General features: G+C 32.2%; 47 protein-coding genes (1 of these 47 running past the window's edge). 29 read left to right on the top strand and 18 right to left on the bottom strand.

Features of this window, described 5'->3' with window-relative positions; genetic code table 11:
* The 6 genes from CD032_RS06290 to kapB form a co-directional block, all read right to left on the bottom strand.
* Positions 1-235, bottom strand: the 5' portion of a protein-coding gene (locus tag CD032_RS06290) for a Na+/H+ antiporter subunit E (protein ID WP_019469663.1). Its footprint begins 245 nt before the window's first position; 235 of the gene's 480 nt are visible here — the first part of the coding sequence; its start codon is at positions 233-235; its stop codon lies off the left edge, out of view.
* A gap of 1 nt (position 236) precedes the next feature.
* Positions 237-1,733, bottom strand: coding sequence for a Na+/H+ antiporter subunit D (locus CD032_RS06285; RefSeq protein ID WP_064264193.1), 1,497 nt, complete (start codon positions 1,731-1,733; stop codon positions 237-239).
* Complete coding sequence (mnhC1, locus tag CD032_RS06280; protein ID WP_040030166.1) at positions 1,720-2,067, bottom strand: Na+/H+ antiporter Mnh1 subunit C; 348 nt, start codon at positions 2,065-2,067, stop codon at positions 1,720-1,722. Before mnhC1 ends, CD032_RS06285 begins: the two co-directional genes overlap by 14 nt.
* Complete coding sequence (locus CD032_RS06275) at positions 2,067-2,495, bottom strand: Na(+)/H(+) antiporter subunit B (protein ID WP_080760407.1); 429 nt, start codon at positions 2,493-2,495, stop codon at positions 2,067-2,069. Before CD032_RS06275 ends, mnhC1 begins: the two co-directional genes overlap by 1 nt.
* Entirely contained in the window at positions 2,476-4,893 is a 2,418-nt protein-coding gene (locus CD032_RS06270; protein ID WP_103211273.1) for a Na+/H+ antiporter subunit A, read from the bottom strand. The genes CD032_RS06275 and CD032_RS06270 overlap by 20 nt, the downstream gene beginning before the upstream one ends.
* Before the next feature lie 128 nt (positions 4,894-5,021).
* A complete protein-coding gene (gene kapB, locus CD032_RS06265; protein ID WP_019469658.1) occupies positions 5,022-5,402 on the bottom strand; it encodes a sporulation phosphorelay system protein KapB in 381 nt (126 codons plus the stop codon).
* Positions 5,403-5,469: 67 nt separating this feature from the next.
* On the opposite strand from kapB, the gene CD032_RS06260 reads away from it, so the two are divergent.
* The 5 genes from CD032_RS06260 (at position 5,470) to CD032_RS06240 (ending at position 11,317) form a co-directional block, all read left to right on the top strand.
* Positions 5,470-6,066, top strand: coding sequence for a peptidylprolyl isomerase (locus CD032_RS06260; protein ID WP_019469657.1), 597 nt, complete (start codon positions 5,470-5,472; stop codon positions 6,064-6,066).
* Between the two features lie 429 nt (positions 6,067-6,495).
* Positions 6,496-6,897 (top strand): S1 domain-containing post-transcriptional regulator Ygs, encoded by a 402-nt coding sequence (ygs, locus tag CD032_RS06255; protein ID WP_019469656.1) that lies wholly within the window; start codon positions 6,496-6,498, stop codon positions 6,895-6,897.
* A 179-nt stretch (positions 6,898-7,076) separates the two neighbouring features.
* Positions 7,077-8,210 carry an NADH-dependent flavin oxidoreductase gene (locus CD032_RS06250; RefSeq protein WP_019469655.1) on the top strand — a complete coding sequence of 378 codons (1,134 nt, stop codon included), beginning with the start codon at positions 7,077-7,079 and terminating at the stop codon, positions 8,208-8,210.
* A 564-nt stretch (positions 8,211-8,774) separates the two neighbouring features.
* On the top strand, positions 8,775-9,965 hold the full coding sequence (locus tag CD032_RS06245) for an ornithine--oxo-acid transaminase (RefSeq protein ID WP_019469654.1): 1,191 nt from the start codon (positions 8,775-8,777) through the stop codon (positions 9,963-9,965).
* Positions 9,966-10,072: 107 nt separating this feature from the next.
* Positions 10,073-11,317: a Glu/Leu/Phe/Val family dehydrogenase gene (locus CD032_RS06240; RefSeq protein WP_103211272.1), complete on the top strand. Its 1,245-nt coding sequence runs from the start codon at positions 10,073-10,075 to the stop codon at positions 11,315-11,317.
* A 63-nt stretch (positions 11,318-11,380) separates the two neighbouring features.
* On the opposite strand, the gene CD032_RS06235 is transcribed toward CD032_RS06240, so the two are convergent.
* From CD032_RS06235 to CD032_RS06210, 6 genes are all read right to left on the bottom strand, one after another.
* Positions 11,381-12,367 carry a glycerophosphodiester phosphodiesterase gene (locus CD032_RS06235; protein WP_040030162.1) on the bottom strand — a complete coding sequence of 329 codons (987 nt, stop codon included), beginning with the start codon at positions 12,365-12,367 and terminating at the stop codon, positions 11,381-11,383.
* Between the two features lie 292 nt (positions 12,368-12,659).
* On the bottom strand, positions 12,660-13,055 hold the full coding sequence (gene arsC, locus CD032_RS06230) for an arsenate reductase (thioredoxin) (RefSeq protein WP_019469651.1): 396 nt from the start codon (positions 13,053-13,055) through the stop codon (positions 12,660-12,662).
* A 17-nt stretch (positions 13,056-13,072) separates the two neighbouring features.
* Entirely contained in the window at positions 13,073-14,362 is a 1,290-nt protein-coding gene (arsB, locus tag CD032_RS06225; protein ID WP_103211271.1) for an arsenite efflux transporter membrane subunit ArsB, read from the bottom strand.
* A gap of 2 nt (positions 14,363-14,364) precedes the next feature.
* Positions 14,365-14,679: an ArsR/SmtB family transcription factor gene (locus CD032_RS06220; RefSeq protein ID WP_019469650.1), complete on the bottom strand. Its 315-nt coding sequence runs from the start codon at positions 14,677-14,679 to the stop codon at positions 14,365-14,367.
* 415 nt (positions 14,680-15,094) lie between these two features.
* Positions 15,095-16,477, bottom strand: coding sequence for an argininosuccinate lyase (argH, locus tag CD032_RS06215; protein WP_103211270.1), 1,383 nt, complete (start codon positions 16,475-16,477; stop codon positions 15,095-15,097).
* Positions 16,470-17,672, bottom strand: a complete 1,203-nt coding sequence (locus tag CD032_RS06210; protein ID WP_019469648.1) for an argininosuccinate synthase — start codon at positions 17,670-17,672, stop codon at positions 16,470-16,472. Before CD032_RS06210 ends, argH begins: the two co-directional genes overlap by 8 nt.
* A 352-nt stretch (positions 17,673-18,024) precedes the next feature.
* Between CD032_RS06210 and CD032_RS06205 the strand changes: the two genes are divergently transcribed.
* From CD032_RS06205 to CD032_RS06165, 9 genes are all read left to right on the top strand, one after another.
* Positions 18,025-19,356 carry a glucose-6-phosphate isomerase gene (locus tag CD032_RS06205; RefSeq protein WP_040030158.1) on the top strand — a complete coding sequence of 444 codons (1,332 nt, stop codon included), beginning with the start codon at positions 18,025-18,027 and terminating at the stop codon, positions 19,354-19,356.
* A gap of 240 nt (positions 19,357-19,596) precedes the next feature.
* Complete coding sequence (locus CD032_RS06200; RefSeq protein WP_103211269.1) at positions 19,597-20,172, top strand: TVP38/TMEM64 family protein; 576 nt, start codon at positions 19,597-19,599, stop codon at positions 20,170-20,172.
* Between the two features lie 4 nt (positions 20,173-20,176).
* Positions 20,177-20,695, top strand: coding sequence for a signal peptidase I (lepB, locus tag CD032_RS06195; protein WP_019469645.1), 519 nt, complete (start codon positions 20,177-20,179; stop codon positions 20,693-20,695).
* 18 nt (positions 20,696-20,713) lie between these two features.
* Entirely contained in the window at positions 20,714-21,286 is a 573-nt protein-coding gene (gene lepB / locus CD032_RS06190; RefSeq protein ID WP_064264172.1) for a signal peptidase I, read from the top strand.
* Between the two features lie 234 nt (positions 21,287-21,520).
* Positions 21,521-24,985 carry a helicase-exonuclease AddAB subunit AddB gene (gene addB, locus CD032_RS06185; RefSeq protein WP_019469643.1) on the top strand — a complete coding sequence of 1,155 codons (3,465 nt, stop codon included), beginning with the start codon at positions 21,521-21,523 and terminating at the stop codon, positions 24,983-24,985.
* Positions 24,982-28,653, top strand: coding sequence for a helicase-exonuclease AddAB subunit AddA (gene addA / locus CD032_RS06180; RefSeq protein ID WP_040030156.1), 3,672 nt, complete (start codon positions 24,982-24,984; stop codon positions 28,651-28,653). The genes addB and addA overlap by 4 nt, the downstream gene beginning before the upstream one ends.
* 25 nt (positions 28,654-28,678) lie before the next feature.
* Positions 28,679-29,818 carry a DUF418 domain-containing protein gene (locus tag CD032_RS06175; RefSeq protein ID WP_040030155.1) on the top strand — a complete coding sequence of 380 codons (1,140 nt, stop codon included), beginning with the start codon at positions 28,679-28,681 and terminating at the stop codon, positions 29,816-29,818.
* Positions 29,819-29,938: 120 nt separating this feature from the next.
* Entirely contained in the window at positions 29,939-30,844 is a 906-nt protein-coding gene (locus CD032_RS06170; RefSeq protein ID WP_019469640.1) for a fumarylacetoacetate hydrolase family protein, read from the top strand.
* A 230-nt stretch (positions 30,845-31,074) separates the two neighbouring features.
* Positions 31,075-31,464 (top strand): YisL family protein, encoded by a 390-nt coding sequence (locus CD032_RS06165; RefSeq protein WP_019469044.1) that lies wholly within the window; start codon positions 31,075-31,077, stop codon positions 31,462-31,464.
* Between the two features lie 278 nt (positions 31,465-31,742).
* On the opposite strand, the gene CD032_RS06160 is transcribed toward CD032_RS06165, so the two are convergent.
* Both CD032_RS06160 and CD032_RS06155 read right to left on the bottom strand, forming a co-directional pair.
* Positions 31,743-33,065: a CoA-disulfide reductase gene (locus CD032_RS06160; RefSeq protein ID WP_040030154.1), complete on the bottom strand. Its 1,323-nt coding sequence runs from the start codon at positions 33,063-33,065 to the stop codon at positions 31,743-31,745.
* Between the two features lie 28 nt (positions 33,066-33,093).
* Positions 33,094-33,936: a Cof-type HAD-IIB family hydrolase gene (locus tag CD032_RS06155; RefSeq protein ID WP_040030153.1), complete on the bottom strand. Its 843-nt coding sequence runs from the start codon at positions 33,934-33,936 to the stop codon at positions 33,094-33,096.
* Positions 33,937-34,049: 113 nt separating this feature from the next.
* Here CD032_RS06155 and CD032_RS06150 point away from each other — a divergent pair, with 113 nt between their 5' ends.
* Both CD032_RS06150 and CD032_RS06145 read left to right on the top strand, forming a co-directional pair.
* Positions 34,050-34,358 (top strand): metal-sulfur cluster assembly factor, encoded by a 309-nt coding sequence (locus CD032_RS06150; protein ID WP_019469047.1) that lies wholly within the window; start codon positions 34,050-34,052, stop codon positions 34,356-34,358.
* Positions 34,359-34,588: 230 nt separating this feature from the next.
* Positions 34,589-36,412: an acyltransferase family protein gene (locus CD032_RS06145; RefSeq protein WP_040030152.1), complete on the top strand. Its 1,824-nt coding sequence runs from the start codon at positions 34,589-34,591 to the stop codon at positions 36,410-36,412.
* A 232-nt stretch (positions 36,413-36,644) separates the two neighbouring features.
* On the opposite strand, the gene CD032_RS06140 is transcribed toward CD032_RS06145, so the two are convergent.
* Positions 36,645-37,064, bottom strand: a complete 420-nt coding sequence (locus tag CD032_RS06140) for a nuclear transport factor 2 family protein (RefSeq protein ID WP_040030151.1) — start codon at positions 37,062-37,064, stop codon at positions 36,645-36,647.
* Between the two features lie 317 nt (positions 37,065-37,381).
* Here CD032_RS06140 and clpB point away from each other — a divergent pair, with 317 nt between their 5' ends.
* Positions 37,382-39,991: an ATP-dependent chaperone ClpB gene (gene clpB / locus CD032_RS06135; protein WP_040030150.1), complete on the top strand. Its 2,610-nt coding sequence runs from the start codon at positions 37,382-37,384 to the stop codon at positions 39,989-39,991.
* 290 nt (positions 39,992-40,281) lie between these two features.
* On the opposite strand, the gene CD032_RS06130 is transcribed toward clpB, so the two are convergent.
* Positions 40,282-40,476 carry a YjzD family protein gene (locus CD032_RS06130; protein WP_103211268.1) on the bottom strand — a complete coding sequence of 65 codons (195 nt, stop codon included), beginning with the start codon at positions 40,474-40,476 and terminating at the stop codon, positions 40,282-40,284.
* A gap of 228 nt (positions 40,477-40,704) precedes the next feature.
* Between CD032_RS06130 and CD032_RS06125 the strand changes: the two genes are divergently transcribed.
* The 3 genes from CD032_RS06125 to CD032_RS06115 all read left to right on the top strand — a co-directional run bounded on the left by CD032_RS06125 (position 40,705) and on the right by CD032_RS06115 (position 44,394).
* On the top strand, positions 40,705-41,646 hold the full coding sequence (locus tag CD032_RS06125; RefSeq protein ID WP_040030149.1) for a beta-ketoacyl-ACP synthase III: 942 nt from the start codon (positions 40,705-40,707) through the stop codon (positions 41,644-41,646).
* 11 nt (positions 41,647-41,657) lie between these two features.
* Complete coding sequence (gene fabF / locus CD032_RS06120; protein WP_040030148.1) at positions 41,658-42,902, top strand: beta-ketoacyl-ACP synthase II; 1,245 nt, start codon at positions 41,658-41,660, stop codon at positions 42,900-42,902.
* Positions 42,903-43,143: 241 nt separating this feature from the next.
* Positions 43,144-44,394, top strand: a complete 1,251-nt coding sequence (locus CD032_RS06115) for an MFS transporter (RefSeq protein ID WP_103211267.1) — start codon at positions 43,144-43,146, stop codon at positions 44,392-44,394.
* A 36-nt stretch (positions 44,395-44,430) separates the two neighbouring features.
* Here the strand turns inward: CD032_RS06115 and CD032_RS06110 are convergent, their stop codons facing one another.
* Positions 44,431-44,805 carry a DUF3899 domain-containing protein gene (locus CD032_RS06110; RefSeq protein ID WP_019469055.1) on the bottom strand — a complete coding sequence of 125 codons (375 nt, stop codon included), beginning with the start codon at positions 44,803-44,805 and terminating at the stop codon, positions 44,431-44,433.
* Between the two features lie 245 nt (positions 44,806-45,050).
* On the opposite strand from CD032_RS06110, the gene opp3b reads away from it, so the two are divergent.
* From opp3b to CD032_RS06085, 5 genes are read left to right on the top strand one after another with little or no spacing between them, the layout of a single operon-like run.
* Positions 45,051-45,977, top strand: coding sequence for an oligopeptide ABC transporter permease (gene opp3b, locus CD032_RS06105; RefSeq protein WP_019469056.1), 927 nt, complete (start codon positions 45,051-45,053; stop codon positions 45,975-45,977).
* Positions 45,977-47,044, top strand: a complete 1,068-nt coding sequence (opp3C, locus tag CD032_RS06100; RefSeq protein WP_019469057.1) for an oligopeptide ABC transporter permease — start codon at positions 45,977-45,979, stop codon at positions 47,042-47,044. Before opp3b ends, opp3C begins: the two co-directional genes overlap by 1 nt.
* 17 nt (positions 47,045-47,061) lie before the next feature.
* Positions 47,062-48,147 carry an ABC transporter ATP-binding protein gene (locus CD032_RS06095; protein WP_040030147.1) on the top strand — a complete coding sequence of 362 codons (1,086 nt, stop codon included), beginning with the start codon at positions 47,062-47,064 and terminating at the stop codon, positions 48,145-48,147.
* Positions 48,137-49,078 (top strand): ABC transporter ATP-binding protein, encoded by a 942-nt coding sequence (locus CD032_RS06090; RefSeq protein ID WP_162496140.1) that lies wholly within the window; start codon positions 48,137-48,139, stop codon positions 49,076-49,078. The genes CD032_RS06095 and CD032_RS06090 overlap by 11 nt, the downstream gene beginning before the upstream one ends.
* A 17-nt stretch (positions 49,079-49,095) precedes the next feature.
* A complete protein-coding gene (locus CD032_RS06085) occupies positions 49,096-50,745 on the top strand; it encodes a peptide ABC transporter substrate-binding protein (protein ID WP_040030145.1) in 1,650 nt (549 codons plus the stop codon).
* A gap of 313 nt (positions 50,746-51,058) precedes the next feature.
* Here CD032_RS06085 and trpS read toward each other — a convergent pair whose 3' ends face one another.
* Positions 51,059-52,048, bottom strand: coding sequence for a tryptophan--tRNA ligase (gene trpS, locus CD032_RS06080; RefSeq protein ID WP_019469061.1), 990 nt, complete (start codon positions 52,046-52,048; stop codon positions 51,059-51,061).
* A gap of 303 nt (positions 52,049-52,351) precedes the next feature.
* Between trpS and spxA the strand changes: the two genes are divergently transcribed.
* The 4 genes from spxA (at position 52,352) to pepF (ending at position 56,828) form a co-directional block, all read left to right on the top strand.
* Entirely contained in the window at positions 52,352-52,747 is a 396-nt protein-coding gene (gene spxA / locus CD032_RS06075; protein ID WP_040030144.1) for a transcriptional regulator SpxA, read from the top strand.
* A gap of 317 nt (positions 52,748-53,064) precedes the next feature.
* A complete protein-coding gene (gene mecA / locus CD032_RS06070; RefSeq protein ID WP_019469063.1) occupies positions 53,065-53,781 on the top strand; it encodes an adaptor protein MecA in 717 nt (238 codons plus the stop codon).
* Between the two features lie 183 nt (positions 53,782-53,964).
* Positions 53,965-54,549, top strand: a complete 585-nt coding sequence (locus CD032_RS06065) for a competence protein CoiA (protein ID WP_019469064.1) — start codon at positions 53,965-53,967, stop codon at positions 54,547-54,549.
* Positions 54,550-55,019: 470 nt separating this feature from the next.
* Positions 55,020-56,828, top strand: a complete 1,809-nt coding sequence (pepF, locus tag CD032_RS06055) for an oligoendopeptidase F (protein WP_103211266.1) — start codon at positions 55,020-55,022, stop codon at positions 56,826-56,828.
* The last annotated feature ends 843 nt before the right edge of the window (positions 56,829-57,671 follow it).

The raw sequence follows: 57,671 nt of genomic DNA, 5'->3' as shown, positions 1-57,671 counted from the left end.
CGATTCTAATAACATCAATATTTGCTTTAACCAATTCTACTAAAAATACGATAAATAATTTTATGATTTTATAAATAGTAATAACATAAAATCTACCGGGTAAGACACCACGCATCAGGAATACTAACAATAGCCCAAATATATAACCTAATAGGAAATTATTAAATGTATAGCTACCTGTTACAAATAGCCAAAACACTGATAAAATTAAATTCACTAATATTTGAATTGCCATATTATTTGCCCCCCAATACGCTGTCTATATAAACACTAGGATTATAGAATGTTTCGGCAGCATCTTTTATGATTGGTTGTAAAAAGTCAGCGGATAGGCCAAATATCACTGATATAGCAACTGCAATAATAGCAACTGTTAAAATACCTTTGTATTGCAGTTTAGGGTTGACTTCATAACCTTCAGATTTTCCGAAGAAACCTTTTAAGAAAATACGAATAACTGAGTAAAGTACAACTAAACTAGATAATAAAACGATAATTCCACTTAAATAAAATCCTTTTTCGAAAGTAGCTTGAACAATGTAATATTTACCATAAAAGCCGCTTAACGGTGGTATACCGGCTAAACTCAAAGCAGCGATAAAGAAAGACCAGCCTAATACAGGGTAATGTTTGATTAAACCACCATACTTACGTAAATCGTGTGTTTTGGTGATTTTATACATGACACCAATTAAGAAAAATAGGGCTGCTTTAATCAACATGTCATGTAATGTATAATAAATCGCTCCCATCATACCAGCCTGATTCATCATTGCTACGCCGACTAAAATGACACCAACAGCAATCATAATATTATAAATTATGATTTTTTTAGTATCAAAGTAGCTAACAGCACCTACACAACCAAAAATAATTGTAAGTAAGGCTAAGAATAAAATGATGTACAGTGAAAAGTTAGAAGCATCACCAAAGAATAAGCTTGCTGTTCTAGCTATTGCGTAAACGCCAACTTTTGTTAACAACGCACCAAAGAAGGCAATAATTGCTATAGGTGGCGCATAATAAGCACCTGGTAGCCAGATATACATTGGGAAGACACCAGCTTTTGTAGCAAAGACAAAGATAAACATAATAAATATAATACTGATAATTCCTTTATCTTGTGTTGACAATTGACTTAATTTTTCACTAATATCTGCTAAATTCAATGTGCCTACAACAGAATAAAGCATTGCGACGGCTATAACAAAGAAAGCAGAAGATGTCACATTTACAAGTACATATTTTATCGTTTCACTCAATTGAACTTGTGTGCCACCAATAACTAATAAAATATAAGAGGCCATTAAAAATACTTCAAAGAATACGAAAAGGTTGAAAATATCACCAGTTATAAATGATCCTATAACACCAGTGAGCATAAACATAATAGCAAAATAATAGTAATATGTTTCACGCTCGATACCTACAGATTGATATGAATATAAAATAATTAACATCGTTACAATTAGACTTGTAATCACAAGTAAAATACTAAAAATATCTGTAACAAAAACAATACTATATGGTGCATCCCATGAACCAAGTTCGAGTTTTATAGGTCGATCTCTGAGAATATTTTTTAAATTTATAAAAGCAAAAATTAATGTGACTGCAGTACCTGTTAATGCAACGTAGCGTTTAATTTTAGGGCGTTTACCAATAAAAATTAATGCAATAATTGTTAACATTGGTATGACGAGTAATGAAATAATAAGATTACTCTCTATCATTATCTAGCACCCCTTTCATACTTTCTACGTTGTCTGTACCTAGTTCTTTATAGCTTCTAAAAGCCAATACTAAGAAAAAGGCTGTTACAGAAAATGAAATTACTATAGCTGTTAATATGAGTGCTTGTGGAATTGGATCCACATATGAAGTGAACCCTTTTTCATAAATAGGGACTTCACCTTTCTTAAGACCACCCATAGTTATTAAGAATAAATTAGCTGTATGTGTTTGTAATGTAGTCCCAATAATGATGCGTATCAAACTTTTAGAAAGAATGAGATAGACGCTCATTGCAGTGAGAATACCACAAACAAAAATCATCACTATTTCCATTACTCATTCTCTCCAATCGCTAATATTATAGTCATTATTGTGCCAACAACCGCACATAAAACACCTAAATCGAAAAATGTGGCAGTATGCATTTCTATAGGTTTTAAAATACCTAATGGAATCTCAAATGGCGTATGCGTAAAGAAGTTTTTATTGTATAGCCAACTCGCCATAGGTGTAGCTAAACAAAAGAATAACCCAATACCAATGAGTTTCTTGAAATCCCATGGATATATTTTACGCATAGTCTTAATATCGTAAGCCACTGCTACAATCACAAGTGAACTTGATAGGAGTAGGCCACCGACGAAACCACCACCAGGTGTATAATGTCCTGTTAAAAATAGGTGTAAACCAAACATAACGATTAAGAAGAAAATCACGATAGCTGAGTATTGGAAAATTAAATTATTTTTCTGTCTTTTCAATGTGAGTTCCTCCTTCATTATTTGGTTTGTTTTTATAACGAAGTTTAATCATTGTGTAAACACCTAAACCTGCAATTCCTAGTACAGAGGATTCGAATAAAGTATCGGTACCACGGAAATCAACTAGAATAACGTTGACCATGTTTGTACCATGTGCTAAATCATATACATGCGCTTTATAAAATTCTCCAATTGAGCCAAAGTGTCTATTACCATATGTGATTAAACCTAATACTGTTACGACGGTACCAGCACCGATGGCAATAATAATGTTCAACCATTTATATGAAGTTGATTCGTTATGTCGATTTAAATTTGGCAAATGATAGAAACATAATAAGAACAATGCAGTAGAAATAGATTCTACAACAAATTGCGTCAATGCTAAGTCTGGTGCACCAAAGAAAATAAAGAAGATCGCTACTGCATAACCTACTGCACTTGCCATGATTATACTGAATAGGCGTGAGCGTGCAAATATAATCATAGACGCTGCTGTAATGATAAAGACTACGATGATCAATTCAAATGGTCTGATTTCACTAACATCTTTAAAGTTAACATTGAATGGTGTTACTAATAATGTCACAAGTGTAATCACAATTAAAGATGCGAAAATGATTAATAAGTTATTACGTGTAAACCCAGTAACGTAAGTGTTAGTAAATTGACTTGAATAGCCTGGGAACACCGCTCCAAATTTATCATACCAATAATTGATTGTTAGTTTTGTAGGTTGTGCTTTTAATAGGCTGATCCAATAACCAAAGCTAAGTATTAACAAAATTCCAGCGATGTAAATGCCTAATGTTGAGAAAAAGGCTGGTGTAAATCCATGGAACATATGAAACTCAGCTGTTGCGTTACTATTATGACTAATTGCGTATACTGCTGGTTCAATGATTGTCCCAGTCAATATAGAAGGGAAGAACCCAAAAACAATGACGAGTATTGCTAATATACCTGGAGAAATTAGCATTAGTTTTGAAACTTCATGCGCTGATTTTGGTAAATTATTTGGTTTATAGCTACCTAAGAATATTTGACCAATAAATCTAACAGCATAGACAAAAGTGAATACGCTACCTAAAATTGCCACGATTGGTATGAGTATACCAATACTATTTAAACTGAAGATATTAGCGTGCGTAACTTCAATCATACTTTCAAGAAATTTCTCTTTTGATAAGAAACCATTAAATGGAGGAATACCTGCCATACTTAATGATGTAATTAATGTGATGGTAAAAGAAATTGGCATGATGGTTACTAAGCCACCCAATTTATTGACATCACGTGTTCCCGTACTGTGATCAATAGCACCAGTTACCATAAACAATGCACCTTTAAAGGTAGCATGATTTATAAGGTGAAACACAGCTGCCGTAAAAGCAGCAACGTAAATTTGACTGTCTGAGCCTTCGAAATGGTAACTTACTGCTCCGATACCTAACATTGACATAATCATGCCAAGTTGTGAGACAGTTGAAAAGGCTAAAATGCCTTTTAAATCTTGTTGCTTTGTTGCATTTAATGATGCCCAAAACAAAGTGATTAACCCCACTGCAGTAATCGTCCAAATCCAACCTTGTGAAAGCGCGAATATTGGTGTCATACGTGCAACTAAATAAAGACCGGCTTTAACCATTGTTGCTGAATGCAAGTAAGCACTAACTGGCGTTGGTGCTTCCATTGCATCTGGTAACCAAACATAAAATGGAAACTGAGCTGATTTAGTCATCGCTCCTATAATTACAAAAATCATAGACAATATAAAGTAAGGGCTTGTTTGGATTTCAGACGCGTGATTTATGAGCGTTTGAATACTAGTGGAATTACCTGCAAGGGATAGTAAAATAAGACCACCTAGCAGGGAAAGACCGCCCAACACAGTTATGAGCATTGATTTTTGTGCACCATAAATAGATGCTTGTTTCGTTCTCCAAAATGAAATGAGTAGAAAACTTGAAAATGAAGTTAACTCCCAAAATAGATATAAGATAATGATATTATCTGATAATACGACACCTAACATGGCACCCATAAAAAGCAAAAGGTAACAATAAAAATGACCTAATTGCTCTTGTCGACTTAAATAGCTAATAGAATATAAGACAACCAAGCTTCCAATACCAGTTATTAGTAAACTGAATAATAAACCTAAGCCATCAACGTATAAATCGAAATTCATGCCAAAATGAGGCATCCAATTTGCTTTATGTACTACGCTTTTACCTGACATTGTTGTCGAAATGATTGATAGAAAATATATAAATAAGACGACGGGGATAGGTAACACAAACCATCCTAAATGTATACGCTTATGTATGCGGTATACAATTGGAATAATGAGTGCAAATATTAACGGTAATAATACCGCTATATGTATCAAACTCATTATTTTATCCTCCTTTTTAAAATAGTATAAGGTCATTATACATGAATAAGACTATTCTGAAAAACCACGCTAACCCTTGTGGAGCTTTAATTTAAAGTTTGTTTTAAATAAGAAGAAACACGGTATTTTTATTCAAAATTTTGTTTATATTGAATTGAATAATCTTTTTTTAATTGTGCTAAATTAGCAAGCGAGCAATTAGCATGTTCAGTATTTTCTTCTTTTAATTTATTTTCTAAGTTTGTAATTGCAATTTGTAAAGATTGTATATAATCCAGTTCTTCTACATTAAATGTTCTAAGCTTGGATTTTGACGTATAACGCTTTTCAAATTGACTTAAAGCTTTGCGCTCATGAAAAAATACGTTTTTTGTTTCGTTTGGATGGTGTAAGTCACCTTGCTTTGGATGTTTAATGACCTGTTCAATTTGAACAAGTACTTGATTGTCATCCTCTTCTATAACAGAAACACCATAACTTCCAGTTTTATGTGCAAAACGATATAACATAATTCAATACACCCCTCATTTTATGTTAGAATACATATATCATCTTAACATGAAATGGAGAATAAAAATGTCGAACTATCCTCAGCTAAATTCAGAAGTAAACGAAAATGAAATAAAAATGGTTATGCATACGAATAAGGGTGATATGTCTTTCAAATTATTGCCTGATATCGCACCTAAAACAGTAGAGAACTTTGTTACACATGCGAAAAATGGCTACTATGATGGTATTTCTTTCCATCGTGTCATCAATGACTTCATGGTACAAGGAGGCGACCCAACTGCAACTGGTATGGGTGGTGAAAGTATTTATGGAGGTCCATTTGAAGATGAATTTTCACTTGAAGCATTCAATTTATATGGTGCATTATCAATGGCAAATTCTGGTCCAAATACTAACGGTTCACAATTCTTTATTGTTCAAATGAAGGAGGTACCAGAATCTATGCTTAGCCAACTCGCAGATGGTGGTTGGCCGGAACCAATTGTGAAAGCTTATGGTGAAAAGGGTGGCACACCTTGGCTAGATCAAAAACATACTGTTTTTGGTCAATTATTAGAAGGTGAATCTACGTTAGAAGATATTGCTGCAACAAAGGTAGGACCACAAGATAAACCTTTACATGATATCACGATTGATTCGATAGATATTATTGAAAAATAATGTGAAACATAGTTTGAACGGTAGTGGGTAAAACAATCTTTTATCGTTTTGTATTTTAATGAAACATTAATCGATCATATTAAAAATATAGAGAAGTCTAAGAGACTGGGACAAATTAATTGTTCCAGTCTCTTAACTATTATTATGATATTTTTGTTGTCTTTATAAGAACATGGCGATGCATGCATATTAAATAAAATCATCTTCTGAACAATCACTTGAGATTTTTTATTTTGAAAGTATTGAATCAAGTTACATTCTTAGAATTGTTCAAAAGCCTTTGTATAATGAGACGTAACTCCAATTCGAACAATTATTGTATAGCTGAATTTTGAAAAATCGTGAAATTTTTCTAGGTAATATTAGTACCATTGAATGATTTATGCTATTATGAACATGTTAAGTAAAACGAAATAAGGGGTTATCACGTTGAATAATCACTATAAAGTAGGTCAACATATCAAAGTTCGTGTGACTGGTATTCAACCGTATGGCGCTTTTGTAGAAACCCCTGACAATACTGAAGGATTAATCCATATTTCTGAAATTATGGATGATTACGTCCATAATTTAAAAAAGTTTTTATCGGAAGGGCAAATTGTCAAAGCGAAAGTCATTTCAATCGATAAAGAAGGAAAGTTAAATCTTTCTTTAAAAGATAACGACTATTTTAAAAATTATGAACGTAAAAAAGAAAAGCAATCAGTATTAGATGAAATTAAAGAAACCGAAAAGTATGGGTTTCAAACAATTAAAGAACGCTTACCGGTTTGGATTAAACAGTCCAAAAACGCGATAAAAGATGAGCGATCATCTTTTAAAAAACACTAACATTTTATTTTAAGATGTTAGTGTTTTTTATTTGTAAGGTAAATTTTGTAGGTTAATATAAAACTATATGCGTGAGCATATAATTTTATATTTAAAATCAGGAAAGTTAGAATTAAAATCGCTTAAAGTGATTATGCAATGACACTTAAGTATATTGTATATTAGGAGGATTTAATTTAATGGACAAAAAATTTCAACCGTTATTTGAAAAATTAAAATTACCAAATCAAGTAGTTTTAGATAATCGATTTGTACTAGCTCCATTAACACACGTTTCATCTAATGATGATGGTACAATTTCTAATGAAGAGATTGTGTATATGGAACAACGTTCTAAAGATGTTGGTCTAGCAATTTCAGCAGCAAGCAATGTTACTGATTTAGGGAAAGCTTTTCCTGGGCAACCTTCAGTAGCGCATGATTCTAATTTAGAAGGCTTAAAACGTTTGGCAAAAGCTATGAAGAAAAATGGTGCGAAAGCGGTTGTTCAAATACATCACGGCGGTGCACAATCTTTACCTAATTTAACGCCTGATGGTGATGTTGCGGCACCTAGCCCTATATCATTAAAAAGTTTTGGTGAACAAGAAGCCCATCAAGCACGTGAAATTACTAATGATGAAATTGAATCAACAATAAAAGCATTTGGTGAAGCAACGCGCAGAGTCATTGAAGCTGGCTTTGATGGTGTTGAAATTCACGGTGCCAATCATTATTTAATCCATCAATTTGTATCTCCATATTATAATCGTCGTAATGATGAATGGGGAGAAGACCGTTATAAATTTGCTACAAGTGTAGTAGACGAAGTAACTGAAACTGTTAAAAAATATGGCAGTAAAGATTTTATCGTTGGATATAGATTTTCTCCAGAAGAAGCTGAATCTCCAGGTATAAGCATGGAAATTACAAAAGAACTAATTGAGCAATTAATAGAAAAACCTTTAGATTACTTACATGTTTCATTAATGGATATTCACTCTCAAACACGTGAAGGCCAGTACAAAGGGCAAGAACGTATTAAACTCATTTTAGAGTGGATTAATGGACGCATGCCATTAATAGGTATAGGATCTATCTTTACGGCTGAACAGGCTATTGAAGCAATTGAGTCAACAGGTGTAGAACTCGTCGCTTTAGGACGAGAAATCTTATTGGATCATAATTTTGTAAGTAAAATTAAAGATGGCAAAGAAGATGAAATTTTATCTCACTTTGACCCACAAAGAGCAGATAAACATCATCTGCCACCAAAATTATGGGAACAATTTAATAAAGGCTTTTACCCATTACCAAGAACAGACAATAAATAAAATCTTTGAATGTGAAGATGTTTATAATATTAAATACCACTTTAATTTCAAAACTGAAGTAAAGTATAAATATTTTACTTATGAAGCAACGTCAATTTCTATTGAATATATATAGAAATTGACGTTTTTTGTTTGTGTAAAATTTTGATGACCGTTAAGGTAACCTTTTATATTAAAAATAGTCAATGGTTGTTGGTGCTGGCGTTTTTTAGGAAGATATAACATATATGTCGGAGATATTAGCAATTTTTATATAAAATATTATAAATTGTAGGCACTAAAATTAGTATGAATATTGTGATAGTGTTTTTAATCAAGAAGAATTAATAAATTTATTAAAATTGGCTTGTGTAAACAGTCAGAAGTGTGTCATTATATTAATGTAAAGGCTTACATTTTGAAAGCTATATTCTAAATTTGATATTTAAAAGTGGCTATTTGAGTTCTATATCTACGATTTTATAGTATTTTCGGAAAATAGTTTTCGTAAATGAATAAATACGTTATGCTATGAATGAGTATTGCCAATAAATTATTATATACTTCATACAAAGGGGAGATATTATGTCAAGATCTGAAGAAATCATTGAATTAACAAATCATTATGGTGCACACAATTATGTGCCGCTTCCAATTGTAATTTCAGAAGCTGAAGGTGTATGGGTTAAAGATCCTGAAGGAAATAAATATATGGATATGCTATCTGCTTATTCTGCAGTAAACCAGGGCCACAGACATCCTAAAATTATTCAGGCTTTAAAAGATCAAGCTGACAAAGTGACTTTAGTATCACGCGCATTTCATAGTGATAACTTAGGAGCATGGTATGAAAAAATATGTAAGTTAGCTGGTAAAGACAAAGCCTTACCTATGAACACAGGTGCAGAAGCAGTTGAGACAGCATTGAAAGCTGCGCGACGTTGGGCTTATGATGTGAAAAATATTGCACCTGATCAAGCTGAAATTATTGCATTCAATGGTAACTTCCATGGTCGAACAATGGCGCCAGTATCATTGTCATCTGAACCAGAATACCAACGAGGCTATGGTCCATTATTAGATGGGTTCCGCAAAGTCGATTTTGGTAACATAGATGCTGTTAAAGAAGCAATTAATGAAAATACAGCTGCTATTTTAATTGAACCTATTCAAGGAGAAGCAGGAATCAATGTCCCACCAGAAGGTTATTTAAAAGAAATTAGAGAATTATGTGATGAACATAATGTATTATTTATTGCTGATGAAATTCAAGCAGGACTTGGACGTTCAGGAAAATTATTTGCTACTGATTGGGATGATGTAAAACCAGACGTATATATTTTAGGTAAAGCGCTAGGCGGTGGTGTATTCCCAATATCAGTTGTATTAGCTGATGAAGAAGTATTGGGTGTATTTACGCCTGGTTCTCACGGATCAACGTTTGGTGGTAATCCATTAGCGTGTGCTGTATCAATTGCAGCATTAGATGTATTAGTTGATGAAGATTTAGCAGGACGTTCTTTAGAATTAGGTGAGTACTTTAAATCAGAGCTTGAAAAAATCAATCACCCAGCAATTAAAGAAGTACGTGGTCGTGGATTATTTATTGGTATAGAATTAAATGAAAATGCCAGACCTTACTGTGAAAAATTAAAAGAAGAAGGTTTATTATGTAAAGAAACACATGATACAGTAATTAGATTTGCACCACCTCTTATTATTTCCAAAGAAGAATTAGACTTTGCATTGGAAAAAGTAAGAAATGTTTTTAAATAAAAATGTTCTGTAACTTAAGTTTTGAAAACCCTTTAAAAAGCAAAATCTTATGTTACAATTATCGTGAAAGCGAAATCATTAGTAACGAAAAAGAGGCGAAATGAATCATGATTGAGAATAATAATTTAGTTACTTCTACGCAACAAATTATTAAAGAAGCATTGCATAAATTGGGATTTGATGATGGGATGTATGATTTAGTAAAGGAACCATTAAGATTCCTTGAAGTACGCATTCCTGTACGTATGGATGATGGTACTGTTCAAACATTTAAAGGTTATCGTGCTCAACATAATGATGCTGTTGGACCAACAAAAGGTGGGGTGCGTTTCCATCCAGACGTTGACGTCGAGGAAGTTAAAGCGTTATCTATGTGGATGACATTAAAATGTGGTATCGTCGACTTGCCATATGGTGGCGGTAAAGGCGGCATCATCTGTGATCCTAGACAAATGAGTATACATGAAGTTGAACGTTTATCTCGTGGTTATGTACGTGCGATATCTCAATTTGTTGGACCTACAAAAGATATTCCAGCACCAGACGTATTTACTAACTCACAAATTATGGCTTGGATGATGGATGAGTATAGTTCATTAGATAAATTTAATTCACCAGGGTTTATTACTGGTAAACCGATTGTATTAGGTGGATCACAAGGCAGAGATCGCTCTACAGCACTAGGGGTAGTAATTGCAATAGAGCAAGCTGCTAAAAGAAGAGGTCTAGATTTGAAAGGTGCTCGTATCGTTATTCAAGGATTTGGTAACGCGGGTAGTTTCTTATCTAAATTCCTATATGATATGGGAGCAAAAATTGTTGGTATTTCAGATGCTTACGGTGCATTGCATGACCCAGATGGTCTTGATATTGACTATCTTTTAGATAGAAGAGATAGCTTTGGTACTGTAACAAATCTATTCGAGGAAACAATTTCTAATAAAGAATTGTTTGAACTTGATTGTGACATTCTTGTACCTGCAGCGATTGCTAATCAAATCACAGAAGACAATGCTAATGAAATTAAAGCTGATATTGTTGTTGAAGCGGCTAATGGTCCAACAACACCAGCTGGCACACGTATTTTAACTGAACGTGGTAAATTGCTTGTACCTGATGTGTTAGCAAGTGCAGGCGGCGTAACAGTTTCTTACTTCGAATGGGTACAAAATAATCAAGGTTATTATTGGACAGAAGAAGAAGTAAACACAAAATTGCGTGAAAAACTAATCACAGCCTTCGATACAATTTATGAGTTATCACAAAATAGAAAAATTGATATGCGCTTAGCAGCTTATATTGTGGGTATTAAACGTACTGCTGAAGCTGCACGTTATCGTGGTTGGGCTTAATTAAATATTTTAATTTGTAGAAAAAGAAGAAGTTCTTGAATTCAAGAACTTCTTCTTTTTATTTTATTTATTTTTTTGTTCATCATCTAGAATCACTTGTTTATATAAATCAGGGTAATTTGTGAAAACACCATCTACTCCATATTGATTTAAGCGGTGCATATCAGCTTCATTATTAACGGTGAAAGGATGTACGAGCAGACCAGCTCTTTTAAGATTTTTAACATTTTGTTTTGTTAAATCTGTATATTCAGGGCCGACACCAATGGCGTATTGACGGATTTGGTCAAAATCTTGTTGGGTTAATGAGCGTAATTCACCTTTATCTAATAATCTGATTAATGGGACATTGCTATTTAATTGATGCAATTTATTTAAGCTTTCAGGTGAAAATGATTGTAATAAGACATGTCCTTGATTCAATGATTGTTCATTAAGCATATTGTGATTATTCAGTGTTTTTAATACTGCTTCTTCCATACCTGGATAAACATCTGGTGATTTCGTTTCAATATAATAATTTGCATTAGTACCATAGCGTTCTAATATTTCATCTAATGTAGGAATTTCAGCACCCACATAATTTGAATTTGCATACTGAGGATTTGCGGCATTAAATTTACTTCCAGCATCTAATTGCTTTAATTCCTTTAGCGTATATGAATCAACTCTACCAGTACCATTTGTAGTCCTATCTACAGTTTCATCATGCATGGCAACGAGATGACCATCTTTAGTCATCTGAAGATCGATTTCGATATAAGAAGCACCCATAGCATTGTGACTTTTATCATATGAATAAAAAGTATGTTCTGGCGCATAACCACTTGCACCTCTATGCGCGACCGTTGTATATTTCTCGCCCGTTAGATTTTGTGCTCTATTTGGATTATGTGAGTTATTATCCTTTTGGTTTGATGGTGTGGTGGCATGTTGTTGTGTACTGACATTGCTGTTACTTTCGTTTGCAGATGTTATAGATGTCGTTCCAATTAAAGTTAAAGATAACGTTGCTATACTCGTGGATAGTACTTTTTTTAAATTTTGCAAGAATGGGTCACTCCTCGATATGTATTTACATATCAACCCTACAAAATAAAAGTGTGTTTGAGAATAACATTTACAGGATTAAAATTTAAGTTTTATAAAGTTAATATTTTTATAACAATATATTAAACTAATTAAAACATTTCGAGTATAAATATAATAGAAAATATTATTTTCTATATCATACTAGTTTCATATCTTCATATAAGACGCCCAATCAACGAGTAAACGTCAATTTCTATTGAAATTGACGCTTACTCGTAGTTAAAACTACTATACTGATAATTTAATTGTGTTATCTTGTTTTAAAATTTTCAATAGCTAATTTAATCTCATCTCTAACACGTTGGAATTCTGACCACGATTTACCAGCTGGATCATCAAATCCCCAATGTTCTTTTTTAACATTTGGCGGTAAAATCGGACAATTCTTATCTGCATCACTACATAATGTTACGACCAAATCTGCTTGCTCTAAGATATCACTATTTATTAAATCTGATGTATGATTTGAAATATCAATATTTACTTCTTTCATAGCTTCTACAGCTTTAGGATTAACACCATGTGTTTCAATACCCGCAGAATAGACATGCCACGTTTTTCCTAATATATGCTTTCCCCAACCCTCAGCCATTTGGCTACGACACGAGTTTCCTGTACATATAAAATAAATTATTTGCTTATCCATTACAAATACCTCTTTTCTTAAAATATGATAAGTGTAAGATATAAACCTAGCAGTGTTACAAATAGTACGGGAATGGTAATGATAATACCTGTTCTAAAATATGTTCCCCATGAAATTTTCACACCTTTTTGTGTTAAAACATGTAGCCACAGTAATGTTGCTAAAGAACCAATAGGTGTAATTTTAGGACCTAAGTCAGACCCTATAACATTCGCATAAATCATGCCTTCTTTCATCGTTCCAATTACATTGGATTGGCCAATAGCAATAGCATCTATTAATACAGTAGGCATATTGTTCATAATTGATGATAAAAAGGCTGATATAAAGCCCATACCCATGACACTGCCAAATAATCCATAACTTGAAACGTTAGATAATACATCTGCTAAAATTGTGGTGATACCAACGTTTTTCAATCCAAACACTACTAAATACATACCAATAGAAAATAGCACAATGTTCCAAGGTGCGCCTTTAATCACTTGCTTGGTATGAACTGCCTTAGATTTACGAGCTAAGAGCACAAAGATAAAAGCAATGATACCAGCAATAATTGATACAGGAATATGAATAAATTCACTTACAAGATAGCCAACGAGCAATATGGCTAATACAATCCATGAAATTTTGAATAATTTGGGATCTTTAATTGCATCTTTAGGTGCTGTAAGATTTTCAGTATCAAATGTTTTTGGTATAGATTTTCTAAAATAGAGCCACAACACGAGAATGCTAGCTATTAATGAGAATATATTAGGTATTATCATACGACTAAAATATTCAATAAAGCCAATATCAAAGTAATCAGCAGAAACAATATTCACTAAATTACTTACAATTAAGGGCAATGATGTCGTATCAGCAATAAACCCACTCGCGATAATAAAAGGGAAAATCACTTTTTTATTAAATCCTAAATTTCTCACCATCGCTAATACGATAGGCGTTAAGATTAAAGCTGCGCCATCGTTGGCGAAAAACGCTGCTACTATGGACCCTAACAACATGATGAAAACAAACATTTTTAAGCCGTTACCGTTTGAAGCCTTGACCATATGTATCGCAGACCATTCAAAAAATCCAATTTCATCTAATATTAATGAAATAAGAATCACAGCTACAAAAGTTAAAGTTGCATTCCAAACAATGCCAGTTACTTCTACTACATCGGAAAAGCTAACGACACCTGTAATAATAGCTATAATAGCCCCAGCTAAAGCCATAATACCAATATCTAATCCCTTAGGTTGCCATATGACAAAAGTTAATGTTAAAAGAAAAATTATAATTGCTAGAATGGTCATGTTTAACACTCACCTGATTTCATATTTTTACATACGCAATGTTGGTTAGATGTGTTAATCATATTGAGACTTTGATTGATATCATCTAAAATAGCATGATTAAGTTGATACATACGTTTGTTGCCATTTTTGCGTGTATTTACTAATTCGTGATCTACTAATGACTTCATATGATGACTTAGTGTAGGTTGTGAGAATTGAAAATGTTCCAACAAATCACATGCACATAATTCACTACAAGAAAGTAAATCTAATATTTCTAATCTGCTTGAATCGGATAGAACTTTAAGCAATGCTGAAAGTCTTTTATAAGACATAAGTATACCTCCTAAACATTAAATAGATTAACATCTATATAGAAATTCGTCTATATAGTTTTGAGCTAAATAATAAAAGAAAGTATTGATTTTATTCAAAAATATGTGATGTTGAATAATTTATTAAACTTATACAATCGTATATCGAAGAAAGTAAATGAAGTGTAATAAAGCGAAGCGGTTTGAATAGTGTGAATACGGGTCTGGGACATAAAATTTTGGACAAATGTGACGTGTTTTGGCGAGACACTTGAGGGAATAGGACAACCTAATGACTACAAACTGAAGCTGTTCCTTAAGAAAGCGAGCCAACATTACGAAGTATTGAATAAAAAATGCACTCAGATGAATTGAATTAAATCATCTGAGTGCTGTTTTTCTGGGATTTATGTCCTAAATGCTACTCTAAAGTTTGTTAATTTGTATCCTGTTGTTGCTTTATGACTGATAATTGGTGCTCCACAGCTGTTTGTCCAGTAGAACCATAACTAATTCTACGGCTAACACAATTTTCTGGTTTTAAGAAATCATAAATATCAGAATCAATACTTGAATGCGCATTTTGATATTCTTCCAATGGCACATCTAATAAATAAACATTATGTTGAATTGACCATAGTACGATTTTCCCTACAATTTCATGTGCTGTTCTAAAAGGAACTCCTTTATTGACTATGTAATCTGCCAGTTCAGTAGCATTTGAAAAATCATTATAAACAGTTTGATGCAGACGGTCGACATTCACAGTCATTGTATCTATCATACCTGCAAAAATACGCAAGGAACCTTTTATCGTGTGAACAGCATCAAACAAGCCTTCTTTATCTTCTTGCATATCTTTGTTATATGCTAAGGGTAGACCTTTGAGCGTCATTAATATGCTCATTAGGTTTCCTGTGGTACGTCCTACTTTACCTCTTATTAACTCTGCCATGTCAGGATTTTTCTTTTGTGGCATGATTGACGAGCCTGTTGAAAACGCATCTGATAAAGTTACAAAATTGGCTTCTGCTGATGACCAAAAGATGATTTCTTCAGCAAAACGCGATAAATGTATCATTGTTAATGATATGTTATGCAATGTTTCTACAATATAATCTCTATCACTTACAGCATCTATACTGTTTTCATAAACAGAGCTGAAATTCAATAAAGATTGCGTTTCATGACGATCGATTGGATAAGTCGTTCCGCTTAGTGCAGCTGCACCAAGTGGGGAAATATCGATACGCTTCAAACTATCCTGAAAACGTGATTTATCTCTATCTAACATCCAGTAATACGTTAGTATATGGTGTGCAAATGAAATAGGCTGTGCTCTTTGTAAATGTGTATAACCTGGCATAATTGTATTGACATGTTGTTCTGCGATATTGACGATGGTTTGTTGCAAATCATTGACGAGCTCAATAATCTGAGTAACTTCATCTTTTGTATATAAGTGCATATCAGTAGCGACTTGATCATTTCTGCTACGTCCTGTATGCAATCTACCGCCTGCATCACCGATACGTTTAATTAGTTCATGTTCGATGTTGAGATGAATATCTTCTAAAGAAACATCGAACGTTAAATTACCTTGTTCATAATCATTTAAAATTGATGTTAAACCTTTAACTATTTGCTTACAGTCTTCATCAGTTATGATATCTTGTTTGGCTAACATTTGAGCGTGAGCAATACTTCCTTGCACATCATATTGAATGAGTGTTTTATCAAAGTGAATGGAGGCATTAAATTCATCGACCCAATCTTCGGGCTGCTCACTAAATCTTCCTCCCCATGCTTTATTACTCATCTAAGTAACCACCATGTAACATAGAATTAACTTTTGTAGGTAAACCAAAGATATCAATAAAACCGACTGCAGATTCTTGATTAAATGCATCTTCCTTAGTATAAGTAGCTAATTTTTCGTTATATAGTGTATGAGGTGATTTTCTGCCGTTTACAACAGCACTGCCTTTAAATAATTTAATACGTACATCACCAGAAACGAATTTTTGTGTACTATCCACAAAAGCTTTTAAGCTATCTGTCAGTGGAGAGAACCAAAGCCCATTGTATGTTTGTTCCGAAAATTGTTTTTCAATAACAGGTTTAAAATGTGCTACATCTTTAGTTAAAGTAATCGTTTCAAGTGCTTTATGTGCTTTCATTATGACTTCTGCTGCAGGCGTTTCGTAAACTTCTCTTGATTTAATACCAACGAGTCTATTTTCTACATGATCAATTCTCCCAATACCATGTTTACCAGCTAATTTGTTTAAATCTAAAATTAATTGACTTAATTTATAAGATTTACCATTTAAAGCGATAGGTAGGCCTTGTTTGAACGTAAGTACGATTTCATCAGCTTCGTCAGGTGTATCTTCGATTTCATTTGTTAAGTCAAATGCATCTTTAGGTGGTGCGGCATATGGATCTTCTAAAATACCACATTCATTACTTCTTCCCCATAGATTTTGATCAATAGAATACGGAGAATCATGTTGGATCGGTACTGGAATATTATGTTTGATTGCATAATCAATTTCTTCTTCACGGCTCCAGGCCCATTCTCTAACTGGTGCAAATACTTTTAACTCTGGGTCTAACGCTTTTATTGCAACTTCAAAACGAACTTGGTCATTACCTTTGCCGGTACAACCATGTGCAATGCCTACTGCATTTGTTTTACTAGCAATTTCAACTAATTTTTTTGAAATTAAAGGTCTTGATAATGCGGATACTAATGGATACGTGCCTTCATACATCAGATTGCCTTTGATTGCATATGAAACAAAATCTTCACTGAATTCTTCAGTGGCATCAATAATATGACATTCAATTGCTCCCATATCTAAAGCTTTTTGATGAACTAGGTCTAAGTCCTTACCTTCACCTACATCCAAACAGCAAGCCACGATATCATAGCCTTTATCTATCAACCATTTTACGGCCACACTTGTATCTAAACCGCCAGAATATGCTAAAACTATTTTTTCCTTCATATATTACACCTCAATTGAATTTTTAAATATGTTGTTTATAAATTTGATATTAGTAAGTATAGCAGAAGAATTATGAAAATAAAACCATTTTTATACATAATTATGCAAATTGTAGAAATTTCTCACAATTCGAATATCCATTTATGTGGTGATTTGTAGTTGTTTATAAATTTTATGTGCCTTGTAGTGATGTATATATTAATGAATATATTATTAGATATTCTATCTGTTATATAAGAAATGAATAAGATAAAATAATTATAAAAATTTTGTTTTGTAGGCTAGTTGTTTGAATAGTCAAAATAAACTTAGTAAAATATGTATGAAATCAAAAACACTGGAGGCAATTTAGATGACTCATATTCAATTAGATTATGGTAAAACTTTAGAATTTTTCGGCGAACATGAATTACAGCAACAAAAAGATATTGTTAAATCAATTCATAATACAATTCATGAAGGAACAGGTGCTGGTAGTGACTTCTTAGGTTGGATTGATTTACCTGTTAATTATGATAGAGAAGAGTTTTCACGTATTTTAGAAGCTTCTAAACGTGTTAAAAAAAATTCAGATGTATTTGTAGTGATTGGTATTGGTGGTTCATATTTAGGTGCACGTGCTGCAATTGAAATGTTAACACCAGCTTTTAGAAATAGTAATGAATATCCTGAAATTGTCTTTGTAGGTAATCATTTATCTTCAACATATACGCAAGAGTTAATTCATTATTTAGACGGTAAAGATTTTTCAGTTAATGTTATTTCTAAATCTGGTACTACAACAGAACCAGCAGTTTCATTTAGACTATTTAAGCAAATCTTAGAAAATAAATACGGTAAAGAAGAGGCCAAACAGCGTATTTTTGCAACTACAGATAAAGAAAAAGGTGCTTTAAAACAATTAGCAACAAATGAAGGTTATGAAACGTTTGTAGTTCCTGATGATATTGGTGGCCGTTACTCCGTTTTAACAGCAGTAGGTTTATTACCAATAGCTGTTGCTGGTATTGATATTGAAGCTATGATGGACGGTGCTGCTAAAGCCAGAGAAGAACTTTCTTCAGAAAACCTAGAAGATAATATTGCTTATCAATATGCTAGTATTCGTAATATTTTATATGCAAAAGGCTATGACACTGAGATGTTAATAAACTATGAACCTTCAATGCAATATTTCAACGAGTGGTGGAAACAATTATTTGGTGAATCAGAAGGTAAAGATTATAAAGGCATCTATCCATCCAGTGCAAACTATACAACTGATTTACACTCACTTGGACAATATGTGCAAGAAGGTCGCCGCTTCTTATTCGAAACGGTTGTCAAAGTAAACACACCAAAACATAACATTACTATAGAAGAAGATAGTGAAAACTTAGATGGATTAAATTATTTAGCAGGCAAAACAATAGATGAAGTAAACACTAAAGCCTTTGAAGGTACTTTATTAGCACATACTGACGGAGGCGTGCCGAATGTAGTAATTAACGTTCCTCAACTTGATGAAGAAACATTTGGTTATCTTGTTTATTTCTTTGAAATGGCTTGTGCGATGAGCGGCTACCAACTTGGGGTCAATCCGTTTAACCAACCAGGCGTAGAAGCATATAAACAAAATATGTTCGCGTTATTAGGTAAACCAGGTTTTGAAGATAAAAAAGAAGCATTAGAAAAGCGTTTATAATTTTAGCTATTTATAAATCTAAAAAATGACTGGCAAAATGATTTCCGCACTAATTAGGCGGAAATCATTTTTTTGTATGTGCCTTATTTTATCCATGCACATCATCTTTTCTGTGAGATGTCATTAACTGTTTTGGTACTTGAGACTGATATTTGCACAAAAGCATACATAATTGTTTTAAAACCGCTATAATATACTTATAATTATCGTTGACTAACAATAATGGTAGGGATTGATGAAATGACTCAAGAACAAGTGCAGTATTGGTTTGATTTATTTGGCAGTTTAGGTTATATCGTAGGGTTTTTATTGCCTTTTATTGAAGCTTTTATCCCAATACTACCTATTATTGTATTTGTGATTGTTAATGTGAATGCATTCGGATTATGGATGGGCACATTATTAGCATGGTTGGGTACTGTTTTAGGGAGCTATCTTGTATTTTTAGGCTTTCGAAGATTGAACCATACACGTTATATGAAAAAATTACAGCAACGTACCTCAGTGCAGAGATTAATACATTTTATAGATAGAAAAGGGGTTATCCCGATTTTTATTCTATTATGTTTTCCGTTTACACCAAGTGCATTAGTGAACTTGGTAGTGAGCCTGTCGCATATCAGAGCACACGTTTATCTTGTCGTATTGTTCAGTTCGAAATTGATAATGATCGGTTTAATTGGATGGTTAGGTAATGATATTACGACGCTATTTACAGAGCCATTAAGGTTGATTATCATTATTATTGTTATTATTGTCGTTTGGTTTATAGGTAGAAAACTTGAACGATATTTTATGCATTCTCCAGAGGAGTGAGAATTTGGGTAAGGTAGTAAAACATTTGATTTCTATAATATTTGCGATTATTATTGTAATATTGATTCAGACTTTTATTGTTACAGGAGCAGTCATACAAGATAAAAGTATGACGCCGACGTTGAAACAGAACGATCGTGTGATTGTTAATAAAATCAAAACAACCTTTAACATGTTAAAGCTAAACGATATCATCATGTATCACAAAGGTGACGATGTACATATTGGTAGAATTATCGGAAAGCCCGGCCAATCTATAACTTTTAAAAACAATCAATTGTATAGAGATGACAGACAAGTAGATGAAAGGTATACTGAGTCAAGTATTGATGATTTGTCCCTCAGAAATATTAAAGGTTCTGAAGGAGATATTATTCCACCAGACGAATACTTTGTACTGAATGATAATCGTGAAATAAAAAATGATTCTAGAACAGAAGGCTTTGTTCGACGAGAAGACATTATTGGTGATGTAAGTTTAAGGTATTACCCTTTAAGCAACTTCACAGTAAACTTTAAATAAATAGACGAGGTGTAAAAAGTGAAAAAAGAAATACTAGAATGGATTGTGTCAATTGTTGTCGCAGTAGCGTTAGTATTATTGATTACAAATTTTGTTGCAAAATCATACACAGTCAAAGGGGATTCTATGGATCCAACCTTAAAAGATGGTGAACGTGTAGTTGTAAATATGTTTGGTCAAAAACTAGGACATTTAGAAAAGGGAAATGTCATTGTATTCCATGCCAATAAAGAACAAGATTATGTAAAACGTATCATTGGTACATCTGGAGATAACATTGAATATAAAAAAGATCAATTATATGTTAATGGTAAAAAAGTTGATGAACCTTATTTAGATTACAATGAAAAACATAAACTAGGTGAATATATTACAGGTACTTATAAAACAGAAGATTTCAATCAGGCTGATGGTAAAAACAAAATTCCAGAAGGGAAATTGTTAGTATTAGGTGATAATCGTGAAGTGAGTAAAGATAGTCGTTCATTTGGTTTGATTGATGAAGATAAGGTGGTAGGTAAAGTTTCATTTAGATATTGGCCACTTAATAAGATGACATTTGGATTTAATCCAGATGTCAGTTATGAATAGATAATATATGCATATATATCCTGAGACATCCAAATGTCTCAGGTTTTTTTATATAGAACGATTGTACAAATTGTAGTTTATTAACCGTTTGAGAAATGGAATGTTTTTTAAATATAAAAGCAATACAATATTTAATTAATATATGAACATAAGTGTAGGTAAATCACATAGACTAATAAACAAAGTACAATGCTTAATATGTTAAAATATAAATCAAAGGAGTTGTTGTATGCAATGGAATTCAATGCTTATATTGGGAGAGCTGGCACTGGTAAATCATACAGTGTAATAGAAGAAATAAAAACAAAAATGAAACAAAATCCATTAGGGGATCCTATTATATTAATCGCACCTACCCAAAACACTTTTCAGCTAGAACAAGCCTTCGTAAACGATCCATTATTATATGGCAGTTTGAGAACTGAAGTGCTCCATTTTGAACGCTTAAGTCATCGTGTTTTTCAAGAAGTTGGAGGATTAACAGAACAACAGTTATCCAAAGTTGGTACTGAAATGATGATTTATGACATTATTCAACAACATCAGTCACAGTTAAAATTGTATCAATCACAAGTGAAATACTATGGTTTCAGTGAAAAATTATATGAACAAATACAAGATTTTAAGAAATATGCAGTTTCACCACAACATATTGAAGATTATATAGCAACCAACCACTTACAAACGAGGACTAAGCATAAATTAGAAGACATTGCATTAATATATAAACATTTAGAAGATAGAATTCGTGGAGAATATATTTCTACTGAGGATAGTTTGCAACGATTTATTGAAGTGATGAATCAGTCTGAATGGTTGCAACGTGCCGAGATTTACATTGATGGATTTCATAACTTTTCTACAATCGAATATCAAATCATTCGGTCATTAGTTCAAAATACTAAAAAAGTTACAGTTGCTTTAACTACTGATGGAGATAAAGATATTTTTAGTTTATTTAGAAAGCCGTCAGAATCTTTAACACATATGCAAGATATCGCAAATGAATTAAATATTGATTTAAATATCAAGCAATTTTATCAACAGCAAAGATTCATTCACGATGATTTAACACATTTAGAACAAAACTTTAATGCATTGCAATTTGAACCAATTGCGTCAAATGGACACATCTCTATTATAGAATCATCAGTGATGCGAGAAGAAATAAATGAAATTGCAAGACGCATTCTAAAAGAAAATCGTGAATTGGGTAGACGGTTTCAAGATATTGCTATTTTATATAGAGATGAGTCATATGCATATTTAATGGAATCTATTTTACCTCAATATGACATCCCGTATAACATTGACGTCAAGTCATCAATGACGCATCATCCTATAATGGAAATGTTCCGTTCATTAATTGAAGTACTTCAGACAAATTGGAACTTTGAACCACTCATGCGTTTGTTTAAAACAAATATTTTAACTAAAAAATTTAAAGACAGCCAATACTTAATTGATATTTTAGAAAATTTTGTATTAGAACGTGGTATTTATGGCAAACGTTGGATAGATGATAAATATTTCCAAATTGAACAATTTAGAAAAATGGGTTTAAAACGGCAACCTTTAACAGATGAAGAACGTGAAACATTTGAGAGGGTCATCCAATTAAAAGTAGATGTGATAGATAAAATTATGCGCTTTGAAAATCAAATGGCGAATGCAACAACAGCTGTTGATTTTGCAACGGCATTTTATGAAGCAATCGAATCATTTGATTTACCCAGCCAGTTAATGACAGAACGTGATACGTTAGATGCTGAAGGCGAACACCGTAAAGCAGAAGAAATTGATCAAATATGGCATGGTTTTATTCAAACATTAGATGATTTAGTTACAGTATTTGGAACTCAAGATTTAACAAAAAGTAGATTTTTAGAGCTATTAGATATTGGTTTGGATCAATTGGAATTTGTAATGATTCCTCAAACACTTGATCAAGTTAGCGTTGGTACCATGGACCTAGCAAAAGTTGATAATAAGCAGCATGTGTATTTAGTTGGTGTAAATGACGGTATTTTACCGCAGACTGTTAGTGCTTCAGGCTTAATTACAGATGAAGAGAAAAAATATTTCGAAGAACAATCTGAGATTGAATTAAGTCCAACATCAGATATATTACAAATGGATGAAGCATTTGTTTGCTATATTGCTATGACGAGAGGGCGTTCAGAAGTGACATTCTCGTATTCATTAATGGGCGCAAGTGGAGATGAAAAAGAAGCGAGTCCATTTTTAAGTCAAATTCAACAACTGTTTACAAATCTTGAAGTACAAAACATCCATCGTCAACATCAAGCAAATCCACTAACGTTAATGGAACATCCACATCAAACAAAAATTGCATTATTTGAATCGCTCAAAGCGTGGCTTGATGAAGAAGTTGTCGCAGATACATGGTTAGATACATATCAAGTTATGAGAGATGATGAGAAATTAAATGCGGGCCTTAATTATTTATTATCATCTCTCACTTACGATAATAAGACAGTACAATTAAGTGAGGCACTATCAAAAGATTTATATGGTACGACCATTAATGCCAGCGTATCACGTTTTGAAGGGTATCAATCATGCCCATTCAAACACTTTGCTTCACATGGTTTACGACTTAATGAACGTACAAAATATAAACTAGAAAACTTTGATTTAGGTGATATATTCCATCAAGTATTAAAATTTATTTCTGAAAAAATTAATGGTGACTTCAAAAATTTAAACGTAAAGCAAATTCAAAAATTAACGAGTGACGCATTATCTGAAATTCTCCCAGAGATACAATTTAATTTATTAAATTCAACAGCTTATTACCGCTATTTGTCACAGCGCATAGGTTCAATAGTAGAAACAACTTTAACCGCGTTAAAATATCAAGGTAGTTACAGTAAATTTATGCCGCAACGTTTTGAAGCTAGTTTCAGAAAAAAACCAAGGGACAATCAAGAGCTATATGCTCAGCCTTTACAAACAACACAAGGGGTTCCTATCAATATTCGGGGACAAATTGACCGGATAGATACGTATAACCATGGAGATGAAAGTTTTGTAAATATTATTGATTATAAATCATCAAAATATAGTGGGACCTTAGATTTAACAAAAGTCTATTATGGTATGCAAATGCAAATGATGACCTATATGGATATTGTATTACAAAATAAATCTAGACTCGGACTAACGAATATGACTAAACCAGGTGGGTTATTGTATTTTCATGTTCATGAACCACGTATTAAACTTGCTTGGAATGAATTAAATGAGACGAAAAGAGATTTAGAATTTATTCAATCTTTTAAACTAAGTGGCTTATTGAATAGTGATGAAGCAGTATTAGACGCTTTTGATACGCGAATAGAACCAAGCTATAATTCAGATATTGTACCTTTAGGTTTAAAAAAAGACGGTGGTATTAAATCTAATAGTAAAGTTGCGGACGAAAAAACTATTTACAAATTAATTCAGCATAATAAACAAAATTTTATAGAAACAGCATCTAATATTATGGATGGACATACAGAAGTAGCACCCATGAAGTATAATCAAACACTGCCATGTGATTTCTGTAGCTATAAACCAGTCTGTCATGTTGATGGCATGATTGATAGTAAACGCTATAGAACTGTAGATGAAACAATTAACCCAATTGAAGCGATACAAAATATGGAATTAGAAAGTGAGGAAGAAGAATGATAAGTGAGATTCCTGTGAAACCAGCTGATACAAGGTGGACCGATAATCAGTGGAAAAGTATCTTTGCAAAAGATCAAGATATACTTGTAGCAGCAGCTGCAGGCTCTGGTAAAACAGCGGTCTTAGTTGAACGTATCATTCAACGCATTCTTAGAGATGAAATCGACGTAGATCGTTTATTAGTTGTAACATTTACTAATGCAAGTGCAAGAGAGATGAAGCAACGTGTAGACCAACGTATTCAAGAAGCGTTTATTGAATCACCTGATAATACACATCTAAAGAATCAACGCATTAAAATTCATCAAGCTCAAATTTCTACACTTCACAGTTTTTGTTTAAAGTTAATTCAGCAACATTACGATGTATTAGACATTGATCCAAACTTTAAAACAAGTGGTGAAGCGGAAAATATTTTGCTACTTGAACAAACCATTGATGAAGTTTTAGAACAACATTACGATATATTAAATCCTCATTTTGTTGATTTGACTGAACAATTGTCTTCAGATAGAAATGACGAGCAACTTAGAGATATTGTAAAAAAAATGTATTTCTTTAGTGTTGCTAATCCCGATCCTTTGAATTGGTTAAGCCATCTTTCAACACCATATAAAGATGAAGCACAACAAGAAGCATTATTAAAATTACTAAATGAGTTGGCTATGATATTTATGGAATCAGCGTTAGAGTCATTAAATAAAAGTTATGATTTATTTATGATGCTGGAGCAAGTTGATAAACAAATTGCAGTTATCGAAAAAGAACAACAATTTTTAAGTAAAGCTATGGAAAATGGCTATATCAATCATGAAGCAATCGTGCAACACGAATTTGAAAAAACATTCCCTCGAAAAGATAAAAAGATTAAAGAAGCGAATGAAATGATGATAGATGCTTATGATGATGGTAAAGCATATTATGATAATTATAAAAAATTAGTATCAAAAGTTAAAAATGATTATTTTTCAAGATCTTCAGAAAATCTAAAAGCAGATATGCAACGTTTAGCGCCTAGAGTAGCTTATCTTGGTCTTATTACCAAAGATGTCATAACATTTTTTAATCAAAAAAAACGCAGTCGAAATATTTTAGATTTCTCAGATTATGAACATTTTGCTTTGAAAATTTTAACAAATGATGATGGTTCACCTTCAATCATTGCACAAACTTATCGTGAACAGTTCGAAGAAATATTAGTAGATGAATATCAGGACACAAACAGAGTACAAGAAAAGATTTTGTCTTGTATTAAACGTGGTGCAGAACATGATGGCAACTTATTTATGGTAGGGGACGTAAAACAGTCGATTTATAAATTTAGACAAGCAGATCCTAGTTTGTTTATCGAAAAATATAATCGTTTTACTATAGAAGGTTCATCTTATGGTTTACGTATAGATTTATCTCAAAATTTCCGTTCAAGATTAGAAGTGTTAACAACGACTAATTACGTATTTAAACATATGATGGATGAATCTGTAGGTGAGATTAACTATGATGATGCAGCACAGTTATATTATGGAGCTCCCTTTGACAACAAGCCACATGATGTAAATTTAAATATGTTAGTAGAAGATGCATCTTCTGAGTTAAATGGTTCTGAACAAGAAGCAGAATACATTGTGCAACAAGTTGAAAAAATAATGAATAATCATGAAATCTATGATATTAAAACACAACAATATCGAAAGCCTAATTACAAAGATATCGTTATATTAGAAAGGTCATATGGGCAAGCGCGAAAAATACAACAAGCATTTAAAGATCATAATATTCCGTTTCATGTGAATAGTAAGGAAGGGTATTTTGAACAAACAGAAGTACAATTGATATTGTCCTTTTTAAGAACAATTGACAACCCGCTACAAGATATTTATTTAGTAGGGTTAATGCGTTCAGTTATTTATCAATTTACAGAAGATGAATTATCGAACATTAGAGTGTTTAGTCCTCATGATGATTATTTTTACCAATCTATACAACATTATATGGATAATGATGTTGCCAATAAAAAACTAGTCAAAAAATTAAAATTGTTTTTAAATGATATAGCTATGTATCAAGACTACAGTCAAAATCATCCTGTATATCAACTTATTGATAAATTTTACAATGATCATTATGTTATTCAATATTTCAGTGGACTTATTGGTGGAAAAGGGCGACGTGCGAATTTATATGGATTGTTTAATAAAGCAGTAGAATTTGAAAATTCTAGTTTTCGCGGCTTATATCAATTTATTCGGTTTATTGATGAACTTATGGATCGAGGAAAAGATTTCGGTGAAGAAAATATTATAGGTCCTAATGATGATGTAGTACGAATGATGACAATTCATAGTAGTAAAGGGTTAGAGTTTCCATTTGTTATTTACTCTGGCTTATCACGTAAATTTAGAAGAGACGATTTACACAAACCTGTCATCTTAAACCAAAATTATGGACTTGGTATGACGTATTACGATGTTGAGTCAAATTTAGCGTATCCCTCATTATCTTCAGTCACTTTGAAAGCAATCGCAGAAAAAGAAATGGTTTCAGAAGAGATGAGATTGATTTATGTGGCATTGACGCGTGCTAAAGAACAATTATTTTTGATTGGTCGTGTTAAAGATGAGAAAGAATTAACACAACTTGAGCAGGTTTCTGTCTCGGAAACACATTTACCAGTAAGTTATCGAATTACAGCCCAAAGACCGATTGATATGATATATCCAATACTAGCAAAATATCAATCATCGTCATTACCAAGTGAAATGCGATTCGAGCAATCGATAGATGATATTGATGCTACGATGAAACCTTATGTGAAATTGACTACAGAGTTTTATGAAGATGTTGCTTCAGAACAAGTTATTTCAGATAGTGAACAGCGTACTGTTAGTGACATTGAGAATATGAATAGTGGCAATGACACCTTAAAAACACAAATACATCAACAATTAACATACGTCTATCCGTATCAGGAAGCTAAGGAAAAACCTTCAAAACAGTCTGTTTCTGAATTGAAACGACAATTAGAAACGGAACAAGCGGATACAAATTATGATAGAGTTCGACAGTATCGTATTGGTACGACTGCATACGAAAGACCTGCATTTTTAAGTCATCAAACTAAAAGAAAAGCAAATGAAGTTGGGACATTGATGCATACAGTCATGCAGCATTTGCCATTTAAACAAGAAAGGTTAACTTCAGAAGAAATTGAAGCATTTGTTGACCAGTTAATTGTTAAATCTATCATTCCTAAAGACGCAAAAGCTGATATTCAATTTCAAGATATTCATAATTTTGTTGAAAGCGATTTGTATCTTACGATAGCGCAAAGTGATTATATTTATCGTGAATTACCTTTCGTTGTTAATCAAGCAAAGGTAGACCAGTTGCAAGATGGAGAAACTGATGCATCAATTATTCAAGGGATGATTGATTTAATTTTTATTAAAGATGACCAATATTACTTTGTTGATTATAAAACAGATGCTTTTAATAGACGTTTGCATATGTCAGATGAAGAAGTCGGAAATCAATTACGCACCCGTTATAAAATACAAATGGAATATTATAGAAACACCTTACAGACCATCCTTGGTAAATCTGTTAAAGGCTATCTATATTTCTTTAAATTTGGTCAGCTTTCAATAGATGATAAGTCGATAAAATAATGTTTTGATAAAGGAGTGCTAAACAGTGTCGACACAGCAGAGAATATTTGAATTAGATGCTTTACGTGGATTCAGTTTGTTAGGCATTGTATTGATGAATATTTTGACTTTTAGTATGCCATATGAAGAATCATTTCTCCCTGATTTAGTGAAGGGCATAGATGAAAGTTTATTAAGAGGCGTTACACTTTTTGTGATTAGTTCTTTTTATCCCATTTTCACTTTTTTATTTGGTTATGGTTTAGCCATAATGTATAAGCATAGTCTAAAAAGATCAATGAAATACTATCCTTTTATTTATAGGAGATTAATAATTTTATTAATATTAGGTGCATTACACGGTTTTTTACTTTTTTCAGGTGATATTTTATTCAGCTATGCATTTACTGGGATGATTGCAGTATTATTTATTAAAAAAAATGCGAAGCAACTTTTAAAAATAGGTATTGTTTTGTTTGTAATAAAAGTATTGATGTTGATTTTACCTACTTTTTTAGTGACACTCTTCGATGATCCATACAGTACTATTAACATAAGCGGATATACTGTTTCTGAAGTCGTCAACTTTAAGCAAAGTGGTGAATATTTTAACTATTTAAAAATAAATGCTGCTGAAAATATTTATAATATTATAGATACAGTAACTTTTTCTGCATATTTTGAATTTTTACCGTATGTGTTCTTAGGAATGGCAGCACAAAAATACAACTTGATTAAAAAAGTACAATCTAATCAAAGTCGTTATCGTCATATTTTATATGTATCTGTTATGTTAGTTGTAGGATATGCTTTTAAAATGCCATATGTAATTGATTATGGAAATCAAGCTTTTGCTATTATTAGCGCTATGATTGGTGGTCCAATTGTAGCATTTGGTTACATATTATTGTTTATCTATTGTTGTCAATTTAACCGGTTTTCTAAAATAGTGCGTGTTTTTAAGTATCCAGGAAAATTAAGTTTAACAGTATACCTAATGCAAAGTTTTATTTTTACATTTATTTTTGCAGGCTTAGGTTTTTATAATAAGCTGCCACTTTACGAATCTTATATTATCGTGTTTATTGTATATAGTTTGCAACTTATTTTCTGTTATATGTATCTGAAATTTTATAGATATGGACCTATTGAGTGGTTGTGGCGTAAAGTGACTTATTTAAAATAATGATGTGATATCTAAGACAGTGTTTATTGAATTTTTTGAAAATAATGGGTATTTATTTGTGATTTATTACTAAATATAGTTATAATATGTAATAAGATATAGATGAGGAGCTGATATTGAATGAAATTTTTATCATTCAGACATAATGAACAGACATCTTATGGTGTGAAAGTTAAAAGAGAAGAAGCTGCTTGGGACTTGAAAAAAGTCTTTGCAGATTTTGCGGAAGGAGACTTTCATCCTAAGACATTATTGAATGGTCTTCAACAAAACCAAATATTAGATTTCCAAGAACAAGTACGTAAAGCAGTCGTAGCGGCAGAAGATAGCGGCAGAGCTGAAGAATATAAAGTTGCATTTACAGATATTGAGTTTTTACCTCCAGTAACGCCAACAAATAATGTGATTGCTTTTGGACGTAACTATCAAGATCACGCAAGTGAATTGAATCATGAGGTACAACGTTTATACGTCTTCACAAAGGCAGCTTCATCGTTAACGGGTGATAATAGTGTAATACCAAACCATAAAGATATTACAGATCAGTTAGATTATGAAGGTGAGCTAGGTATTGTTATAGGCAAATCAGGTGAAAAAATTCCAAAAGCTTTAGCACTTGACTATGTATATGGCTATACAATCATTAATGACATTACTGACCGTAAAGCTCAAAACGAACAGGACCAAGCATTCTTATCTAAAAGTTTAACTGGTGGTTGCCCAGTTGGTCCATATATTGTAACAAAAGATGAATTACCAACACCTGAAGATGTAAATATTGTAACTAAAGTAAATAATGAAATTCGTCAAGATGGTAATACAGGGGAAATGATTCTTAAAATCGATGAATTGATTGAAGAGATTTCAAAGTATGTAGCATTACATCCTGGTGATATCATTGCTACTGGTACACCAGCTGGTGTGGGTGCAGGTATGACCCCTCCTAAGTTCTTACAGCCAGGTGATGAGGTAAAAGTAACGATTGATAATATTGGTACTTTAACAAATTTCATATCAGAAAAATAAAAATAAACCAATTAGGCTAATGATTATAAAGTTAGCCTAATTTTTTTGAAACAAAGTAATGATATTGCTTTAAATTGAAATTAAAGATAAAATGTGAAGTGCAGAACTTTTTTTGAAAAACATATACTTTTTCAGTATGATTAGAGAAGTACGCTTTTAGTTTTGTAATTAAAAGTAATTATGTATTTATATTTTTTATAAAAAGTAAAAATAGTGTGGGGGTATCATATATGTTACATATGCATATTGCAAGTTGGGTATTATTAATTATCTTGTTTTTCGCAGCTTATTTTAATTTCTCAGAAAAACAAGGCGCAACACCTTATTTTAAACCAATTCATATGCTATTAAGATTATTCATGGTTTTAGTCTTAATTTCAGGATTTTGGATCTGGATTCAAGCATTTGGTGATGGAAATTCAGGCGGACACATGTTATTAACATTGAAGATGATATGTGGTGTTGCTGTAGTAGCGTTAATGGAAGTTACAGTTACAAAACGCAAAAAAGGACAATCAAGCAACGGTATGATGTGGGGCACGATTGCATTAATTATAATTACTATGATTATTGGTGTTATTTTACCGCAAGGACCAATCACACAAATGTTTGGTATGTAAAAAACGGAGACAATTTAATGTCTCCGTTCAGACTGTCGACAAAGTCTCCGACTTTGTTGGCAGTTTTTTTGTGCACGCTTTCCGCGGGAACTGCCTTAGCCTGTAGTCTTCGGCTAGTGCGCTTCTCGCAGGCGTCGGCCCAAACCACTGCCAACATTAAACTGAAAATACTATAATATATATAATTGAACAGTGGTGGTGTTTATTATGTTGAATAAATCCATTAACAAAAGAGATCAATATGAAATGATTTCTATCTCTGCATTAGTTCCTAATAATTATTTATTACGCGTTTTATAGCCTATCATGTTGATAATATCTTTTGGTCGACTATAAGGTGGAGCATAAGCAACTTCGAACTCAGTAAGCTCATCAATGGTTAATTTATGCAACATGCCCATAGATAAAACATCTATACGTTTATCAGCACCATTTTTTCCTACAGCAGCAGCACGAATGATACGTCTGCTAGATTTATCGAAATAGACACGTAAATGTAACTTAGTATTTCCTGGGTAATAACCTGCATGTTCTCCTTGGTTAGCTTCTACTATTTCATAATCAAAGTTATCTAATTCTTGTGGTGTTACGCCAACACTGGCAAAGGTATAATCAAAGAATTTTACAATATTTGCGCCTAAATAACCCTTAAAGTGTACTGAAGTATTTCCTGCTAGTTGTTCTGCAATAATACTTGCTGCTCTATGAGCCCCCCATGCTAAAGGTACATGTGCAGTTAAGTCTACATGACGATAATGAGAAGTAATAATATCACCTAAAGCATAAATGTTTTCAATGTTCGTTTGAAACCGATCATTTACTGGAATGTAACCTTTACTGTCTAAAGTTACATTTGATGATTGAATGAATTCTGAATTAGGTTTAACGCCAATCCCTTCAATAATCAAATCATAGTGTTCAACTTTACCAGATTTAAAATGAACTTCATGACCATTCACTTTTACAATTTCTTCATTTAAACGATAATTGATATCTCTTGCTTTCATTTCATCAAAAATGGGCTGGTTCATATCACTATCCATTAATTTGTTCACATGAGTTGAACGATGTATTAATGTGCTTTCAATACCTCTATGATGTAAATTATCTAATATTTCTAATCCAATATATCCCGCACCAACGACAAGTGCTGTTTTAACGCTTTGTCGTTCGATAAAGTTTTCAATGGCATCAGTATCTTCCATATTTCTTAATGTAAAACTGATATCACTATTTAAGTTTAAAGAATTCGCGCTACATCCTGGGCTTAGAATTAAAGTGTCATAGCCTTCTTCAAACGTCGTATTATCTTGCTTGTTATATACGGTAATTGTTTGCGTTTTGTCGTTAATTGCAGTTACTTCGTGATAGGGCTTAACAACAATCTTTTTAGAATCATAGAAAGACTCTGGCGTTGCTTCTAATACTTTGTCTCTAGAATCTACGACATTTCCTAAATAATAAGGCAGTGCACAGTTAGCAAAACTCATATCTCTATCTTTTTCAAAAACGATGATTTCACTCACATGGTCTAATCTTCTGATTTGGCTAGCAACGGTTGCACCTCCAGCAACAGCCCCAACCACTACAATTTTATTCATAGTATATAGCCCCCTATAAATTTAATAATTAAATATGTGATTCTACTACTGTTTCATAAGATAAGTTTAAATGGAAAAAATCATTTAAATAGCGACCAATACCATCGTCATTATTTGAATAAGTTACATGATTTGCGACATGTTTTAATTCGTCTAAACCATTTTCCATAGCAATGCCATGTTTGGCATATTTTATCATTTCTAAGTCATTATCTTCATCGCCAAATGCAATAATATGATTTCTATCCATATCTAAATAGGATTTAACATAATCTATACCTCTTGCTTTACTAATACCTTGTTTTACGATTTCAATAACTGGGAAGGGTGAGCCCCATCTTCGGTGTTCAATGTTTTCAGCATAGAAACGTGTAAGCATTTGCTTGATTCTAGGAATCATAAACTCTTCAGCTTCAACTAAAATTGAAGTAGGTGATTCATTTAAGGAATTAAGTAAGTCACCGGTTTCTATTTTAGGGTTTCCCATTGAAAAACCATCAAATAATTTTTGGTCAAAATTATTTAAAAAGACATAATCTTTTACTTCAGCAATAATATTGGAAACACCAAAGTTGTTTAGTGACTGAATAATCTCATGCGATAAGTCTAAATCTAGTACTTCATGTTTATTTTTAAAATGGTCGTCTTTTGGATGGTGGACGAAAGCACCATTAAAATTAACTACAGGTGTATTCATATTTAGTTCATGATAATAAATTTGACTGGCTCTGTATGGTCTGCCAGTTGCTATCATTAGTTTGTGTCCTTGCTTTTGTAATATCGTTAAAACCTTTTTAGTATAAGGTGTAATTTTCTTGTCATCGTTTAACAGTGTTCCGTCTAAGTCTAAACAAATTAAATAAGAACTCATGTAAATCTCCTTTAAATTTAATAAATGATGTATGAATATCATAGCATTTTATTGGCGTTTTGTAAGATATTTGATATATTGTTAGTATGATTAAATACGAAGAGGTGAGATGTATGGACGAAGGATTAAAAGATAGCATACTAAATGCTTTAGAGATGGTAATTGACCCTGAGTTAGGAATCGATATCGTAAACTTAGGTTTAGTATATAACGTAGATGTTGATGATGAAGGCTTATGTACAGTAGAAATGACATTAACTTCTATGGGTTGTCCGCTTGGACCACAAATTATGAACCAAGTAAAAATGGTCTTAGCAGAAATTCCTGAGATTTCAGACACAGAAGTAAATATTGTTTGGAGTCCACCATGGAGTAAAGAAATGATGTCACGTTATGCTAAAATTGCACTTGGCATAGGTTAATAAAAGATAGATAACTAGTTTAAGTAACAATACGTTTCGATATGTATTGCTAACTTAAGCTAGTTTTTTTATTTTAGAACACTTATGGACATTTTATGTCAGGCTATTTTAAATTTTTTTATTTCTATCGCTCAATTCATTAAAATAATTGCAGTTGTATTACATTAATATTACAATGGCTAAGTGAATAAATTAGATGTTCACGTAATTTTAGGAAAGTTTGTGGGGAAATGAACAATGATCTTGAAAATAATCATGTGACACGTAACACGCGGTATATGCCTGGTTTAGATGGTTTAAGAGCAATAGCAGTAATTGGTATTATTATTTACCACCTAAATAAGCAATGGTTAACTGGTGGATTTTTAGGTGTTGATACATTTTTCGTTATTTCTGGATATTTAATTACGAGCTTACTTTTAAAAGAATATGAAGAAACAGGGATAATTAATTTAAAAAACTTTTGGGTACGACGATTCAAAAGATTGATACCTGCAGTACTAACTTTAGTATTTGTTGTAGTAGTAGCAACATTGGTATTAAAACCAGAAGAAATTGTTAATATAAAAAAGGATGCAATAGCAGCAATTTTTTATTTTTCTAATTGGTGGTACATCGCTTCAGATGTCAATTATTTTGAACAATTTGCTTTTATGCCATTAAAACATTTATGGTCCTTAGCAATTGAAGAACAATTTTACATTGTATTCCCAATTCTTTTTATATTGCTTTTATTATCATTAAAAAAATACCGCAATGTTGTTTTAATATTTTGGATAATTTCATTAATTTCTTTACTTGTGATGATTATCATTTCACAACCGCATATGTCTCATTCACGAGTTTATTTTGGTACAGATACGAGACTTCAAACAATGTTATTGGGTGTTATACTAGCGTTTTTATGGCCACCGTTCAAGTTGAAGAAAAATCCTCAAAAAACATTAACGCATATCATAGATGGTATTGGCGTTTTTGGTATTTTTATCTTACTTTTACTTTTTTATAAAGTTAATGATAATAGTGATTGGATTTATAATGGTGGATTTTACTTAATATCTGCAATGACGCTATTTGTCATAATGAGTGCTGTTCATCCATCAGGTTATTTTGCTAAAGTTATCGGTAACCCTATTTTTGTTATGATTGGTAAGAGATCTTATAGTTTGTATTTATGGCATTTTCCAGTTATTAGTTTTGTACATTCATATTACGTTGCTGGGCAATTACCGAATTATGTGTATGTTTTAGATATCATATTGACAATCACTTTAGCTGAACTCTCGTACCGCTATATTGAAACACCTTTTAGAAAAAAAGGCTTCAAAGTATTTTCTATAAAAGTAAGTAAAAAATTACCGTTTGTAAGAACAGCTATTTTATTAATATTTATGATTCCAAGCTTATTTGTTTTATCCGGCAGTTTTGATAAATTAGGTAAAGATATGATTACAGATAAAAAAACAACGTTTAAAACAGATGAATTTGATAAACAATTAGTGCGGCCGATACCAATTGATGAAGTAAACTTTTTTGATAAATCAAATGCTAAAAAAATAACAACATCAGAAGTATATACAAATATTAAACCATTGCTCATTGGTGATTCAGTGATGGTTGATATAGGTGAGAATTTTAAAAAAAGGGTGCCAAACGCAAAAATTGATGGTGAAGTTGGTCGTAATTTATATGATGTTGCACCACTTGTAGAAAAACACTATCAATCATTTAATAAGAGCTCTGATAAAATTGTGCTAGAACTAGGTACAAATGGTGACTTTAGTAAAGAACAATTAGATACGTTAATCAATAAATTCGGAAGTGCACAAATTTATTTAGTGAATACGCGCGTTCCGAGAAGTTATGAAAGTCACGTGAATAAATTGATGACAGATGCCGCTAAAGCACATAAAAATGTAACGCTTATTGATTGGTACAAACGTTCTGAAGATCATACAGAATATTTTGCACCAGACGGTATTCATTTAGAAACAAAAGGTGTAGAGGCATTAACTGATGAAATTTTAAAACATATAACAAGCGATTCAAAATAAATCAAAAGGTCAGAGAAACACGATATTAATGTAGTTTGATCACACATAAACGCCAATTTCAATTGAAATTGGCGTTTACATTTTTTATAGATTTATTTTTTCGAAAAACCAAAACTTTCATTTGAAAAACTATTAATAACCTTTTATTATGTCTGTGCTCATATTAAGATGAAAATATATTAAATGACAGGTATTTATAATTTATGAGTTGCAATCGTTAGGTAAAGTAAACTTAATATTTTCTATCACGCTCATTGATTGGGTAATCATTTGCACTCATATCTCTTCTCGTCATGAGGCCGTTGTTATTAAATTCCCAATGCTCATTGCCATGTGTACGCATCCATTGATTTGTAGAGGCATTATACCATTCATACTCAAATCTAACTGAAATACGGTTGTCGGTGTAACACCATAATTCTTTCATCAATTTGTAATGAAGTTCTTTGTGCCATTTTCTATATAAAAAGGATTTAATTGCTTCTCGACCTTCAAAAAACTCACTACGATTTCTCCATTGTGAATCTTGTGTATAAGCAAGACATACTTTTTCAGGATCTCTAGTATTCCATGCATCTTGCGCCAATTTTACTTTTTCTAAAGCTGTCTGTTTATTAAACGGCGGCGTTGGTCTTTTGATTACGTTATTCATATATTCAACCTCCATTGTTGTATATTTACAATAATGCTAACATAACTTTAACGTAATGGGATATGTGCTTTTGTTGAAAGTATAAAGATTGCTATCAATTTAGCAGTTTTTATGTAATCTGTATGAATGTTTTAACAAATGGGTATTGGGCAAAAGTTATGATGTGCTAAGTGCTCAAAACTTTAAAAAATAATTAAAAAACGAACCCTTTATTGTTGATTCTTGTCAGAAAGCGTAATATAATATAGATAAGGTCAAAGAAAGTCAAAGTCAAACTTACTTTTTTGATCAATCATTAAATGGTGAGGTGAATCAATTTGGATATAAATCAAATGACCTATGCAGTTCAAAGTGCATTACAGAATGCAATTGAATTAGCCAAAACAAATGAAAATCAAAATATTGAAATTGAAGCAGTATTATCAGCGGCATTAACAGAAAATGAAAGTTTATTTAAAAGTATTTTCGATAGAGCGCATATTGATACAGAAAAATTAGATCAATCATATAAGGAAAAATTAAAAAAATATCCATCAGTCCAAGGGGATAATGTTCAATATGGTCAATATATAAGTCAAAATGCTAATAATTTATTAAATAAAGCTGAAACTTATATGAAAAAATATGAAGATGAATATATATCTATGGAACATATCGTTTTAGCTGCCATGGATATAGATGATACGACCAAACAATTTGTAGCAAATAAAAAAGAAGTAATAGAGGAAATTATAAAAAAAGTTAGAGGAGGCAATCGTGTGACATCACAAAATCCAGAAGCAAATTATGAAGCATTAGAAAAATATGGCCGTGATTTAGTTGAAGAAGTGCGTCAAGGTAATATGGACCCTGTCGTTGGACGTGACGAAGAAATTCGTAATTCAATCCGTATATTAAGTAGAAAAACCAAAAACAACCCGGTCTTGATAGGTGAGCCTGGTGTCGGTAAAACAGCAATTGTCGAAGGATTAGCGCAACGTATCGTACGTAAAGACGTACCAGAATCACTGTTAGATAAAACAATTTTTGAACTTGATTTAAGCGCACTTGTTGCAGGTGCAAAATATCGTGGTGAATTCGAAGAAAGATTGAAAGCAGTACTTAAAGAAGTCAAAGAATCAGACGGAAGAATTATTTTGTTTATTGATGAAATTCATATGCTCGTAGGTGCAGGTAAAACTGAAGGTGCCATGGATGCAGGTAATATGCTTAAACCAATGTTGGCTCGTGGTGAGCTACATTGTATCGGTGCGACAACTTTAAATGAATATAGAGAATATATTGAAAAAGATTCAGCTTTAGAACGTCGTTTTCAAAAAGTAAATGTATCTGAACCTAATGTAGAAGATACTATTTCTATTTTACGTGGTTTGAAAGAACGTTACGAAGTATATCACGGTGTTCGTATACAGGATAAAGCATTAGTAGCAGCAGCTGAATTATCAGACCGTTATATTACTGATCGGTTCTTACCAGATAAGGCAATAGATTTAGTAGACCAGGCATGTGCGACGATACGTACTGAAATGGGCTCAAATCCAACAGAATTAGATCAAGTGAATCGCCGTGTTATGCAGTTAGAAATTGAAGAGTCAGCATTGAAAAATGAATCTGATAATGCCAGTAAACAACGTTTGCAAGAGCTACAAGAAGAATTAGCAAACGAAAAGGAAAAACAAAGTTCTATTCAATCACGTGTTGAAGAAGAAAAAGAAAAAATAGCTAAATTGCAAGAGAAACGTTCAGAATTAGATGAAAGTCGAAAAGCTTTAGAAGATGCTGAAAATAACTATAATTTAGAAAAAGCAGCTGAATTACAGCACGGTAAAATTCCACAACTAGAAAAAGAATTACGTGAATTAGAAGACGCTTTCCAAAATGAACAAAATGAAGACAATGATCGCATCATTCGTGAAATTGTTACTGATGAAGAAATTGGCGATATTGTTAGTTCTTGGACAGGCATTCCAGTATCAAAATTAGTTGAAACTGAAAGGGAGAAACTCCTAAACTTATCTGATATACTTCATGAACGTGTTGTAGGTCAAGATAAAGCTGTAGATCTAGTTGCTGATGCAGTTGTCAGAGCGCGTGCTGGAATTAAAGACCCTAATAGACCAATTGGTAGCTTCTTATTCTTAGGGCCAACAGGTGTAGGTAAAACAGAATTAGCGAAATCATTAGCATCAACTTTATTTGATTCAGAAAAACATATGATTCGTATTGATATGAGTGAATATATGGAAAAACACTCTGTCTCTCGCTTAATAGGTGCTCCTCCTGGCTATGTTGGTCATGAAGAGGGTGGTCAACTGACAGAATCAGTTCGTCGTAATCCTTATTCAGTTATTTTGTTAGACGAAATAGAAAAAGCACATTCAGATGTGTTTAACGTGTTGTTACAAATATTAGAAGAAGGTCGTTTAACTGATTCACAAGGACGAGAAGTAGATTTCAAAAATACTATTATTATCATGACAAGTAATATTGGTTCACAAATATTATTAGAAAATGTAAAAGATACAGGTGTGATTACTGAATCAACAGAAAAAGCAGTAATGAATAGTTTAAATCAATACTTCAAACCAGAAATCATAAATCGTATGGATGACATCGTCTTGTTTAAACCATTATCCGTAAATGATATGAGTTTAATTGTTGATAAAATTTTAACACAATTAAACATTAGATTGATGGAACAACGTATTTCCATTGACGTTTCTGATAAAGCTAAAGCATGGTTAGGTGAAGAAGCATATGAACCTCAATTTGGTGCAAGACCACTAAAAAGATTTGTTCAAAGACAAATTGAAACACCACTTGCACGCAAAATGATTAGAGAAAATTTACCAGAAGGTACATTAATAAAAATAGATTTATCAGATGATGGTTTAACATTTGAAGAAATTAAACCAGAAATAATATAAACTGAAAATAAATAGTATTTGAGATATCAACGCTCATATAATAAGCCCGTAATCGAACTAAAACAGTTCTTTTACGGGCTATTATTATATTAATTCTTAATATTCAATGCGTACTTTAATAAATTTAATTAGTGTTGGATTAATTAAAAATTTAGTACATTTAAAATCTTAGAAATTTTCTATAGCAAAAAAGCAATCTCTAAATTGAAAACTTAGAGATTGCCTTTTTAAATTCGTTCGAGATATTTTCGTTTCGAACGCTTCATAAAAATGTGTATGTGATAAAAAAATTAATGTTGTTCTTTCGTCTCATGCTTTGAAGGTTTAATAATCAAATCAAATAATACGACAATGATTGTAAATACAATAGCACCAATAATAGGGGTGATTAAATTAAGTGAGCCCCCACCTGAAAGACTGTTAAGTACGAAATTTACCATTTGTAATAAGACAATAGACCAAAATAACACTACGAGGTATTTCATTATGTAATGCCTCCAATTTAATATATATACATTCATTATAAATAAGAAAGTAGTATTTGTATAGTAGTAACTTATAAAGTATAGATTTTAATTGTGCTAACATTTACGATAAATTATAATAAATAATGTGATTTTAATGAGTATACTAGGTGAAGTTCTTGTATTGGAAATATATATTATGTTAAATTAATACCTGGTATTAAAAAATTATTAAGAAGGTGTACAACCATGAACGTGGGTATTAAAGGTTTCGGTGCATATGCGCCTGAAAAAGTAGTAGAGAATGCCTATTTTGAATCATTTTTAGAAACTTCAGATGAATGGATTTCAAAAATGACAGGTATTAAAGAAAGAAGATGGGCTGATGAAGATGAAGAGACGTCTGATTTAGCTTATCAAGCAAGTGTTAAAGCTATCAATGATGCTGGTATAGAACCAACTGATATAGACATGATTATTGTTGCGACATCTACAGGAGATTTTCCGTTTCCAACTGTAGCTAATATATTACAAGATAGACTTGGAATCGGAAAAGTTGCTTCTATGGATCAGTTAGCTGCATGTAGTGGTTTCATGTATGCAATGATTAATGCTAAACAATTCGTACAATCAGGTGATTATAAAAATATTTTAGTTGTAGGCGCAGATAAATTATCTAAAATCACGGATTACACTGATCGTTCAACAGCTATATTATTTGGTGATGGTGCTGGTGCAGTAGTTATCGGTGAAGTATCTGAAGGCCGAGGCATTTTAAGTTATGAACTTGGATCAGACGGTTCTGGAGGAGAATATTTATATTTAAATCCAGAAAATGGTAAGATATTTATGAATGGACGAGAAGTGTTTAAATTTGCTGTTAGAATCATGGGTGAAGCTTCAAATAATGCAGTTGCAAAAGCAAATTTAGAACCAAATGATATCGATATGTTTGTACCACATCAAGCTAATATTAGAATTATGGAATCTGCAAGAGAAAGATTAGGTATACCAAAAGAAAAAATGAGCGTCTCAGTTGATAAATTTGGTAATACTTCTGCAGCTTCAATTCCTTTAAGTATCGCACAAGAATTAGAAAATGGTAAAATTAAAGATGATGATGTTTTAGTACTTGTAGGATTCGGTGGTGGTCTTACTTGGGGTGCTGTAACTATAAGATGGGGAAAATAGGAGGATAATTTATGAGCAAGGAACATCGCGTTGTAATTACTGGTATAGGTGTTTTATCTCCAATCGGTAATGATGCAAAAACTTCATGGAAAAATGCACTAAATGGTGTTAGTGGTATAGATGAAATAACACGTTTAGATACATCAGCATATAAAGTTCATTTAGCTGGTGAATTAAAAGATTTTGATATTGAAGATCATATAGATAAAAAAGAAGCGCGTCGTATGGATCGCTTCACACAGTATGCAGTAGTTGCTGCAAGAGAAGCGGTCAATGATGCCAAACTAGAAATTAATGAAAACACTGCCGATAGAATTGGTGTTTGGATTGGCTCTGGAATCGGAGGCATGGAAACATTTGAATTATCACATAGTCAATTGCTAGAGCGTGGTCCTAGACGTGTGAGTCCTTTCTTTGTACCGATGTTAATTCCAGATATGGCTACAGGCCAAGTATCTATAGATTTAGGTGCAAAAGGTCCTAATGGTGCTACTGTTACAGCATGTGCAACAGGTACAAACTCTATTGGAGAAGCTTTCAAGATTATCCAACGTGGTGACGCTGATGCTATGGTTACTGGAGGAACAGAAGCACCAATCACACATATGGCTATAGCTGGCTTTAGTGCAAGCCGTGCCTTAACAACGAATGAAGATAAGGAAACAGCTTGTCGACCATTCCAAGAAGGTCGTGATGGCTTTGTGATGGGTGAAGGTGCAGGTATTGTTGTACTTGAATCATTAGAATCAGCAAAAGCGCGTGGTGCAGAAATTTATGCTGAAGTAGTCGGTTATGGTTCAACAGGTGATGCTTATCATATTACTGCGCCAGCACCAGAGGGTGAAGGCGGCTCACGTGCAATGCAAGCTGCGATTGATGATGCTGGCATTGAGGCCAAAGATATACAGTATTTAAATGCGCATGGTACAAGTACGCCAGTAGGTGATTTAACTGAAATTCAAGCGATTAAAAATACATTTGGTGAAGCAGCTAAAAACTTAAAAATTAGCTCTACAAAATCAATGACTGGTCACTTATTAGGTGCAACTGGTGGCTTAGAGGCAATCTTTTCTGCCTTATCTATTAGAGATGGACGTATCGCACCAACCATCCATGCTGAATCTCCAGACCCAGAATGTGATTTAGATATCGTTCCTAATAAAGCTGAAGACTTAGATATTACTTATGCAATGAGTAATAGTCTAGGATTTGGTGGCCATAACGCCGTGCTAGTTTTGAAAAAATTTAACGACTAAAATAATATGTAATGTTAAAGGCTGAGACAATTCATTTGTCCAGCCTTATTTATTTTTGGCTAAATTTATGAAACAGATACGGAAATTTTATAAATAAGCTTTGGACTGTATAAAGCATTAAAAAGTAATAATACAAATAATTAATAGTAAAATACATAATTAATTTTGATGTTTTGTATATTTATGACGTACACCTAGTGTATAATGTGCTTTATATTTAGGTTGAAAGGAGGCAGTCAAGATGAAACGCTTTTCAACTTTATCAACAACTTTGAAAACACGAATGATTGCAGATTTTATCTTGATTATAGCAAGTCAAGCCATCATGCCTTTTATAGCACTTTATTTAACGAGCAAGGTGAATGCAGTTTTTGCAGGGACATTTTTAATTATAAATATTATAGTGAGTTTTATAGTGTCTTTCTTAGGTGGATATTTAGGCGATAATTATAATAGGAAGAAAACGGTGAATTATATCCATTTTTTATACGCAATTTGCCTAATTATTCTAAGTATTACGGTTACTATGGACGGTATTGGTTTAGTTATATTTTGTATTGCTATTTTTGTTTTTCAATTATTGTTTGCTGCAAGCGAACCTATATTTGAAGCGGCAATTATGGATGCTATATATGAAGATGTTAGAGAATATGTATACCAACTCAATTATTGGATGTTCAATATTGGTACAGCAATCGGTATGGCACTAGGTGCATTGTTATATTTGGGACATAAACATTTATTATTTATCCTCTTCTTTATCGCGATGTTAGTGAGTTGGTATTTATTTGAAAAGTATTATGATGTTAAACAAATCATTAACAAAAAGGGAGATGTTACGACTAAGTTTAAACATTTTTTTGATAGTTACCGAGATGTAGTTAAAGACAAGTATTATATGATGCTAAATTTAGGTTATATGATGGTCATTATGGCTGAATTAAGTTTAAATTCTTATGTAGTGGTAAGATTGAAAGATGCTTTTGAACCATTAACTATTTTTGGTTTTTATATAGATGGTGTCAGAATGTTCACAGTCATTATGATTATTAACACAGTAGTAGTTGCAACTTTAACTTTTACTGTTAACAGAATTGTTGCAACGACTTCAACTAGAATTGCATTTATGATTGGGATTGTTTTGTATACATTAGGATACAGTGTTTTGACATCTGCAACATCGTTTTGGATTTTATGTTTGTTTTCAATTGTAGCGACGATAGGAGAATTAATATATTCACCTATCCAAAATGCGCAACGATTCTTAATGATTCCTGAAGATAAACGTAGTACGTATAGCACATTTGCAATGGTTTCATTTTATGGTGGAAATATTTTAGCACGTTTTGGGCTTATTATTGGCGCATTTATATTGCCATGGATGATGTCAATTTATGTGGCAGTCATTGTTTTATTGGGATTTGTCTTATTATATTATGCACTTTTCTGCAATCCCAACATTGATAGTCGTAAACAAAAAAGGCTGGATTAGTTATTGTTATTAAATACAATTACTAATCCAGTCTTTCTATATAGCAAATGATATTAAAATAGAGATAATGACATAAATGAGGTTACAAAGAAAAGCAATTTTCACCCAAGATGAAACAATATAAATATCTTTTTTAGGTTGAGTAGGCTTAAAAAACGTATCATCTTCAAGCGAGCTTCTATGTTTCTTTCTCATCAATTGATATTTTAATCTTCTGAAACCAAAGCTTGTAGGATCTAAAATGCCTTCTTGTACAATCAAAATGATAAAAGAGAATATTGCTAAGAAGATAGAGACATAGAATATTATATTAATAAAGTTTATCCAAGTATGATTTGAAAATAACCATAGAATAAATGAAATGATAGGTGTAATAAGTAAAAATAATACAAAATGCTTTAAATATTTCATGTCGTTGCCCCCCCAAAAAGAATTAAATTAATTGTAACTTAAGTTAACTAAAAAATGAATAAAAATTACTATAAATTCGTTAACAACAGTATTTAATTAGAAGTTTAAAATTAATTAATTTTTAATTTCTTTAATAAAGTAAAGCAATAGAATATTGATTAAAATCTTAACTAAACGTATAATGTTATTAAATATTCTGAATATTGCGAAGGGAATGTTTAATTCGATTCAAAGGGGGATACGATATGCTTAAATATGTTTTAAAGCGACTGGGTTATATGTTTTTATCATTATTCATTATCATTACCATTACATTTTTCTTGATGAAACTTATGCCAGGTTCACCATTTAACGATGAAAAATTAAATGAAGAACAAAAGCAAATTCTAAATGAAAAATATGGTTTGAATGACCCAGTACCAGTTCAGTATGCGAGTTATTTAAAGAATGTTGTTACGGGGGACTTTGGTAACTCATTCCAATATGATAACCAGCCAGTTTGGGAATTAATCAAACCGAGACTTTTACCATCTTTAGAAATGGGTTTAACAGCGATGGTGATTGGTGTCATACTCGGTTTAATTTTAGGGGTTATTGCAGCAGTCCGGCAAAACACATGGGCTGACTATACAGCTACAGTAATTTCAGTTATAGCAGTATCGGTACCATCATTCGTATTAGCTGTTTTATTACAATATGTATTTTCAGTAAGGTTGCAATGGTTCCCAGTAGCAGGTTGGGAAGGTGTTTCAACAGCAGTGTTACCATCTTTAGCACTATCAGCAGCAGTTTTAGCGACGGTAGCAAGATACATAAGAGCAGAAATGATAGAAGTGTTGAGTTCAGATTATATTTTACTTGCACGTGCCAAAGGTAATTCAACAATGAGAGTATTATTTGGACATGCATTAAGAAATGCCTTGATTCCAGTAATTACAATTATTGTGCCAATGTTGGCGAGTATATTAACAGGTACTTTGACAATTGAGAATATTTTTGGTGTGCCAGGGTTAGGTGACCAATTCGTAAGATCGATTACCACGAATGATTTCCCAGTAATTATGGCAACAACCATTTTATTCAGTACACTATTTATAGTTTCTATTTTCCTTGTAGATATATTATATGGTGTTATTGATCCACGTATACGTGTACAAGGAGGTAAAAAATAATGGCTGATAATAAAAATGAAAATTTAAATCAAGATTATTCAAATGCAGTTATGTCACATACCTCAGAAGCGATACCAGCATCAGATTTTATTAGAAGTAACAATGACATTGAAAAAGAACCGGAAATACAAAGAGAGAGTAAAAACTTTTGGCAAGATGCATGGACACAATTAAAACGTAATAAATTAGCGGTAGTTGGTATGATAGGGTTAATTATTATCATTATTTTAGCGTTAATTGGACCATTATTTAGTGCGCATGACTATGCTGAACAAGATGTTGAAAGACGTAACTTACCAGCTAAAATACCTGTGCTAGATCAAATTTCATTTTTACCATTTGATGGTGAAGGTGCTCAAGGTAAAGACGCGTATAAAGAAGCTGGAGTGAAAGAAAATTTCTGGTTTGGTACAGACCAATTAGGTAGAGATTTATGGTCACGTACTTGGCAAGGTGCACAAGTATCATTATTTATTGGTGTTGTTGCAGCATTGCTCGATATTTTTATAGGGGTCATTTATGGCGCGATTTCAGGATTTTTTGGAGGTCGTATTGATAATGTGATGCAGCGTATTATTGAAATTGTTGCGTCTATACCAACATTGATTGTTGTTATTTTATTCGTGTTAATCTTTGAACCATCTATATGGACGATTATATTAGCGATGGCAATCACAGGCTGGATTGGAATGAGTCGTGTTGTCAGAGGGGAATTCTTAAAATTAAAAGGTCAAGAATTTGTATTAGCATCCAAAACATTAGGTGCATCTAAACTTAAATTAATATTTAAGCACATATTACCTAACACACTAGGAGTTATAGTTGTTACATCTATGTTTACAGTGCCGAATGCAATCTTCTTCGAAGCATTCCTAAGCTTTATTGGTATTGGAGTGCCAGCACCAAGAACATCACTTGGTTCACTTGTAAATGATGGTCGCGCAATGTTATTGATTCATCCACATGAATTATTTATTCCGGCTATTATTTTAAGTTTATTAATATTATTCTTCTATCTATTTAGTGATGGATTACGTGATGCATTTGATCCGAAAATGCGTAAATAAAAAGGGGGCAACATTTTATGTCAGAAAGAATATTAGAAGTGAACAATTTGCATGTTTCCTTTGATATTGACGCAGGGGAAGTGCAAGCAGTACGTGGCGTGGATTTCTTTCTAGATAAAGGAGAAACACTAGCAATTGTTGGTGAATCAGGTTCTGGGAAATCAGTGACAACTAAAGCTATTACGAAATTATTCCAAGGTGATACAGGGAGAATTAAAAAAGGTGTTATTAATTTCTTAGGTGAAGACTTAGCTAAAAAATCAGAAGAAGAATTGATTAAATTACGAGGTAAAGATATTTCTATGATATTTCAAGATCCAATGACTTCGCTAAATCCTACAATGAAAATAGGCAAGCAAGTCATGGAGCCATTAATGAAACATAGAAATTACAATAAAGTAAATGCGAAGAAAAGGGCATTGGAAATATTAAACCTTGTCGGTTTACCAAACGCTGAAAAACGTTTTAATGCCTATCCACATCAATTTTCAGGTGGACAAAGACAAAGGATAGTCATTGCGACAGCACTTGCATGCGAACCTAAAGTATTAATTGCAGATGAGCCAACAACTGCACTTGATGTAACGATGCAAGCACAAATATTAGAATTGATGAGAGAATTACAAAGCAAAATAAGTACTTCAATCGTTTTTATCACTCATGATTTAGGTGTTGTTGCTAATATAGCTGACAGAGTAGCTGTTATGTATGGTGGACAAATGGTTGAAACAGGAGACGTAGATGAAATATTTTATGACCCTAAACATCCATATACTTGGGGGCTATTATCATCGATGCCTGATTTAACGACTGGTTCAGAAACAGAATTATTAGCTATTCCAGGTACACCACCAGATTTATTACACCCGCCTAAAGGAGATGCGTTTGCTGAACGTAGTCAATATGCATTAGATGTGGATTTTAAAACACCGCCACCATGGTTCAAAATATCTGATACACATTTTGTGAAATCTTGGTTACTTGACGAGCGTGCACCTCATGTTGAACCACCAGAAATGGTACAAAAACGTTTACGTAAGATGCCTAATAATTACGATAAGCCGCAACAGGTAGAAAGGGTGGCGTTTGATGATGCAAAATAAAGACATACTTTTACAAGTGAAAAATGTTAAGCAATATTTTAATGAAGGTAAACGTAGTGAAGTACGTGCAATTGAAAATATTTCATTTGATATTTATAAAGGGGAAACATTTGGATTAGTTGGTGAATCTGGTTGTGGTAAATCTACTACTGGTAAAGCCATTATTAAACTTAATGATGTAACGAGTGGAGAAATTCTTTATGACGGTGTAGACATTCAAAAAATAAAAAACCGTAAAGATTCTTTGAAGTTTAATAAAAAGATGCAAATGATTTTCCAAGACCCATATGCTTCATTAAATCCAAGGTTGAAAGTCATGGATATAGTGGCAGAAGGGATTGATATTCATAAGCTTGCTAGTGGGACAAAAGATCGTAAAAGAAGAGTTTATGATTTATTAGAAACAGTAGGTCTTAGCAAAGAACATGCCAATCGTTATCCACATGAATTCTCAGGCGGTCAAAGACAACGTATCGGTATTGCACGTGCATTAGCAGTAGAACCAGAATTTATTATTGCAGATGAGCCAATATCAGCGTTAGATGTGTCAATACAAGCCCAGGTCGTTAATTTGTTATTAAAGCTGCAAAGAGAACACAATATTACATTTTTATTTATTGCCCATGACCTTTCAATGGTGAAATATATTTCAGACAGAATAGCAGTAATGCATTTTGGTAAAATTGTCGAATTAGGTTCTGCAGATGAAATATACAATCATCCGTTACATCCTTACACGAAATCATTGCTTTCAGCAGTACCACAACCGGATCCTGAAAGTGAACGTTCTCGAAAAAGAACAGTGTATAAAGAAGACACATCCAAAAATAATCAACGGTCATTAAATGAAATACAACCTGGCCATTTTGTATTTACTACGGATGAAGAAGCAGAAACATTAAAATCTCAAATGCAAGCACCATCAGTATAAGGGGAAGGGGGATTAATATGAAAAGGATTAAACTATTTATAGTTTTATTAGCTTTAACGGTGATCACAGCGGGATGTAGTAGTGCTGAAGGTATCTACTCGGATAAAGGGCAAGTGTTTAGGAAAGTGATACCACAAGATATTTCTTCTTTGGATACTGCCTTAGCCACTGATACTGTATCCTTTGATATATATAACCAAGTGTACGAAGGTTTATATACATTAGATAAAAACGATAAAGCTCAACCAGGTGTTGCTAAAGAGATGCCAGAGAAAAGTAATGGTGGAAAGACATTGACTATTAAACTGCGTAAAGATGCTAAGTGGTCAAACGGTGATCCTGTTACAGCTCATGATTTTGAATATGCTTGGAAAAGAGTTGTTAATCCAGAAACAGCTGCTGAATATGCTTACATAATGTATGATATTAAAAATGCTGAAGACATTAATATGGGGAAAAAAGATGTTGATAAATTAGGGGTTACAGCTTTAAATGATCATACATTGAAAGTTGAATTAACAAAACCAATTCCATATATTAATGAAATGTTCGCCTTTGGAGCATTTATGCCACAAAATGAAAAAGTTGTGAAAAAGAATGGCGAGCAATATGCTACAACTGCAGATAAAACAGTCTTTAATGGACCGTTTAAAGTTCAAGATTGGAAAGTTGAAGATAAAATTCAGTTAGTTAAAAATGAAGATTATTGGGACAAAGAAAAAGTTCAATTAGATCGTGTAAATTATAAAGTGTTAAAAGATCAACAAGCAGGTGCATCACTTTATGACACTGGTTCTGTAGATGATACGACCATTACCGCCGATCAAGTAGATAAATATCAAGATAATCCAGGATTGAAAAAACGTTTATTGGCTAGTACGTTTTATATTAAAATGAATCAAGACAACGTACCAGAATTTAAAAATAAAGATTTGAGGTTAGCCATTGCACAATCTATCAATAAAGAGGGGTATGTGAATTCAGTAAAAAATAATGGTTCAGAAGCGACAGATGGATTTACTGCTAAATTAACGGCAGAAACACCAGATGGTAAAGACTTTGCTGACTCCATAGATTCACCACTGACTTATAATCCTAAAGCGGCCAAACAACATTTAGAAAAAGCAAAAAAAGATTTAGGTATTAAAAATTTAACATTTACGATGAATACTGAAGATACACCAGATGCAAAGATTTCTGCTGAATATATTAAAGCACAAGTAGAAAGTACCTTGCCAGGTGTTACTTTGAAGATTAAACAATTACCATTTAAACAACGTTTAAATCAAGAGTCTTCTGAAACGTTTGAAGCATCGTTATCAGGTTGGGGGCCGGATTATCCAGACCCATTGTCATTCTTAAATATTATGACTACAGGTAATTCGCAAAATAATACTGCATGGAGCAGCAAAAAATATGATCAACTTATTAAAGATGCAAATGGTAAATTATTGAAAAAACCTGAAGAACGTAATGCAGCAATGAAAGAAGCGGAAGAATTATTACTCAATGATGCGCCAGTAGCACCTGTTTATCAAAAAGGTGAAGCACACTTAACTAATCCTCAAGTTAAAGGGTTAATTTATCACCAAATCGGTGGCGATACATCGTTAAAAGAAGTAAGCATTGATAAATCAATTGACCGTGAAACAGGCAAAAAGAAATAAAAAGAACCCTGAGTACCATTTATTGAATTAATGAAAAAAGCGTCAATTTCTATATCATGTTATAGAAATTGACGTTTTCTTTGATAATGAGGACTTTTGTACTTATTGCACTATTATTTTCCTTCAGTAGAATTGACATTTAACGATATTGTAATTTGCTAAAATCAATAAGGCATTTGAGTGAAAATTACAGGAATAAATCATTAGCAGATTAATTTAAACATCATAAAAGTTTAAAAAATACTAATCCATATCAAATGGATTAGTATTTTTAACATGAGATTTATGCCAATCTCCACTATGATTTTATAGATTATCTTTTTCGACCTAAGCCCATCGCTTTTTCCATTTTTTTCAATGTTTTAAATGAAGCTTTTTGAGCTTTATCTCTACCGTTATCTAAAATTGTATCTAATTCATCAGAGTTGAAATAGTATTCATATTTTTCTTGGAACTGAATTAAAAATTCTTTCACAATTTCAGCTAAATCTGATTTAAATTCACCATAGTTAGAATCTTTATATTGTGTTTGGAGTTCATCAATTGTTTTATCAGTTAAACTTGAATAGATAGATAATAAGTTTGAAATGCCAGGTTTGTTATCACGGTCAAATTTAATAATGCCATCTGAATCCGTTACTGCACTTCTTATTTTTTTTGCACCCACATTTGGTTCATCTAATAACGAGATATAATTTTTTTGGTTGTCGTCACTTTTACTCATTTTTTTCGTTGGATCCTGTAAACTCATAACACGACCACCAACTTTTGGCATGCGTATTTCTGGTTTTACAAGAACATCATTGTAACGTGAATTGAATCGATCTACTAAATTTCTAGTTAATTCAATATGTTGTTTTTGATCGTCTCCAACAGGAACAATATTTGTGTTATAAATGACAATATCTGCTGCCATTAATGGCGGATATGTAAGTAAACCAGCAGGTATGCCTTCAGTTTGTTTTACTGCTTTATCTTTAAATTGTGTCATGCGTTCTAATTCACCAATCGATGAAATAGTTGTTAACATCCAGCTCGCTTGCACGTGTGCCGGCACCTCAGACTGTATAAATAATGTTGATTTTTCTGGGTCAATGCCTGAAGCTAAATAAATTGCTGCTAGCTGTCTTGTTTGTTTACGTAGTTTTAATCGGTCTTGTGGAATTGTAATCGCATGTTGATCCACGATGCAGAAGAAGCAATCATAATCATCTTGGACTTCCCCAAATTGCTTCAACGCACCAATATAGTTACCAAGCGTTGGAATACCGCTAGGTTGGATACCAGAAAATAAAGTTTCCATTTTTTGATGCCTACCTTTATAATAATTTAATTTATATACTTTAGTAATAGTATAACAGTATTTCAATCATTTGTAAGTTATGTTAAACTGTATACATATCAATATTTCTAACTAAGTTGATTGGGAATTAAGCTTATTTGAAATTTTTTAAAAAAATTAGAGAATTCTCATTTAATTTTAATGTTGATAGGGTATACTTTAATTGTAAGGTTAAGAGAGATAAAAATTACTTTAAAATTTCTTAATCATATAAAATTGAAATCTAATGAATTTATATTCATGAAAAATAGGAGAGTGAGATGTATGGTAACATTATTTACTTCACCAAGTTGCACATCTTGCCGTAAAGCGAAAGCATGGTTACAAGAACATGACATTCCGTATACGGAGCGTAACATTTTTTCAGAACACTTAACAATTGATGAAATCAAACAAATTTTAAAAATGACTGAAGATGGAACAGACGAAATCATATCTACTCGTTCTAAAACTTATCAAAAATTAAATGTAGATATTGATGCATTACCACTTCAAGACTTATATTCAATTATCCAAGATAACCCAGGTTTATTAAGACGTCCAATTATCTTAGATGATAAACGTTTACAAGTTGGTTATAATGAAGACGAAATTAGACGTTTTTTACCTAGAAAAGTACGTACGTTCCAATTGCAAGAAGCGCAACGTATGGTTGATTAATTAATGTATAGATAGAGCGATTGAGCCATAAAGTAACGTTATTGTGATGTTGCTTTGTAGTTTTGTTGTATTTACCGTAACAGATAAATATATACGTACGTCAAACAAATCGGTTATTCAATTGTGAATGATTATTGACTGAATTCAAACAGCACTCTTATAGAAAGTGCTGTTTTTTGGCCTTTTATAAGGGTATATGTTATTATAAGAGACCAAATAGAAAATAGTAAAAATTAATCAAACAAATTAATTGTAATTCTTACTACGTTCTAATACAATAATGATTACTATTCATCGACTGTAAGGAGTGAGATGATATGAGAATAGAGCGAGTTGACGACACTACCGTTAAACTATTTATAACATATAGTGATATAGAAGCAAGAGGCTTTAAACGTGAAGATTTATGGACTAATCGCAAACGTGGAGAAGAATTCTTTTGGAACATGATGGAAGAAATCAATGAAGAAGAAGATTTTGTTGTAGAAGGTCCTTTATGGATTCAAGTACATGCTTTTGAAAAAGGTGTTGAAGTAACGATTTCTAAATCTAAAAACGAAGATCTTATCAATATGTCTGATGAAGACAATGATCAATTAGATCATCAAGTTAATGATTTATTATCACAAACATTTGAGCAAGATGATAGTTTAGAGGATTTATTTGAACAACGTCAACAACAAAAAGAAACGCAACAAGATCAAGAACGCAACAAACGTAAACCACAGAATACGCGTACTGTTATAGTTAGATTTAATGACTTAGAAGAAGTAATTGATTATGCTTACCATAATAATCAAAGCGCAGATGAGTTTGAAGATTTATTATATAGTCTTAATAATGTATATTACTACGCTGTTCACTTTGATGACACAGTTGGACAAGAAACAATTAACGATAGTTACAGTCAGTTACTTGAGTTCGCATATCCTACTGATAAATCAGAAGTATATTTAAACGATTACGCAAAAATTATTATGAGTCATAACGTCGCTTCACAAGTACGTCGTTATTTTCCTGATACAACTGAATAATGATGATTAGAAACTAATATAAATTATTATCAATACTGGTTATGATTTAATTAGTAATATTATTTAGATACTGAGCCATAAGTTAATTGTTAACTTATGGCTTTTTGTATTAATAATGTTTTTTCTTAAATAAAGTTATAGTAATTTGATGACTTTCTGCGTGTAATTATATGAGGTGACGAAATGTTATACGCAAACAATGATCAAAATCAGACCGTCTGGGCAAAAAATGCAATAAAAAGTGAAAACTACCGTTGCCCATTTTGTAAAGGCAAAGTGGTATTAAAAAAGGGGGCATACTATACACCTCATTTTGCGCATGTTCGTAATGATCTTTTGTATTGCCATAAAAATGAATCGCAAGCACATTCTGAGTTGAAATACCGCATTGCTCAACAGCTAAAAGATTTAAATCATAAAGTTAGCATTGAACCATATGTACCACAAAGTTACCAATATCCTGATTTAATCATTGATGATGAAATTGCATTCGAAATACAATTTTCAAAAGTAACATTAGCGTGTATTTCAAGGCGCAGTAGAGCTTTACAAAATGCGGGTTATAAAGTTTATTGGATAATAAAGAATGTAAAATATAATAAAAATAATGGCGTTGTATACTTATCAAAATACGAAAGAAATTTCATTGATATTTACAATAGATTGTTATTATCATGGGATACAACACATGAAATGCTTTTTGGTTATAAAATGATTAATTTTATAGGTGGACAACAATTTATTGCAAAAGGTTTGATATACCATTAGGACATTTAGTTAATCAAATTCAGTCAAAGCATGGTTATCATGTTGCAACACAAACGTTAAAACTATCAAAACGTGCTATAAGGCGTTATTTAAGTTTATGCCGTAAAGCACATTCAGTTTTAGAGCCAAGTTTAAGTGTGATGTATAATTTAAAGTTAACTGATGAGTGGGTAGGTGAGTACCTAGGAATTATTTATCCAGAACAAATGTATATTAAATCGCATCCTGTGTATTGGCAATTACAACTTATATATATGTGGCAAATGAATACTTTTAATATGACACAATTTAAACAACTGCTAGAATTAAACCAATTTTATAATATTGAAATAGATAAAGCACAAATATGTTATAGCATTGTTCAAAAATTCAAACAATTCTATTATAATCATGGGTGTTATAGCGTGCAAAAATGACTATGACGTGAGAAAATTATACTAATAGACTTTATAGGAGGTTTACTAGATATTATGACACAACAATTAACAAGGGAAGAACAAGAACGTCAATATCCAGAATATACTTGGGATTTATCTACCATCTTTGAATCTGATAATGCTTTTGAAGCTGCATTTAAAGATGTTGAAAATAATATAGGTGAAGAACAACAATATGTCGGTCATTTAGCTGATAGCTCAACGACACTATATAATGCATTAGCATTAGAAGATGAATTAGGTTCCAAGTTAGAAAAAGTATATGTGTATGCCCATTTAAAACAAGATCAAGATACGGCGAATGATAAATACACAGGTTATGAATCCAGAGCGCATCAATTAATTATAAAATTCAGCTCAGCATGGAGTTTTTTAGTACCTGAAATTCTACAAATAGATGAAGCAACGATTCAAAGATTTATTGATGAAAATGATGATTTGAAACGTTATAAATTTGATTTAAAATTAATTAATGAAAAGAGACCACACGTATTAAGTGCTGATAAAGAAAGATTATTGACAGAGGCGCAAGATGCATTGTCTACACCTGACAACGTGTATGGCATGTTTAGCAATGCAGACTTAGAATTTGAAGATGCAATAGATAGTGAAGGTCAAAAACACGCATTAACACAAGGGACATTTATCAAGTGTCTGGAATCAGATGATCGCGTATTACGACAATCTGCATATGAAAATTTATATAAGGCATATGGTGCTTATAACAATACACTAAGTGCGACACTGGCTGGAGAAGTTAAGAAAAACGTCTTTAATGCTAGAACACATAATTATAAAACGGCAAGAGAATCTGCTTTGAATAATAACCACATTCCAGAAGCTGTTTATGATAATTTAGTGAAAACAGTTCATAAATACTTACCTTTACTGCATCGCTATACTAAATTGCGCAAAGAACTATTGGGCTTAGATGACATGAAAATGTATGATGTTTACACACCACTTGTTAAAGATATTAAATTTGAAATGCCGTACGAAGAGGCTAAAGATTGGATGTTGAAAGCATTACAACCAATGGGTGAAGAATATATGAAAGTTGTAGAAGAAGGTTTGAATCATCGATGGGTGGATGTCTTTGAAAATAAAGGTAAACGTTCTGGAGGATACTCTTCAGGTGCTCACTTAACAAATCCGTTTATATTATTGAATTGGTCAAATACAGTTTCTGATTTATATACTTTAGTACATGAATTTGGTCATTCAGTGCATAGCTACTTTAGCCGTCAAAATCAACCATCTAATTTAAGTGATTACACTATTTTCGTTGCAGAAGTCGCATCAACTTGTAACGAAGCATTATTAAGTGACTATATGGATAAACATTTAGATGACAAACGCAGATTATTACTATTAAACCAAGAACTTGAACGCTTCCGTGCAACGCTATTTAGACAAACAATGTTTGCAGAGTTTGAACATAAAATTCATCAAATAGAAGAAGCTGGAGAACCATTAACTGCTAACCGTATGAATGAAGAATATGCAGATCTCAACAGAAAATATTTTGGAGATTCTGTTGAAACAGATGAAAATATTAGTAAAGAATGGTCTAGAATACCACACTTTTATATGAATTATTATGTGTATCAATATGCAACCGGATACAGTGCAGCTCAAAGTTTAAGTCATCAAATTTTAACAGAAGGTAAACCGGCTGTTGAGCGATATATTAAAGAATTCTTGAAAAAAGGTAGTTCAAATTATCCAATTGAAATCTTGAAAAATGCTGGTGTAGATATGACAACGCCTGAACCAATTGAACAAGCTTGCCAAGTATTTGAACAAAAATTAGACGCTTTTGAAAAGTTAATGAAAGCTTAGTATGAATGTATTCGTTTACAATATGACAAGTTTGTGACAAAGGGTATTTATTTAATTTTAATGGTTGAAAGGTATATAACAGCGTGTTATATTATATATATGAAATTAATCACATAACAAACATACCCCTTTGTTTGAAGTGAAAAATTTCTCCCATCCCCTTTGTTTAGCGCCGTGTAATCAGACACGGCGTTTTTTTTATATCCATTTTTAAATAACTAAGTGATGTATAAGAAATTGAATAACTATTCAGATATTTCGACATATATTTTTCTTTGAATTTTATATAAAGTACTAATGTATATTGATAATAATGATTAACAATTAGTAAATAAGTAAAAGTTGGAGAGATTCATTTTATAAAAAGTAATTGAAATATAGTAACTAAGAGCAATAAAAAAATGCCAACTTCTTTAGTAATATAATATAGAAGTTGGCATTTTCTTTATTTTTACGAAATTTTGTAATTCGTATTTCAATGATATAAAGGTAAATTGCAAATGTTGATTTGAATTTTACTAGCACGTGGTTCGGATCTTTCATATTATATGACGATTTGAAAACGCTTTAGGGATTTAATTTATATAATTGTATCTTTGTTTCTTTTTTACCGTATTTAGTTAAGCGCGGTATAGGTACTTTTTGAGCTAAAACACATCATTTATAGTAGATTTGTAACGTGTTGATCGATGAAAAACTGAGGTGAGTGTGAAGTTATAGACTTAAATCATATTCTGTTTGAGTCAGTATTATGCTAATAGATAACTTAAAAAAGGGATAATTCATTTTGTTATGATATGCTCCCTTCAAAGTAGACACTTAAAAATGTAAACTTTGAAGGGA

Origin of the sequence: Staphylococcus cohnii subsp. cohnii (assembly GCF_002902365.1) — a bacterium.
Taxonomy (GTDB): Bacteria; Bacillota; Bacilli; order Staphylococcales; family Staphylococcaceae; genus Staphylococcus; species Staphylococcus cohnii.
The sequence above is the reverse complement of the archived record's forward strand: the minus strand, read 5'-3'. Positions and strand labels throughout refer to the sequence as shown.

Coding starts and splice junctions, on each gene's coding strand:
- CD032_RS06285 (WP_064264193.1), bottom strand. CDS start 1,733: ATGATAGAGAGTAATCTTATTATTTCATTACTCGTCATACCAATGTTA.
- mnhC1 (WP_040030166.1), bottom strand. CDS start 2,067: ATGGAAATAGTGATGATTTTTGTTTGTGGTATTCTCACTGCAATGAGC.
- CD032_RS06270 (WP_103211273.1), bottom strand. CDS start 4,893: ATGAGTTTGATACATATAGCGGTATTATTACCGTTAATATTTGCACTC.
- kapB (WP_019469658.1), bottom strand. CDS start 5,402: ATGTTATATCGTTTTGCACATAAAACTGGAAGTTATGGTGTTTCTGTT.
- CD032_RS06260 (WP_019469657.1), top strand. CDS start 5,470: ATGTCGAACTATCCTCAGCTAAATTCAGAAGTAAACGAAAATGAAATA.
- CD032_RS06250 (WP_019469655.1), top strand. CDS start 7,077: ATGGACAAAAAATTTCAACCGTTATTTGAAAAATTAAAATTACCAAAT.
- CD032_RS06245 (WP_019469654.1), top strand. CDS start 8,775: ATGTCAAGATCTGAAGAAATCATTGAATTAACAAATCATTATGGTGCA.
- CD032_RS06240 (WP_103211272.1), top strand. CDS start 10,073: ATGATTGAGAATAATAATTTAGTTACTTCTACGCAACAAATTATTAAA.
- arsC (WP_019469651.1), bottom strand. CDS start 13,055: ATGGATAAGCAAATAATTTATTTTATATGTACAGGAAACTCGTGTCGT.
- arsB (WP_103211271.1), bottom strand. CDS start 14,362: ATGACCATTCTAGCAATTATAATTTTTCTTTTAACATTAACTTTTGTC.
- CD032_RS06220 (WP_019469650.1), bottom strand. CDS start 14,679: ATGTCTTATAAAAGACTTTCAGCATTGCTTAAAGTTCTATCCGATTCA.
- argH (WP_103211270.1), bottom strand. CDS start 16,477: ATGAGTAATAAAGCATGGGGAGGAAGATTTAGTGAGCAGCCCGAAGAT.
- CD032_RS06210 (WP_019469648.1), bottom strand. CDS start 17,672: ATGAAGGAAAAAATAGTTTTAGCATATTCTGGCGGTTTAGATACAAGT.
- CD032_RS06205 (WP_040030158.1), top strand. CDS start 18,025: ATGACTCATATTCAATTAGATTATGGTAAAACTTTAGAATTTTTCGGC.
- CD032_RS06200 (WP_103211269.1), top strand. CDS start 19,597: ATGACTCAAGAACAAGTGCAGTATTGGTTTGATTTATTTGGCAGTTTA.
- addB (WP_019469643.1), top strand. CDS start 21,521: ATGGAATTCAATGCTTATATTGGGAGAGCTGGCACTGGTAAATCATAC.
- addA (WP_040030156.1), top strand. CDS start 24,982: ATGATAAGTGAGATTCCTGTGAAACCAGCTGATACAAGGTGGACCGAT.
- CD032_RS06170 (WP_019469640.1), top strand. CDS start 29,939: ATGAAATTTTTATCATTCAGACATAATGAACAGACATCTTATGGTGTG.
- CD032_RS06165 (WP_019469044.1), top strand. CDS start 31,075: ATGTTACATATGCATATTGCAAGTTGGGTATTATTAATTATCTTGTTT.
- CD032_RS06160 (WP_040030154.1), bottom strand. CDS start 33,065: ATGAATAAAATTGTAGTGGTTGGGGCTGTTGCTGGAGGTGCAACCGTT.
- CD032_RS06155 (WP_040030153.1), bottom strand. CDS start 33,936: ATGAGTTCTTATTTAATTTGTTTAGACTTAGACGGAACACTGTTAAAC.
- CD032_RS06150 (WP_019469047.1), top strand. CDS start 34,050: ATGGACGAAGGATTAAAAGATAGCATACTAAATGCTTTAGAGATGGTA.
- CD032_RS06145 (WP_040030152.1), top strand. CDS start 34,589: ATGAACAATGATCTTGAAAATAATCATGTGACACGTAACACGCGGTAT.
- CD032_RS06140 (WP_040030151.1), bottom strand. CDS start 37,064: ATGAATAACGTAATCAAAAGACCAACGCCGCCGTTTAATAAACAGACA.
- CD032_RS06130 (WP_103211268.1), bottom strand. CDS start 40,476: ATGAAATACCTCGTAGTGTTATTTTGGTCTATTGTCTTATTACAAATG.
- CD032_RS06125 (WP_040030149.1), top strand. CDS start 40,705: ATGAACGTGGGTATTAAAGGTTTCGGTGCATATGCGCCTGAAAAAGTA.
- fabF (WP_040030148.1), top strand. CDS start 41,658: ATGAGCAAGGAACATCGCGTTGTAATTACTGGTATAGGTGTTTTATCT.
- CD032_RS06115 (WP_103211267.1), top strand. CDS start 43,144: ATGAAACGCTTTTCAACTTTATCAACAACTTTGAAAACACGAATGATT.
- CD032_RS06110 (WP_019469055.1), bottom strand. CDS start 44,805: ATGAAATATTTAAAGCATTTTGTATTATTTTTACTTATTACACCTATC.
- opp3b (WP_019469056.1), top strand. CDS start 45,051: ATGCTTAAATATGTTTTAAAGCGACTGGGTTATATGTTTTTATCATTA.
- opp3C (WP_019469057.1), top strand. CDS start 45,977: ATGGCTGATAATAAAAATGAAAATTTAAATCAAGATTATTCAAATGCA.
- CD032_RS06095 (WP_040030147.1), top strand. CDS start 47,062: ATGTCAGAAAGAATATTAGAAGTGAACAATTTGCATGTTTCCTTTGAT.
- CD032_RS06090 (WP_162496140.1), top strand. CDS start 48,137: ATGCAAAATAAAGACATACTTTTACAAGTGAAAAATGTTAAGCAATAT.
- CD032_RS06085 (WP_040030145.1), top strand. CDS start 49,096: ATGAAAAGGATTAAACTATTTATAGTTTTATTAGCTTTAACGGTGATC.
- trpS (WP_019469061.1), bottom strand. CDS start 52,048: ATGGAAACTTTATTTTCTGGTATCCAACCTAGCGGTATTCCAACGCTT.
- spxA (WP_040030144.1), top strand. CDS start 52,352: ATGGTAACATTATTTACTTCACCAAGTTGCACATCTTGCCGTAAAGCG.
- mecA (WP_019469063.1), top strand. CDS start 53,065: ATGAGAATAGAGCGAGTTGACGACACTACCGTTAAACTATTTATAACA.
- CD032_RS06065 (WP_019469064.1), top strand. CDS start 53,965: ATGTTATACGCAAACAATGATCAAAATCAGACCGTCTGGGCAAAAAAT.
- pepF (WP_103211266.1), top strand. CDS start 55,020: ATGACACAACAATTAACAAGGGAAGAACAAGAACGTCAATATCCAGAA.